This window comes from Candidatus Methylomirabilota bacterium (assembly GCA_035709005.1).
In the GTDB taxonomy this organism is placed as follows: Bacteria; Methylomirabilota; Methylomirabilia; order Rokubacteriales; family CSP1-6; genus 40CM-4-69-5.
The window spans coordinates 1-57274 of record DASTFB010000047.1 but is presented as its reverse complement, the minus strand read 5'-3'; the positions used below and the strand labels follow the sequence as shown (position 1 = coordinate 57274).

Below are 57274 nucleotides of genomic sequence, written 5' to 3'. Positions count from 1 at the left end.
ACGTTCGCCGGCCTCCTCGGCGGCGGCCAGCAGGCGATCGCCCAGGGACTTCTCGTTGGCGAACAGGCCGGCGCAGAGCGGGCCCAGCGCGACGACGCACGCGCCGGTCAGCGTCGCCAGATCGATGATCTCGTCCGGCTTCACCTGCTGGTTGGCGTAGCACAGGGCATCGGCCAGGGTCAGGCGTCCTTCGGCATCCGTGTTGCCGACCTCGATGGTGGTGCCGTTCATGGCTCGCAGGACGTCGCCGGGGCGGATGGCCGAGCCCGACGGCATGTTCTCGGCAGCCGCGATCAGCCCGTGGACCTCGACCGTCGGCCGCAGCCGCGGCAGCGCGTGCATGATGCCGAGGACGGCGGCGGCGCCGGACATGTCGTCCTTCATGCGGAGCATGCCCTCGGCCGACTTGAGGTCCAGGCCTCCGGCGTCGAACGTGATGCCCTTGCCGACCACCGCGACCCGCTTGCGAGCCCGGCCCCGCGGCGCGTAGGTCAGGTGGATGAACTTCGGGGGCTGCTCGCTTCCCGCGGCCACCCCGAGGAACGCTCCCATCCCGAGCTTGCGACAGGCGTCCCGGTCATAGATGCGGAGCTTCAGCTTGCCTTCCCGGGCGACCTGCGTCGCCACGCGAGCCAGCTGCGTAGGATGGATGTCGTTGGCCGGCGCGTTGACGAGGTCACGGGCGAACCAGGTGGCCCGGGCGAAGACCTCGCCGCGCCGCGCGCCCTCACCGGCCTCCCGCGCCATCCGCGCATCGGGGACGACCACCGTGAGGCGGTCCACGAGCTTGTCGCTCTTCTCTCGCTTGTAGCGGTCGAAGGTGTACGTGCCCAGGATTCCGCCTTCGACCAGCGCGTGGGCGCGCTGCCGTGTGGGCAGGCGATCCCCGAGAAGCTCCACCGCCACCGAGCGGGCGCCGAGATCGCGAGCGCGCCGGAGGGCCGCCGAGGCCGCCCGCCGCAGCACCTCGCCGGTGGCCGGCTTGCCGTTGCCCAGACCGACCACCACCACGCACGCGGCGGGCAGCCGCCCGGCCGTGTGGACATGGGTGACCGAGGCCGTTCGGCCCTGGAACTTCTCGGCCTCCAGCACGTTCTTGAGCAGGCCGCCGGCCCGTCGATCCAGGGCTGCCAGACGCAGCGGCAGGGCCTTGACCTCGGCGGGCAGTCCGACCACGAGGGCGTCCGCTTTGACCTCGGTCAGCGGCCTGGCGAGGACCTGAACGTTCATGTCCCGGGCGATCACGACTCCCTTCTGGCCAGGGCCAGTCCCCGGCGGATCATGTCACTCAGCCCGTCGGTGACGTCGAGCTCGTTCACTCGCTCGATCTCCACCCAGCGGCACTCGGCGGCGTCGGTGCCAGCCACCACGGCCTCGGATTTCGGGAAGGCCAGGTAATCGATCAGCACGTAATGATACCGGACACGACCCTCGGCATCGCGGGTGACGCGGTCGAGGACGCCGGCCACGTCGACCACGGTGATGCCGATGCCGCACTCCTCGCGGATCTCCCGATGGATGGCCTCCGCCGTCGTCTCTCCGAGCTCGACCAGACCACCGGGCAGGCTCCACTTGCCCGACGAGGGCTGGCCGCCGCGGCGGACCAGCAGCACGCGTCCCTGGTGCAGCACGACGGCGCCGACGCCCACCAGGGGGCGGGCCGGATACTCGCGGCTCACGCCGGACCGGCCAGCCAGGCGTCGGTCGCGTACTTGTCGCGCACCAGCGCCTCGGCCTGCGCCGTCTCCTCGCTGCTGAGCCCGCCCGGCTGAAGGACCACGCCGTGCTCCTTCTCGAACGACTCCCTCAGCGCGGCCGCGACGTCGTCGAAGTGAGGCCGGTGGGCGAGGGCCGCTTCCAGCGTCGTCATCGTCGTCAGCGGGTCCGCGGTCGTGGGAAAGACGAGGGCCAGTCGCTTCTCGTCCACGCCCAGGAGGACCGAGCCGTGCTGCAGGAAGCAGGCGCCCTGGCGGCGCTGGGCGCTGCCCACGAGCTTGCGGCCCGCCACCTCGATTTCGTAGCGGCCCGTCCGGGCGAAACAAAAGGCCGGGGTGGGGCCGGTCCCTTCCGGAATGGGCACGATGTCGGCCGCGGCGCCGAGAGCCCGCAAGCCCCGGCAGAGGGCCAGGGCAATCCAGTTGTAGGTCGCCAGCAGGTCGTCGGCGGTCCCCAAATCGGCGTTGGCGGCGGCCACGCTGTACGTGAGCTCGCGCTCGGGCCCGTCGTGGTAGATCGCGCTGCCTCCGGTCGGCCGCCGTACCAGCCCGACGCCGAGACGCCGACAGGCCGCGACGTCGACGGCCTCGTCGAGCGGTTGCCCGTACCCAAGCGAAACCGTCGGGGGGTCCCACGCGAAGAACCGGAGCGTCGGCGGGCCAGCGCCGGCGTGCCGGCTGCGCCAGAGGGCCTCGTCGATGGCCATGTTGGTGGCGCCGTCGACCGGCTCGGTGATCAGCAGTCGCCAGAGGCGCTCCATGACCGCTCTTCAAAGTATCACGGCCGCGGGGGCCGACGTCGCGGGGCACGCGTCTACGGCTTCGGCTGCCACCTCAGATCGGGCTCGCGGGCCGCCTTGGTCTGGTCCAGGCGCCGCACCGGCGTGCTCACCGGAGCCTCGTGGATGATGGCGGGGTTGCTCTCGGCTTCCTGGGCGATCCGGATCATCGCGTCACAGAAGGCGTCGAGCGTCTCCTTGGACTCCGTCTCCGTCGGCTCGATCATCAACGCCTCCTCGACGATCAAAGGAAAGTACGTCGAGGGCGCGTAGAAGCCCAGGTCGAGCAGCCGTTTGGCCACGTCCATGGCGGTCACCCCGAGCCGCTTCTGCCGCCGGGCCGACACCACGCACTCGTGCATGCACGGCCCCGGGGCGGCCACGTCGTAGTGCCCCTCCAGACGTTTCAGGACGTAATTGGCGTTGAGGACGGCGTTCTCCGAGACGCTGCGCAGCCCGTCCGCTCCCATGGTCCGGATGTACGTGTAGGCGCGGACCAGCATGCCGAAATTGCCCCAGAGCCCGTGGAGCTTACCGATGCTCTTCGGCCGCTTCCAGTCCAGGCGGTACCGCCCGTCGTCCCTGGCGACGACCGGGACGGGCAGAAACGGCTCCAGGTGGCTCTTGACGCCGACGGGACCGGCCCCGGGGCCACCGCCCCCGTGAGGGGTGGTGAAGGTCTTGTGCAGGTTGAAGTGGCAGACGTCGAATCCGAGGTCGCCGGGCCGGCTGATGCCCAGGATGGCGTTGAAATTGGCGCCATCCATGTACACCTGCACGCCGCGGGCGTGGCACATCTCGATGATCTCGACGATGCGCGGCTCGAAGTTGCCCAGCGTGTTGGGCATGGTGATCATGAAGGCCGCCACGTCCGGGCCCAGATGGCGCTCGAGGTCTCCCAGGTCCACTTCACCGTTGGCGTCCGACTTGACCTCGATCACCTCGAACCCGGCGATAACCGTCGAGGCCGGGTTGGTGCCGTGCGCCGAGTCGGGCACCAGCACCTTGGTGCGTTTCTCGCCGTTGGCCTGGTGCCAGGCCCGGATCATGAGCACGCCGGCCAGCTCGCCCTGGGCCCCTGCCGCCGGCTGCAGGGAGACCGCATCCATCCCGGCGATCTCGGCCAGCAGCCCCGCCAGCTCGTGCATGAGCCGCAGCGCGCCCTGGGCCAGGAGCTCGGGCGTCAGCGGATGGAGCCGGGCGAAGCCGGGCAACCGGGCCATGTCCTCGTTGAGCTTCGGGTTGTACTTCATCGTGCACGAGCCGAGCGGGTAGAAGTGTGTGTCGAGACCGTAGTTGAGCTGGCTCAGCCGGGAGTAGTGGCGCACCACGTCCAGCTCGGAGACCTCGGGCAGCGCGGGGGGCTCCTGTCGCAGATACTGTGCCGGGATCTGGCTCCGGGCGGCGTCCACGTCTACGTCCGGCTCGGGCAGCGAATACGCCGAGCGCCCCGGCGAGGACAGCTCGAAGATCAGCTTGTCGTAGGTGGGGGCGTTGTCGAACGGCATCAGGCGACCGCCTTCGTGAGCGCGCCGGCCAGCCGGTCGATCTCCTCGCGAGTGCGCTTCTCGGTGACCGCCACCAGCAGGCCATCGCCGAGCTTCCGGTCGAAAGGCTTGAGCGGGATCCCGGCCAGGATGCCCTCTCTGGCCAGCCTGGCCACCACCCGCTCCGGCGCCTTGGGCAACCGGAGCGCGAACTCCTTGAAGAACGGGGCCGGGAAACGAAGGCTCACCCCTGGCACCCGGGTGAGCCGCTCGGCAGCATAGTGGGCCTTGGCCATGCTCAGCTCGCCGGCCCGGGCCAGGCCCCGGCGGCCGAGGATGGCCAGGTACACCGTGGCCATGAGGGCGCAGAGCGCCACGTTCGTGCAGATGTTGGAGGTGGCCCGGCCGCGGCGGATGTGCTGCTCGCGAGTCTGCAGCGTCAGCGTGAATCCCCGGCGGCCGTCGATGTCCACGGTGGCGCCGACGAGCCGGCCGGGGAGGCGGCGGACGAATTCCTGCTTGGCCGCGAAGACGCCGAGGTAGGGTCCCCCGTAGGAGAGTGGCACGCCCAGGCCCTGGCCCTCGCCGACGACGATGTCCGCGCCCTGACGGCCGGGCGCCTCCAGCACACCGAGATTAGCGGGATCGCTCGCGACGATCATCAGCGCGCCGGCGGCATGGGTCAGCTCGGCGGCGGCGGCGACGTCTTCCAGGCAACCGTAGAAGTTCGGTGATTGCACGACGAGCGCCGCCGTCCGGCCGCCCACCATCCGGCGGGCTGCGTCACGGTCCAGGATACCCTCGGGGGCCGGCACGTCCCGCAGGCGCAGGCCGAGGCCCTGACAGTAGGTGGCGACGACCCGTCGATACAGGGGGTTCACTCCGGCCGCCAGCACGATCTCTCCGCGGCCGGTGACGGCGTGAGCCATGAGCGCGGCTTCGGCCAGGGAGGAGGCGCCATCGTAGATCGAGGCGTTGGCCACGTCCATGCCGGTCAGCTCCGCGATCATCGTCTGGTACTCGTAGATGCTCCGGAGCGTCCCCTGGCTGGCCTCGGGCTGATACGGCGTGTAGGCCGTGAAAAACTCCCCGCGGGAGATCAGGTGGTTGACGGGGCTGGGCACGTAGTGGTCATAGGCGCCGCCGCCCAGGAAGCACACCGTCTCGTCGGCATCGGCGTTCGTCGCTGCCAGCTGCCGCATGTGCCGGATGAGATCCATCTCCGCCAGCGCCGGCGGCAGGTGCAGCGGCCGGCTGAGCCGCGCCTTGGGCGGAATCTTCTTGAGGAGATCGTCGATGGAGTGGACGCCGATGGCGTCCAGCATGGCGCGCTGGTTCTGGCGGGTGTTGGGCAGATAGCGCATCAGTGACCGGCGGCGGCGATGTAGGCCTCGTACTGCTCCACCGTGAGCAGCTGATCCCACTCGCCGGGATCGGCCGCCTTGATGAGCAGCATCCAGCCTCGCCCGTAGGGATCCTGGTTCACCAGCTCCGGCTTCTTCGTCAGCTCGGCGTTGGTCTCGACGACCTCGCCGGAGACCGGCGCGAACAGGTCGGACACGGCCTTCACCGATTCCACGACGCCGAAGGACTTGTGGGCGGTCACCCGGGTTCCCGGCTTGGGCAGCTCGACGAACACCACGTCACCCAGTTGCTCCTGCGCGTAGTGGGTGATGCCGACGCGCACGGTGTCGCCTTCCTGCTTGGCCCACTCGTGCTCGCGCGTGTATCTCAGCTCGGGCGGGTTGTTCGCCATGGTGGCCTCGTCATTGGCATCGGACGGTTACGCGGCTTTCTTGACACGGGGCGGGTAGAAGGGCGTCTTGACGACGCGAGCGGGCCGCATCTGCCCGCGAATCTCTACGCCCAGTTCAATGCCGGGGGTGGCCAACGCCGGCTCGACGTAGGCCAGGGCGATAGACTTGTCGACCGAGGGGCCGTACGATCCGGAGGTCACGGTTCCGACCTGACGGCCATCCTTCATCACGACGTAGCCGTGGCGGGCGATCGAGCGGTCGGCCATCTCCAGGCCGATCAACCGCCGTCGCAGGCCGCCGGCCCGAGCGCGCTCGATCGCCTCGCGGCCCAGGAAGTCGCCTTTACCCGGCTTCACGACCCAGCCGAGCCCGGCTTCCAGGGGGTTGGTGGTCTGGTCGATGTCGTTACCGTAGAGGGCGTAGCGCATCTCGAGCCGGAGCGTGTCACGGGCGCCCAGGCCGATCGCGCGCGCTCCGGTCTGGGCTCCCTCCTCGAGCAGCGCCCGCCACAGAGGCTCGACGTCGGCGGCCTGCACGTAGAGCTCGAACCCATCCTCGCCCGTGTACCCGGTGCGTGAGATGCGCGCGGGCACTCGGGCGACCGCGCCCGCGGCGAACCGGTAGTAACCGATCGCGGTGGCGTCAATGGCGGCGAGCCGGCCCACCAGCTGCTCGGCCCGAGGCCCCTGCACGGCGACCAGCGCGGTGTCCGCGGACACGTTGCGCCAGCGCGCGTCGGTGAATCGTTTGCTCTGCTGCGTCACCCACGTCCAGTCCTTGTCGATGTTCCCGGCGTTCACGGTCATCATGTAGCGATCGGGGCCGAGGCGATAGAGCGTGAGATCGTCGACGATGCCGCCGTCCGGGTAGCAGAGCAGCGAATACTGCACCTGGCCGATCTCCAGCGCCGCCACGTCGTTCGTGGTGAGATGCTGGGCGGCGGCCAGCGCCTGGGGGCCCTCGACCTCGAACTCACCCATGTGGCTCACATCGAACAGGCCCACCGCGCTGCGCACCGTGCGGTGCTCCTCGATGATCGAGGTGTACTGCACGGGCATCTCCCAGCCGGCAAACGGCACCATGCGGGCCCCCGCCTCCACGTGGAGCTTGAACAGGGGTGTCCGCTTGAGGGGCGCGTCCATCAGGGGGCCTCAGTAAAACATTTCCATACGATGGGGGTCAAGCCGCCGGGAGCCAGTCCCGCAGGGGCTTGACCTGGCAGCCGGCCCGGTCCAGCGCCTCCCTCACCGCCCGCACGATTCGGTCGGCGCCCGGCGTGTCGCCGTGACAGCAGATCGTCTGCACGGAGATGTCCACGTCCACGCCGTCGATGGTCCGGACCTTGCCCTCCATCGCCATCCGTACGGCCTGGGCCGCCGCCTTCTGGGGATCGGTGATCAGCGAACCCGACAGCCTGCGGGACACCAGGGTGAGATCCACGTTGTAGGCGCGGTCGGCGAAACCCTCCGACGCCACCCGCACGCCCATCTTCCGGCAGGCCTGGTCGCACTTGCCTGCCGCCAGGGTCATGAGAATGAGCTTCGGATCGCGCGACTCCTGCACCGCCTCACCGCAGGCCCGGCCCAGCGCCTCGAACTCCTGCCGCTCCATCATCGTGTACAGGATGCCGTGCGGCTTGACGTGCTGCAGCTCGGAGCCGGCGGCGCGCAGGAACTCGCGCAGCGCGCCCGACTGGTAGTGGAGGTAATCCTTCAGCTCCTGCGGCGTGACATCCATCACCCGCCGCCCGAAGCCCATGAGGTCGGGCAGAGACGGGTGCGAGCCGACGGCTACCCCATGCCGGAGGGCCAGCTCCACGGTCTTGCGCATCACGTGGGGGTCGCCCCCGTGGAAACCGCAGGCGACGTTGGCTGAGGTGATGAAGGGCATGATCTCGGCGTCCGCTCCGAGCGTCCAGCGCCCGTAGCTTTCGCCCATGTCACAGTTGAGGTCGATGAATTTCTGCGTCGGCATGGTGGGCTCCTACTCCCGGGCCAGGACGCGGGCCAGGGCGTTGACGAACCGGTCGATGTCCTCCTCCGTCATCGCCAGCGAGCACGCGCCCAGGCCACGCTGGCTGAGGACGATCCCCTCGTTGAGGAGACCCATGAACACGCGCATCGGCGTCTGGGGATCCTTGGGCCGGCTCGAGCGGTAATCGGTGAGGGGGCCCGACGTCCAGTGCAGGCAGAAGAGCGAGCCGATCCCGCTCACCTGTCCCCGCCGCCGCGTGGCCTGGAGCAGCCGAGTCACCCCGCCCCGGAGCCGCTCGCCCAGCGCGTCGAGCCGGCTCAGCGCCTCCGGCGTGATTAAATTCATCGTCGCCAGCCCGGCGGCCATCGTCACCGGGTTGGCGTTGAAGGTTCCACCGTGACTGATGCGCGCGCCCCCCTTGCGGGGATCGTATGCGGCCATGAGATCGGGCCGGCCACCGAAGGCCCCGACGGGCAGGCCGCCCCCGATGATCTTACCCAGGGTCGTCAGATCGGGACGGACGCCGAAGCGCTCCTGGGCCCCGCCCCAGGCCACGCGAAAGGAGATCACTTCGTCGAACACGAGCAGGACGCCATGACGCTCGGTCACCGCCCGTAGATGCTGCAGAAACCCGTCCAGCGGGGGAATGATGCCGCCGATGCCCAGCAGGGGATCGACGACGACGGCGGCGAGGTTCGCCGCCTCCCGGTCGATGATCTCCCCGCAGGCCTCCGCATCGTTCCAGGGCAGCACGACGGTGTGCTTTACCGTGGCGGGCAGGACTCCTGCCGACCACGGCACCGGTTTCGGGCGCCGACGGCCCCCGGCGGTCCGGGGATCGGGCGACACGCTGACCATGACCGAGTCGTGGGTGCCGTGATAGGCACCCTCGAACTTGGCGATCCGGGGCCGCCCGGTGGCGGCGCGGGCCAGCCGCACCGCGTTCATCGTCGCCTCGGTCCCGGAATTGGTGAAGCGGAGGGTCTGCATGGAGGGCACGCGACGGCTCAGCACTTCGGCCAGTCGCAGCTCGTATTCGGTGGGGCCCGGAAACGAGAGGCCGAGGGCCGCCGCCTCTTGCGCGGCCTTGACGACCTCGGGAGGGGCGTGACCGAGGATCAGACTCGTGTAGTTGCCGTTGAAGTCGAGCCGATCGATCCCGTCGGCATCCCAGATGTGAGCGCCCTGACCCCGCTGGAAGTAGAGGGAGTAGGGGTCGAAGAAGGTCGTGGTCCGGCTATTCCCGCCTGGCATCACCGCCACCGCTTCTTCGTGCAGGCTCCGGGAGCGGCTCGTCTTGGCCAGGTACTCATTCAGCTCACGATCGATGCTCATCAATCCTCCGATCAGGCAGCGTCGAGCGCACCGTCCAGTCTAGCCAGCCACGTCACGAGCGCCCGATGCGCCTCGGCCAGGGGGATGGCCCGGAAGCGCAGCCGCTGGCCAGGTTTTACCTGTCCCAGGCGCCCGATGTCGAAAGAGCACACCGTGGCCACCTTCGTATAGCCGCCGGTCGACTGGCGGTCGACGAGGAGCACGATGGGCTGGCCGTCGCCGGGCACCTGGATGCTGCCGAGCGCGATGCCGTCCGAGATGATATCGTGCCCGCGGCTGTGCGCGATGCGAGGGCCGCGCAGCCGAGCGCCCATGCGATCGGACTGCGGCAGCATCTCGTAGGGCCCGCCCAGGAGCGCGGCGAGCCCCTCGGCGGTGAAGCGGTCCTGCTGGGGCCCGGGCACGACACGGATCTCGGGCTCCGTGTCCAGGCGCGGCCATGCGGACGCCGACACCCGACGCACGACCGGCGCGGGCGCCGGAGCGAGCGCGAGCTCGTCGTCCCGCCGCAGCACGCGCCCCCCGAGCCCGCCCAGGCGCCCTCGCAAGTACGTGGCCCGCGCGCCCAGCACCTCCGGCACGTCGATCCCGCCGGAGAAGGCGATGTAGCCGCGGACCCCGGTCCGGGCCGCCCCCAGCTTCACCACGTCGCCCGGCACGAGCGGGAGCGTCGTCCACATGGGAGCGTCCTGGCCGTTGACCGTGACCGGCAGCGTCGCGCCGGTGACGGCGATGGCGCAGGCGTTCTCGGCCACGAAGCGAGGGCCGACGACGGTACATTCGAGCCCAGCCGCGCCGTCGGCGTTGCCCACCAGACGGTTGGCGAGAATGAAGGCGGCGGGATCGACCGGGCCCGCCGGCGGGATGCCGAACCGCAGGTATCCGCGGCGGCCCAGATCCTGCACCGTCGTCTGCGGCCCCGGATCCAGAATTTTTATCAGGGCATGGGCACCCGGGCTGTCGCCACCCCCGTGCCCCGCCGGAATCGCGCTCGGCTTCCGATCTCTCACCCGATCAGAGTCCCGGCTCTGCTCGAGCTCGGCGAACTCGGCGCGGGAGATCGGCCGGAAACGCACGCGGTCGCCGGGCCGCAGCAGCGTCGGCTCGTCGGCCCCGGGGTCGTAGAGCGTGCGCGGCGTACGACCGAGGATCCAGTACCCGCCCGGGCTGTCGACCGAATAGATGCAACACTGGCCACCGCCGATCCCCACGCTTCCCGCCGGCACCTTCGTGCGCGGGGTCTCCAGGCGGGGGATCCGCAGCCGCTCGGGCAGTCCACCCATGTACGGCAGTCCGGGGGTGAAGCCGATGAAGTACACGAGGTACGAGGCCCCGGCATGCAGGGCTATCAGGTCGTCGACGGAGGTCCCGATGCGCTGGGCGGCTGCGGACAGATCGAGGCCGAGCTCGGGATCATAGCAGCACGGCAGCTCCACCGTGCGCGCCGGCGGCAGTACGGCAGCCTCGGCCTGAGGCTCCAGCTCGGCGATGGCCGCGCAGAGCGCGTCGTAGTCGACGGCCAGCGGGTCGTAGTAGACGAGCAGGGCCCGGAAGCTCGGGACCATCTCGACCACGCCCGGCAGCCCCTTTTGCTGGATGAGGAACTCCAGCGCCCGCACGCGCGTGTTGACCTCGACGCTGATCTGCTCGTCGAGCTCCACGGAAACGGCCAGGTCGCCGCAGGGATTGAAGATCATTGAACCGGGCACGGGCACCCGGGCTTCGCCACGCCCGTGCCCCGCCGCGATCGCCCGCGGCGGCCATTCTCCCGCCCGATCTGAGCCGCGACCACCGCCTTCGCCACGCCCGGGGCCCGCCGCGATCGCCCGCGGCGGTGTGTCGGGCACCCGATCGGAGTCGCGATCACCCGCGGCGTCACCCGGTGATCAGAGGACGGCCAGCGCGGAGTTGGACACGTCGGTGATGAACATGTGGCCGGGGCTGTGGGTGATCATCAACGGGGGCCGGGAAGCCAGCGCTACCGCCTGCGGTGTGACGCCGCACGCCCAGAACACGGGAACGTCGCCGGCGCGAAACTCCTGCGCATCACCCCAGTCGGGGCGGGTGATGTCGCGAATGCCGATGGCGTCGGGATTTCCAATGTGCACGGGGGCGCCGTGCGCGCCGGGGAACCGGGCGCTGGCGGTGACGGCCTTGGCCAGGTGCTCGGCGGCGACGGGCCGCATGGAGACGACCATGGGCCCGTGGAAGCGGCCGGCGCTGCGGCAGGCGATCGAGGTGCGCCACATGGCGACATTGCGCCCGTGCTCGACGTGCCACAGGGGGATGCCCGCCTCCATCAAGGCCCACTCGAACGTGAACGAGCAGCCGAGCAGGAAGGCCACGAGGTCGTCGCGCCAGAAGGCGCGGACATCGGTCACCTCGTCGGCCAGCACGCCGTCCTTGTAGATCCGGTAGCGGGAGAGGTCGGTGCGGAGGTCGGCGCCCGGAGCGACGCCCGCCGGCTCGGGGGAACCCACGTCGGTGACTTCCAGGAGCGGGCACGGCCGCGGGTTGCGCTGACAGAACAGCAGAAAGTCGTAGGCGTGCTCCCGGGGCAGCACGGCGAGGTTGGCCTGCACGTAACCGGGACCGAGACCAGCGGTCACGCCGGTCAGCGCGCCCGCCCTGATGTCGGCCCGGATTTCGCGGGGGTGACGAGCGTCGATCGGCATAGCGCGATTCTACTCCTCCCGAACACCGAGCCGGGCCCAGACCTCGGGGCTCGCCAGGATGCCCTCCTTACTTGTGGGCGACGAAGACCAGGCGCCGGGCGTCCAGAGAGAACGGCGTGCCGTCGAGGCCTCCGTAGAGATCGACCCGGCTCCAGCGGTCGGGACGCAGCATGGCGCGCAGCTCGTGGGCGGCGTACAGCCGGATCTCGCTCTCGCCGACGAAGTCGCCCGGGCCGTCCTCGGCGGCCTCGGGGCCGATCCGCCACCAGCGCGCCGCCCACCGGCTCGTGGTCGGGTCGAAGCGATTCTCGATGCGCAGAGTCCAGTCGTCGTTGCGCTGGCGCTCCTCGGCCGGCAGCGAGCGGACCACCTGATCCCGGTTCCGGGTGTCGATCACGAAGACGCCACCCGGTCCCAGGGCGCGCCAGAAGCGGTCCAGCAGCAAGCGGTCCTCGTCGTCGGTGAAGTAGCCGATGCTGCTGAAGAGGTTCACGGCGAGCTCGAATTCCCCGGCGAAGTCCATGTCGCGCATGTCCTGGCAGATGAGGCGGAGCGTCACTCCCGCCCGGGCGGCCGCGTCGCGCGCGCGAGCCAGCTCCGTCTCGTTGAAGTCCACGCCGGTCACCGCATAGCCCAGCCGCGCGAACTCCACGGCGTGCCGGCCGAAGCCGCAGGGGGCGTCGAGCACGCGCGCGCCGGGGTTGAGACCGGCGCGCGTCAGGATCCACCGCGCGGCTCGTCCGGCGTCGGCGCCCGACTCGACGGCCTGGGAGATGGTCGGCCAGGCTTCGCGGAAGAACCGCTCACTCTTGAACATGCGGCCGCCATTATAGCCGTGAGCGATGTGGTATCGTCTGCGCCCGTGAGCGTCCTGGTGACAGGCGCGTTCGGCTGCATCGGCGCCTGGGTCGTGCGCGGCTTGCTCGCCTCGGGCGAACGGCCCATCCTCTACGACCTCGGCGACGATCCGTGGCGGTTGCGGATGATCGTCGGCTTCGACGCGGCCAGTCAGCTGACGGTGGAGCGCGGCGACATCGCCGATCGGGATCGCCTGGTCCAGCTGGTCCGGGACCTCCGGATCCAGCGCATCGTGCACCTGGCGGCCTGGCAGGTGCCACTGTGCCGGCAGGATCCCGCGAAGGGAGCGCTCGTGAACGTCGTGGGCACGGCCAACGTGTTCGAAGCGGCCCGGGCCAGCGGGGGTCGGGTCGAGCGCGTCGTCTACGCGTCGTCGGCCGCTGTCTTCGGTCCGCCCGGCCTGTACCCGCCGGGGCCGGTCGCCGACGATGCTCCGCCGCGGCCGGCCACCCACTACGGGGTGTACAAGGTCGCCAACGAGGAAACCGCGCGCATCTACTGGGAAGAGCACGGCATCCCGTCGATGGGCGTTCGGCCATTGACGGTGTACGGGCCGGGGCGGGACTTCGGTCTCACCGCGGATCCGACTCTCGCCATGAAGGCCGCCGTCCTCGGGCGGAAGTTCCAGATCCGGTGGGGCGGTCGAACCGATCTGATCTTCACCGAGGACGTCGCCCGCGCGTTCATCGCCGCCGCCCGCTCGAGCCTGGGCGGCTCACGGGTCTACAACCTCCACGGGGCGTCGGCCGCCGTGGCCGATGTGGTCCGGCATATCGGGGAGGCGTGGCCCTCGGCCCAGGGCCTCATCTCTCACGTCGAGCATCCGATCCCCTTTCCCGACGCTCTCGACGACTCCCGGTATCAAGCCGACCTGGGGCCGGCGCCCGCCACGTCGCTGGAGCGGGGCATTCGACGGACGCTGGAGGAGTTCGCCCGGTTACAGAAGGAGGGGCGCCTCGACGCTCGGGAGCTGATGTGAGCCAGTACCGGGTGCGCGCGGCCACCGAGACCGACGCCGAGGCGATCTGCCGCATCTACAACGAGGGCATCGAGGACCGGGTGGCCACGCTGGAAACCGAGCTGCGCACGGTCGCGGAGCGGCGGCAGTGGCTGGCTGGTCGCGGGCCTCGCCACCCCGTCATCGTGACCGAGGTGGCCGCCCCCGCCCCGACGATCGTCGGCTGGGGAAGCCTCAACGTCTTCAACCCGCGCGAGGCGTACCGGTTCGTGGCTGACTTCTCCGTCTACGTCGAGCGGGCGTGGCGCGGCAAGGGAGTCGGCAGCGCCCTGCTGGAGCGGCTCGTGGCGCTGGCCCGCGAGCACGGGTTCCACAAGCTGGTGCTGTCGGCCTTCCCCACCAACACGGGTGGCATCGCCCTGTACGAGAAATTCGGCTTCCGTACCGTGGGCATCTACCGCGAGCAGGGCCGCCTCGACGGCGCCTGGGTGGACACCATCGTGATGGAGAAGCTGCTCTAGAGCGCGGGGGGCTCCGGGACCCGCTCCGGGCCAGACAAGCGCCGCCGACCCCGGCCCCGGCCGCCGCTGACCCGCGCCCAAGTCGAGGGATATTTCCCTGGCGAGTGTGGTATATACATGCAACTTTAGGCTCATGCCCCACGCGGTGTTCGGGTTCCGATGTCTCGCTCTCGCGGGCCTGCTCCTCACGCTGGCGGGCTGCGCGTTGCTTCGGGCTGCCCCCGCGCCGGTTCCGCCGCCCGACGAGCTCTACGGGCTGGGGAACACGGAGCTGGAGCGGCGGAGCTACGAGGAGGCGCGGCAGCACTTCCGGCGGCTCGTGGAGCGACACCCCAACTCTGCCTTCGCCCCGCGGGCCCGCTTCCTCATCGGGGAGGCGTACTACCGGGAAGCGGAATTCGTCAAGGCCATCGGCGAGCTCGAGACCTTCATGTCGTTCTACCCCCGGCACGAGATCGCCGATCTCGCCCAGTATCGCCTGGCCATGGCCTACTACGATCAGGTCAAGCCCATCGAGCAGGACCAGACGGTCGCCAGCAAGGCGCTCGAGCAGTTCCGGAAGCTGGTCAAAGAGTATCCGGAGAGCCGCTACGCCACCGAGGCCCTGGCCAAGGTCGACATCTGTCGGGGTCGTCTCGCCCAGAAGGAGGTGTGGGTGGCGAACTACTACTTCACCCAGGGCAACCCCGGCGCGGCACGCCAGCGCCTCGAGCTCGTCCTCCGCGAGTATCCCCGCACGCTGGTCGTGCCCGAGGCTCTCTGGCTCCTGGCCGAGGTCAATCTGAGGGAAGGCAAGAAGCTCCAGGCGCGTGAGCTGCTCTCACGGCTGACGCAAGAATTCTCGCACACCGACTTCGGCCGGCGCGCCGCCCAGCGGCTGCGGGCGCAACGGTGAGAGGATAGCTGCGTGCACGACATCGTGGACCTCCGGTCGGACACGCTGACGCTGCCCACTCCCGAGATGCGCGAAGCCATGGTCCGGGCCGAGCTGGGCGACGACGTGTGGGAGGAAGATCCCACGGTCAGGCAGCTGGAGGCCCTGGCCGCTGCGCAACTGGACAAGGAAGCCGGCCTGTTCGTCACGTCGGGCACGCAAGGCAACCTGGTGTCGGTCCTGGCCCAGACCCGGCCCGGGCAGGAAGTCGTCCTGGACATCGACTCGCACATCTTCAACTATGAGGTCGGCGGGGCCGCGGTGATCGGGGGTGTGCAGATGCGCCCGGTAAAAACCGAGCGCGGCTTTCTCAGCCAGGATCAGGTCCGCGAGGCGTTGCGGCCGGCCAACATCCACATTCCCCCGACCGGGCTGGTGTGCCTGGAAAACACCCACAACCGGCACGGCGGCACCTGCTGCGCTCCGGAGGAGATCGCCGCCGTGGCCGCCGTGGCGCACGAGGCGGGGGTGCCGGTCCACCTCGACGGCGCCCGCCTGTTCAACGCGGCGATCGCGCTCAAGCGGCACGCCCGCGAGTTCACTCGCTACGTCGACTCCGTCACCTTCTGCCTGAGCAAGGGCCTGGGAGCGCCCGTCGGCTCCGTGGTGTGCGGCCGCGCCGACTTCATCGCCCGCGCCCGGCGTATCCGGAAGATGCTCGGCGGCGGGATGCGGCAGGCCGGCGTGCTCGCCGCCGCCGGTGTGGTGGCGCTTCAGCGGATGGTGGATCGGTTGGCCGAGGACCACGCCAACGCCCGGCGCCTGGCCGAGGGACTGGCCCGGCTCCCGGGCATCTCGATAGATCTGTCGACGGTGCAGACCAACATCGTGATCTTCCGGGTCCGCCGGCCAGCCGATGCCGAGGATCTCACGCGCGGCTGCCTGGCGCGCAAGGTCAAAATCCACGCGATCGGGCCCACGGCCATCCGCTGCGTGACGCACAAAGACGTGGACGCCGACGATATCACGCGCGCGCTGGACGCCTTCGCCGAGATCGCACCACGATGGTAGCTTCTCGCCGCTGGCGGTCCCGGCCGGGCACGGCGTGGCGAAACCGATACTGGTGGTCGCGACTCAGATCGGGTGGCCGGACGACCGCCGCGGGTGGTCCTGGCGGGGCACGGGCGTGGCGATGCCGGTGGTCGCGACTCAGGTCGGGCGGCCGATGAACCGCTACGGGCGATCGCGGAGGGGCATGGGCGTGGCGACACCGGTAGTCGCGACTCAGATCGGGTGGCCGGACGACCACCGCGGGTGGTCCCGGCGGGGCACGGGCGTGGCGATAGCCCGGGTGCCCGTGCCCTGTTAAGGAGGACCCGCATGGCCGAACGTCTCCTGGACATCAAGGGTCTCAAGACGCACTTTTTCACCGACGAAGGGGTCGTGCGAGCCGTCGATGGCGTCGACCTCTACATCGACAGAGGCGAGACGCTGGGGATCGTCGGTGAGTCGGGCTGCGGCAAGTCCGTCACCGCCCTGAGCGTGATGCGCCTGATCCCCCAGCCCCCCGGACGGATCGTGGCCGGCCAGATCAATTACGCCGGTCGCAACCTGCTCGAGCTCAGCCCGGCCGAGATGCGCAAGATCCGCGGCAAAGAGATCGCGATGATCTTCCAGGAGCCGATGACGTCGTTGAATCCGGTCTTCACCGTGGGCGAGCAGATCGCCGAGGCCATTCGCCTGCACGAGGGACTGGGCCGGCGCGACGCCACCGACAAGACCGTGGAGATGCTGCGCGTCGTCCACATCCCCAATCCCGAGCGACGCGTGAAGGAGTACCCGCACCAGCTCTCCGGCGGTATGCGACAGCGGGTGATGATCGCCATGGCGCTGTCCTGCAACCCCAAGCTGCTCATCGCCGATGAGCCGACCACCGCGCTGGACGTGACCATCCAGGCCCAAATCCTCGAATTGCTCAACGAGCTGAAGGCGAAGTTCAACATGGCCGTCATGCTGATCACCCACGACATGGGCGTGATCGCCGAGACGGCTCAGCGGGTCGTGGTGATGTATGCCGCCCAGGTGGTGGAGGAGGCGCCGGTCACCGAGCTGTTCAAGGAGCCGCTCCACCCCTACACGCAAGGGCTCCTGCGGTCGATCCCCCGCATCGACCTGGCGGCGACCCAGCGGCGCAAGCTGGAGACGATCCAGGGCGTGGTCCCCACCCTGCGTGGCGACCTCAAGCCGGGCTGCCGCTTTGCCCCCCGCTGTCAGTTCGCCAAGCCGCAGTACTACGACAGCACGCCCCCACTCAAAGAGGTCAGGCCCGGTCACAAAGTGGCCTGCTTCCTGTACTGAGGCCCGCCATGGCTAGCCCGCTCCTCAGCGTGCAGAACCTCAAGAAGTACTTTCCGATCCGTGGCGGCCTGCTCTCGCGGGAAGTGGCCCGGGTGCACGCCGTGGACGACGTCTCCTTCGACATCATGCCCGGGGAGACGCTCGGGCTGGTGGGCGAGTCCGGCTGCGGCAAGTCCACGACCGGACGGACGATCCTGCGGCTCATCGAGCCGACCTCCGGCAACGTCCGGTTCCTGGACAAGAACGTCACCACGCTCGACAAGCGGTCGCTCCGGGCGCTCCGTAAAGAGATGCAGATCATCTTCCAGGACCCCTACGCTTCACTGAATCCCCGGATGACGGTGGGCGCGATCATCGGGGAGGCGCTGGTGATTCACAAGCTGGCGCCCAACCGGCGCCAGCGCGAAGAGCGCGTGGTGCAGCTGCTGGAGACGGTCGGCTTGACCGCCGATCACCTGCGTCGGTATCCCCACGAGTTCTCGGGTGGGCAACGGCAGCGCATCGGCATCGCGCGGGCCCTGGCCGTGAACCCCAAGCTCATCGTGGCCGACGAGCCGGTCTCGGCCCTGGACGTCTCCATCCAGGCTCAGATCATCAACCTGCTGGAAGACCTTCAGGCGAAGTTCGGCCTGACCTATCTGTTCATCGCCCACGACCTCTCGGTGGTGGAGCACATCTCCACCCGCGTCGCGGTGATGTACCTCGGGAAGATCGTGGAAATCGCCCCGGCCAAGGAGCTCTACACCAACCCCAAGCATCCCTACACGGAGGCCCTCCTCTCGGCCGTCCCGATTCCCGACCCCACGGTCAAGCGCAAGCGCATCATCCTGGAGGGCGACGTGCCCAGCCCGGTCAACCCGCCCTCCGGCTGCCGCTTCCACACCCGCTGCCCTATCCGCGTGCCGTCGTGCGCGTCCAACGAGCAGGTGCTGCGCGAGGTGTCGCGGGGGCACTGGGTCGCCTGCCAGGTGCGCACGGGCATCGCGACGAGTTGACAGGGCATGGGCTGCTTGAACAGGGCATGGGCACCCGGGCTGATTGAACAGGGCACGGGCGGCTTGAAGAGGGCATGGGCACCCGGGCTGTCGCCACGCCCATGCCCCGACGCAATCCCCCGCGGCGCTTGATCTGTCGCCCGATCTGAGTCGGGACCATCGGTCGCCGTGCCGAAGGTCCGGGTCGGGGACATCGAGATGTTCTACGTGGAGGCGGGCGCGGGCGAGCCCCTGCTCCTCATCATGGGGCTGAGCGGCGATCACCTGGCCTGGGGCTTTCAGATGGCGGCGCTGGCCGCGCAGTACCGGGTGATCGCGTTCGACAACCGCGGGACCGGGCAGACCGATGCCCCCGACATCCCGTACACCACGGCGATGATGGCCGACGACACCCGCGGGCTCCTGGACGCGCTGGGAATCGAGCGCGCCCGCGTCGTCGGCGTGTCGATGGGCGGGATGGTCGCCCAGAAGCTTGCCCTGCGCCACCCCGACCGTGTCCGCGCCCTGCACCTGGGCTGCACCCTGGCTCGGCCGGATCACTATCTCACTGCGCTCAGCGCGACCTGGCGCGAGGTACGCAGCGCGATGGGGTACGAGCGCGCCTTCCGGCTGATGGGGTTCTGGCTCTTCGCGGCCAGGACCTACAACGAGCGCCCGGAATTCGTGGAGATGATCGTCCAGAACGCGCTGGCCAACCCCTACCCACAAAACCTGATCGGCTTTCTGCGTCAGCTGGAGGCCGTGGTCACGCACGACACGCTGGACCGGGTGGCCGACATCCGATGTCCCACGCTGGTCAGCGTGGGAGAGGACGACATCCTGTTGCCGCCGCGCTTCTCTCGGGAGCTGGCCGCCCGGATGCCGGGCGCGCGGCTGGACCTAGTGCCCGGGGCTGGGCACGTGTACTTCTGGGAGCGACCCGACGTCTTCAACGGGCTCTGCCTGGACTTCTTTGCGAGCTGTTGATGCGCTGTCTCCAACGGTGCCGCTGGGAGAGGGCTCCGGAGCCGGGGTGGCCCGCGCCACCGCCTTCTTCGCCGGCGATTGCCTCGCGGCCGTCCCGCTACCTCCTCCATCGTCCCACAGATAGGCGCGCGGGTTCACGGGCCGGCCGTTGACGTAGACTTCGTAGTGCAAGTGCGGGCCCGAGGAGCGCCCCGTGTTGCCGCTCAGTCCGACCACGCCACCTCGGTCCACGCGCTGGCCCCGCTGGACCAGGACCTTCGAGAGGTGACCGTACAGCGTCCGCACGCCGTTGTCATGATTGATGATCACGGCGAGCCCGTACTCGCCGCCGGGCCCGGCGTGCTGCACGACGCCCGCCGCCGGCGCTTTCACCGGCGTGCCGCGATGAGCGGCGATGTCCATCCCGGAATGAAACTCCGGCTCTTTGGTCCACGGCGAGGCGCGCTTGCCGAACTCGGAGTTGACGCCCCCCCTCACCGGCCACCGCGAGGGCAGCCCCCGCAACGCCTTGTGGGCCCTGCCGATCAGACGATCGAGGGCCCGCAGGCTTTGACCCTGCTCCTTGACCTGCTCGGAGAGAAGCTCCAGCTCGCTCAGCGGCGTTGGGTTCGCAGGCTGGCTGGGAGTGGACCGGCTGCCGCCCACCCCGCTCTGAGCCGGCCGGGGCGTCACTTCGGGCCCGAACGGCTCCCAGATCCGCGCATGCAAGTCCCGCCACCCCTGCACTTCCTGGCGCAGCGAGGCCGCCCCACGGGTGAAGGCGTCGATCATCGCCTGCTGCTGATCGACCTGCTGGAAGAGCGACGCCGCATCGCTCAGCCGCTGCCGAACGTGCCACCAGTCGCCGACCAGCGTGGCCAGACTCGCCGTGGCCACGAGCATCGCCGCCGTCAGCACCGCGGGCAGGCGCCGGGGGAAATTGAGCCGCAGGACGCGGACGCCATCCCCGCGGACGATCAAGAGACTGAACTGCTGTTTGTGGTCGACTCGCCTGTTCGGGGTCTTGGCTCGGCCGAGCGAAGGGGCAGGAGGTACGAAGGCCATGCCCCGGACCTCGGCAAGCGCCGTGCCGACTTTCATACGAATAGAATCAACCGCTTGGGGCGCAGAAACCTGCCATTCCGACACGCGCGCGCCAACTTGTGTCCGGCCTTGCGCGCGACGAGCAGAAGGAACGGGGCGTAACTATGCGTGAGATCTCGATTTGTTGACACTTCCGAACGGCGCGAAGTATCATCTTCGGATGTCGGTGAAAGGACGCCCGCATGGATGAGTTCTATCGAATCAAGCGCCTGCCCCCCTACGTTTTCGCGATCGTCAACGACCTCAAGACGAAGGCCCGCGCGCGAGGCGAGGACATCATCGACCTGGGCATGGGCAACCCCGACCTGGGGACGCCCAAGCACATCGTCGCCAAGCTGATCGAAGCCGCCCAGAATCCCAAGAACCACCGCTACTCCGCGTCCCGCGGCATCACCCGGATCCGGGTCGCCATCACCCGTTGGTACCGCGAGCGCTACGGTGTGGAGCTCGATCCCGACACCGAAGCCATCGCCACCATCGGCGCCAAGGAGGGTCTGGCCCACCTGGCCCTGGCCGTCCTGCAACCGGGCGACGGCGTGCTCGTGCCCAACCCCACGTACCCGATCCACGCCTATTCGGTCGTCATCGCCGATGGCGATCTCCGCTCGGTTCCCTTGAGCGGCAGCGCCGACGAGTTCTTCGCGCGCCTGCAAGAGACGGCCCGGCTGGCCTGGCCCAAGGCCAAGCTGCTCATCCTGTCGTTCCCGCACAACCCCACCACCATGTGCGTGGACCGGGCCTTCTTCGAACGCGTCGTCGAATTCGCCCGCGAGCACCGCTTGATGGTGGTTCACGACTTCGCCTACGCCGACTTCGCCTTCGACGGCTACCGGCCTCCCTCGTTCCTCGAGGTGCCGGGGGCCAAAGACGTGGGGGTCGAGCTGTTCTCCACCTCGAAGTCGTACAACATGGCCGGCTGGCGCCTGGCCTTCGCGTGCGGAAACCGGACCATGATCCACGCGCTGTCCCGTATCAAATCGTACCTGGACTACGGTGCCTTTCAGCCCGTGCAGATCGCCGGGATCATCGCGCTGGAGGGCGACCAATCGGTGGTGGCCGACATCGTCGAGGTCCACCGCCGCCGCCGCAACGTCCTGGTCGACGGCCTCAACAAGCTGGGCTGGGTCGTGCCCAAGCCTCAGGGCACCATGTTCGTCTGGGCGCCCATCCCCGAGGCGTTCCGCGCCATCGGGTCCCTGGAATTCGCCAAGCTCCTGATTCAGGAGGCCAAGGTCGCCGTCTCCCCGGGCATCGGCTTCGGCGAGTACGGCGAGGGCTACGTCCGGTTCGCCCTGGTAGAGAACGAGCAGCGGATCCGGCAGGCGCTGCGCGGCCTCAAGCACCTCGGCCGTTGAAGTGAAGGAAGTCCGGCTCGGCCTGCTCGGCCTCGGTACGGTCGGCGGCGGCGTCGTCAAGCTGCTCGAGTCCGAGCGCGGCATGCTGGAGGAGCGGGCTGGCTGCCGGCTGACTCTCGCCGCCGTCGCCGATCTCGATGTGACCCGGCCCCGCGAGGGCCTCGACCTGGCCCGCCTGCCCCTGACGACCGAGGCCGCCCGCGTGCTCGACGATCCCGGCGTCCACGTCGTCATCGAGCTCGTCGGGGGCCTGGAGCCGGCCCGCTCCTTCATCCTGCGCGCCCTGGCCGCCGGCAAGCACGTGGTCACGGCCAACAAGGCGCTGCTGGCCCATCACGGCCCGGAGCTCTACCAGGAGGCCAGGCGGAGGGGCGTGACCCTGGCCTTCGAGGCGGCGGTGGCGGGCGGCATTCCGCTCATCCGATCGATCAAGGAGGGGCTGGTCGCCAACCGGGTCCTGTCGGTCTTCGGCATCGTCAACGGCACCTCCAACTACATCCTGTCGAAGATGACCGACGAGGGCCTCGACTTCGCCGTGGTGCTGAAGGAGGCCCAGGCCCACGGGTACGCCGAAGCCGACCCCACGCTGGACGTCGAGGGGCTCGACTCCGCCCACAAGCTGCAGATCCTGGTCACGCTGGCCTTTCGCACCTTCGTGGACCTCAAGGACATCCACACGGAAGGCATCACCCGGATCAGCATTCAGGACATCGCCTACGCGCGCGAGCTCGGCTACCGAGTGAAGCTGCTGGCGATCGCCAAGGCCAGCGACGGTGGCCTGGAAGTTCGCGTCCACCCCACGATGATCCCCGCTGACGCGCCGCTGGCCGCCGTCTCCGGCGTCTTCAACGCCGTGTTTCTCACCGGGCACGCGGTGGGTGACCTCATGTTCTACGGGCGCGGAGCGGGACAGTTGCCGACCGCCTCGGCCGTGTGGTCCGACATCGTGGAGATCGCCCGGCGGATCGCGCACGGCATCCCCGCGCTGGCCCTGGAGCTGCCCTCCGTGGGGTCGGGCGCGCTGCCCCTGCGGCCGATGGAAGCCATCCGCTCCTGCTACTACCTGCGGGTCATGGCCCAGGATCGTCCCGGCGTGCTTTCCCGGGTGGCGGGCATCCTCGGCGAAAACGACATCTCCATCGTTTCGGTGATCCAGAAGGGCCGGGCCACGGGCGAGGCGGTTCCCGTGGTGATGATGACCCATGAAGCCCGCGAGCGCGATATGCGCACGGCCCTCGCCGCCATCGACCAGCTGCGCGTGGTGTCATCGCCGACCGCGATGATCCGCGTGGAGGGCGGGGCATGAGCAGCGGAGGGGCGATACACGGGCGCGCCCTGTGGGGCGCGACGGCCCCCTCCGAGCCATCCCCAGCAGCGGATGGCGCCGGCGAAGCCGGCGCTCAAGCATGACGGAATGAGCGCGGCGTGGCGGGGAGTCATCGCCCGCTACCGGGAGTTTCTGCCGGTGTCCGACAAGACGCCGATCGTGACCCTGCACGAGGGCAACACGCCGCTCATCCCGGCCCTGCGCCTGACCGAGGCGATCGATCCCAGCCTGCACATCTATCTCAAGTGCGAGGGCTTCAACCCCACGGGGTCCTTCAAGGATCGCGGCATGACGATGGCCATCTCCAAGGCGCTGGAGGCGGGTTCGCGGGCCGTGATCTGCGCGTCCACCGGCAACACCTCGGCCTCGGCGGCGGCGTTCGCCGCCCGGGCCGGCGTGCAGGCCTTCGTCATGGTGCCGAAAGGCGCCATCGCGCTGGGCAAGCTCTCCCAGGCCGCCATCCACGGGGCAAAGGTCGTGATGGTGGACGGCAACTTCGATCAGGCCCTGGCCATCGTGCGGCAGATCTCCCAAACGCATCCGGTCACGCTGGTGAACTCCCTCAACCCGTTTCGCCTGGAGGGCCAGAAGACCGCGTCCTTCGAAATCGTCGACCAGCTCGGCCGCGCTCCCGACTACCACCTGGTTCCGGTAGGCAACGCCGGGAACATCACCGCCTACTGGCGGGGTTACCGCGAGTATCACAAGGCGGGCCGGGCGAAGGAGCTGCCCCGGATGGTCGGCTTCCAGGCGGCCGGGGCCGCCCCGATCTATGAAAACAGAATCATCCCCGAGCCGCGTACCGTCGCGACCGCCATCAAGATCGGAAATCCGGCCAGCTGGGGGCCGGCGCTGGAGGCGCTCAAGGACTCGCGCGGCTGGATCGACACCGTGACCGACGAGGAGATCCTCCAGGCGTATCGTCTGCTGGCCCGGGCCGAGGGCATCTTCATGGAGCCCGCCTCGGCCGCGACCGTGGCCGGGCTCATCAAGGGCGTGAAGGCCGGCCGCTTCGAGGCCGCCTCCACCCTGGTGCTCACACTGACCGGACACGGCTTGAAGGACACCGACACCGCCCTGGAGTCGGCCTCGCGCCCCAGCACCGTCCCCGCCGATCTCAAGGCCGTCCTCGCGCAACTCGGGCTCTGAACGGCGACCGCGGCGTTGAATCGGCTGAAGCTCGCCGCCGGACTCGCCCTCAGCGCCGGGCTGCTCGTCTTCCTGCTCTGGAGCGTGGACCTGGCCGAGCTGGCCGATCAGCTCCGTCAGACTCGCCTCGGCTGGGTGATCCTCAGCGCCGCGCTGGGCACCGGCGGGCTCTGGGTGCGGGCGCGGCGCTGGCGCTATCTCTTTCCGCCCGGGCCCGAGCCGCCCGGGCTGGTGCCGGCCATGATGATCGGCTACATGGCCAACAACGTGCTGCCCTTCCGCGCCGGCGAGGTCGTGCGGGTCTACGTGGTGGCCCGCCGCTGGCACCGTGGCTTCTGGACGACCCTGGCCACCCTCATCGTCGAGCGCGTCCTCGACAGCCTGGCCATCGTCCTGATCCTCGGGGTGCTCGTGCTGCTCATTCCGGTGCCGCCGATCTTCCGCTGGGGTGCGGCCACGCTGCTCGCCATCGACATGGTGGCGGTGGCCGTGCTGGGCTGGCTGACGGTGGCCCCCGAGGCCGGCCCGCGGCTAGCCCGAAAGCTCCTGACGCGCTGGCCCCGTGGCGCCGGCCGTCTGGCCGTCGTCCTGGAGCGCTTCGTCCACGGCCTCGACGGCATCCGCAGTCCTGCGCATCGGGCCCCCCTGGCGGTGTGGAGCGTCCTGGTATGGATCATGCCGGCGCTCGCCGCCTGGGTGGCCTTTCGAGCGATGGAGCTGGACCTGCCGGTGATCGCCGCCTGGACCGTGCTCGCCTTCGTCGGCCTGGGCATCAGCGTGCCGTCGGCGCCCGGGTACGTGGGGGTCTTCCACTACGCGGCGGTGCTGGCCCTGGCTATCTTCGACGTCGCCCGCCCCTCGGCCCTCGGCTACGCGATCGTCTTCCACGCCAGCCAGGTCATCCCGATCACCGCGATCGGCTGGCTCTACCTGCTGCACGAGCACCTGAGCCTGACTGAGGCCCGCCGGCCGCCGGCCCCAGAGGGCGGGGTCTGATGCGAGCGCGCGCATTCGACTGGACCGCAACTCAGGTGATACGATGCTCGAGTCGTGGGCTTGATCGTGCAGAAGTACGGCGGGTCCTCCGTCGCCGATGCCGCGCGAATCACCAACGTGGCCCGCCGCGTGGCCGAGCAGGCTCGCGACAATCTAGTCGTGGTCGTGGTCTCGGCCATGGGCAAGACCACCGACGGCCTCATCACGCTGGCCCAGCAGATCACGCCCACCCCCGACGCCCGCGAGATGGACATGTTGCTGGCCACCGGCGAGCAGGTGACGATCGCGCTGCTGGCCATGGCCCTGCAGACCCTTGGCCACCCGGCCCGCTCCTTCACCGGCTCGCAAGCCGGTTTTCGCACGGATACCGAGCACACGCGCGCCCGCATCACCCGCATCACCGCCGACCGGGTGCGGGAGGCCTTGGACGCCGGGGAAATCGCCGTGGTCGCGGGATTCCAGGGGCTGAGCGATACGGACGAGATCACCACGCTGGGCCGCGGCGGCTCCGACCTCACCGCCGTCGCACTGGCCGCGGCCCTCAAAGCGGATCTCTGCGAGATCTACACGGACGTCGACGGCGTGTACACCGCCGATCCCAACGTCGTGCCCGACGCGCGCAAGCTCAGCCGCATCACCTACGACGAAATGCTGGAGATGGCGAGCCTGGGCGCCAAGGTCTTGCAGTCGAGGTCCGTGGAGTTCGCCAAGAAATACGCCGTGCCCGTCCACGTCCGCTCCACCTTCAAGCTGGACGCGGGAACGCTGGTCACCAAAGAGGAGCAGGGCATGGAAGAGGTCGTCGTCACCGGCGTCACCCACGACCGGAGCCAGGCCAAGATCTCCATCTTGCGGGTGCCCGACCGGCCCGGCATCGCCGCGCAGGTCTTCGGCGCCATCGCCGACAAGGGCATCATCGTCGACATGATCGTGCAGAACATCAGCCGCGACGGCTACACGGACATGTCCTTCACCGTCGCCCGCGGCGATTACGCCCGGGCCGTGGCGACCCTGGACGCCGTGGCGAAGAAAGTGGGCGCCCAGGGCCTCGTCCACGACGAGCGGGTGGCCAAGGTGTCCATCCTCGGCGTGGGCATGCGCAGCCACTCGGGCGTGGCCGCTCGCATGTTCGCCGTCCTGGCCCGGGAAGGTATCAACATCCAGATGATCTCGACCTCGGAGATCGCCATCTCCTGCGTCATCGAGGACAAGTACGCCGAGCTGGCGGTGCGCGCGCTGCACGACGACTTCGAGCTGAGCCAGGCCCGCGGGGCCGAGCTCTGAGGAGCGCCGACGTGGCTACCGGTAGGGCCGCCGTCTTCTTCGGTCCCGGCAAGCCGTTCGAGATCCGGGAGCTGCCCCTGCCCGACGTCGAGCCCGACGCCGTCCTGGTTCGGGTCTCCCTGGCCAACGTGTGCGGTTCCGACCTCCACTTCTGGCGCGGCGACGCGCCGCTCAAGCTGCCTGCCGACGGCTGGATCTTCGGCCACGAGATGACAGGCCGTGTCGCCCGCCTGGGCGCGCGGGTGAAGACGGATTCGCTCGGCCGGCCGCTGGCCGAGGGCGATCGGGTCGCCTACGCGTACTTCTATCCCTGCGGCCGGTGTCCGGCCTGTCTCGACAAGCAGCCGGCGGCGTGCCTGGCCAAGGTCGGCCGGCCGCTCGGCCCGTCGCAGTTCCCCCACTTCCACGGCGCCTTCGCCGAGTATTACTACCTGCGTCCCGGGGGAGCCATCTTCAAGGTGCCCGACGAGCTTCCCGACACGCTGGTGGCGCCCGTGAACTGTGCCCTCTCCCAGGTCATCTTCGGCCTGCACACGGCAGGCGTGCGGCTGGGGGACACGGTCGTCCTGCAGGGCGCCGGCGGCCTCGGCCTGCAGGCCGCCGCCGTCGCGCGGGACCTGGGCGCCTCGGTCGTGATCGTGATCGATCGCCTTCCCGGTCGGCTGCAGCTGGCCCGGGCCTTTGGCGCCGATCACACCATCGATCTGCGCGAAGTCAGCGACCGCAAGGAGCGCGTGAACCTCGTCCGCACGCTCACCGGGGGCGCGGGCGCCCACGTCGTCTGTGACTTCGTCGGCTTCCCGGAGGTCATCCCCGAGGGGCTCGAGATGCTGCGCCAGGGCGGGACATATCTGGAGATCGGCACGATCAGCCGCGGCGCCAGGGTCGAGCTCGAGCCGGCTCAACTCGTCTGGGGCGCCAAGCGCATCGTCGGCGTGATCATGTACGACCCCTGGGTGATCCCGCGGGCCCTGGACTTTCTCGTGCGCAACCGCCGCCGCTGGCCATTCGACAGGCTGATCTCCCACACCTACCCGCTCGAGCAGATCAACGAGGCATTCGCCGCTTCGGAGTGGCACGCCAAAGACACGATCACCATCACCCGGGCCGCCCTCTGCCCGTGACCGCTGATCGCTAGCAATCGCCGCCACTGACGGCAGTCAGGTTTCTTCCACTCTAGCGGCCGCTCACCGCCTGGTGCATGGTGAGCGGCATGGCGCTCTACACCGGGCGGCAGCTCCTGCTGCTCTTCGTCTTCCTCGCAGCCGCCGGCGCCGGGCTGGCCGTTCGACAGTGGCGTGCCGCGCATCCCGTCCTCGCCGAGCGCCTCGAGCAGCTCGACAGGCGGCCCGCCGTCCAGACCGCCGCGGCCGCCGACCACCGGCCGGTCGACCTCAATCACGCCACGGCGGCCGAGCTGGCGCGCCTGCCTGGCGTCGGGCCCTGGCTCGCCGCCCGAATCGTGGAACGCCGGCAAGTGGGCGGTGCCTTCGGGTCGATCGAGGACCTGCGCGCCGTGAGAGGGATCGGCGCCGCCAAGCTGGAGCGTCTGCGGAAGTTCGTCACCGTCGGCGAGTGACCAGCCGTGGCCGCGCGTGTCCCGCTGGTCCCGGTGGCGCTCGCCTTCGCCGGTGGGATCGCCGTGCAGCCCTGGTTCCCGCCGTCGGTGGCCTGGCCGGTCCTGATCATCGCGCTCGCCTGGGGCATCAGCCTGCCGATCCTGGGTCGATCCACCATCGCCGTCGGGTTGTTGCTGGTAGGCGTCGGAGCCGCCGGAGCCCTGCGCGCCGCTCCATTGCCGCTGCCGCCCGGTCACGTCGCCCATCTCGCCCTGCCGGTCACGGCCCCGGTCGAGGGCCGCCTCGCCGCGGAGCCGGTGCGCCTGGCGCCCGATCGGGTGCAGCTGCTCGTCGAGGTCGACCGGGTGGCAGGCGCGCTCCACTGCGGGCGTATTCGCCTCACCGCCTATGGAGCCGGGCTGCCACCGTTGACTGCGGGCCAGCGCGTCGGCGTGGAGGCCCGTTTGCACGAGGCACGAAGCTTCCGCAACCCCGGCGGGTTCGACTACGCGGCCCACCTGCGCCGTCAGGACATCCTGGTGGTCGGCAGCGCCCGCGCCGAGCGGCTCACCGCGGGCCCGCCGGTGGAGCCGTCGTGGCCGGGCAGGGTCCGATCGATGGTTCGCGCAGCCATCGCCGACTCGTTGCCACCGGCATCGGCCGCGCTGCTGGCCGGTCTCCTGCTCGGCGATCGAGCCGATCTGCCGCCCGAGCTCGACGAGGCCTTCCGGCGGGCCGGCGTCTACCACGTGCTCGCGGTCTCCGGCTTCAACGTCGCGCTGGTGGCCGGCTCGATCTGGGCGCTGCTGAGGCTGGGGCGCGCTGGCCGCCGGGGCGCCGCAGTGGGGGCCATCGCCGGGGTGCTCGCCTTCGCGCTGGTCGTCGGGCCGGAGCCCTCGGTCCTCCGGGCGGTCGTCGTGGCCATCCTCGTCCTGAGCGCCCTGCTACTCGAGCGCGAGGCCGCGGCATTGAACAGCCTGGCGATGGCAGCCCTGCTGATCCTCGCGGCGCGTCCAGGGGATCTCCTGGAACCAGGCTTTCAGCTGTCCTTCGCCGCCACGCTGGGGATCATCCTGGCCCCGCTCCCGCGCGGCTGGCTGACCGGCGCGCTGGGCGTCAGCGTGGCCGCGCAGATCGCCGTCCTGCCGGTCACGCTCGTGCACTTCAATCAGCTCTCGCTCATCGGCCCCGTCGCCAACCTCGCCGTCGTGCCCGTGGCCGGGCTCACGACCGTGCTCGGGCTCGCGGGCGGCAGCCTGACGCTCGCCCAGGCCACCGCGGGCTCCCTCTTCCTGCACGCCACCTGGCCGTTGCTGCTCCTGCTGCGCTGGAGCGCCGCCCTGGCGGCCGCGATGCCCGGGGCGCTCGTGCATCTGCCCGCGCCTCCGGCCGCCGCCGTCGTCGCCTACGTGCTGGCCCTGGGCGGTGGGCGCATCGCCTGGCAGCTCCGCCCGACGTCGCCGGCCCGAGCCCGCCGGGCCGCCGGCGGTGTCGGGCTGCTCCTCGTCTTGGCGCTGGTGATCAGCGTCTGGCCGCTGGCGCGGCCGGCAGACGGCCGACTCCGCGTCACGGTCCTCGACGTGGGCCAGGGTGACGCCATCGTGGTGGAAACGCCGGAGGGGCCTGCGATGCTCATCGACGCCGGGCCGGGTGGACCGCTGCGGCTCGATACGGGCGAGCGGGTCGTCGCGCCGTTCCTGTGGAACCGCGGGTTCCTGGGCCTGGCCGTGGCGATGACGACCCACGACGACCAGGATCACGCCGGCGGGATGCCAGCCGTCCGGCGGCGCTTCACTATCGCCGAGGAGTGGACGGCCGTCCCCCCAGGGGGCCGCCGGTGGATCGGGGGCGTGCCGGTGCTCCATCTCGGCCCGCCGGTAGGGGCGCCGGCCCCGCGAGGCAACGACGAGGCGCTCGTGGTGAGGATCGACCACGGGCTCGTGTCCTTCCTGTTCGCTTCCGATATGACGGCGGCGGCGGAACGGGAGCTGCTGGCCACGGGGCGCCCGCTCGGAGCCACGGTGCTCAAGGTCGCTCACCACGGCTCGCGCCACGGCAGCACTACAGAGTTCCTGGCGGCCGTCCGCCCGGCCTTCGCCGTGATCTCGGTGGGCTCGCGCAACGGCTATGGCCATCCGGCCCCGGAGACCCTGGCCCGCCTGGAGGCCATCGGCGCTCGTGTCTACCGGACCGACCGCGACGGGGCCGTGATCTTCGAGACCGACGGCCGGTCGCTCACCGTCGCCCGCTGGGCCGCATCGGCCATGGAGCGCTACTGCCTTGACCCCGAGGCCGTTTGCTGATGATCTAATGCCGTGGCCCGGGTCAACCAGCACTACGCGAAGCTGAAGAGCAGCTACCTGTTCAGCGAGATCGCCCGTCGCCTGAAGACCTTCCAGGCCGCGCATCCGGACGCGCGCCTGATCCGCCTCGGGATCGGCGATGTCACCCAGCCGCTGGCCCCGGCCCTCGTGGGAGCGCTGCACGAGGCGGTGGACGAGATGGCCCGGGCCGAGACCTTCCGCGGGTACGGGCCGGAAGCCGGCTACGACTTCCTCGTCGAGCTGATCGTCGAGCGGGATTACGCGCCCCGGGGCGTGCGGCTGAGCCCGGACGAGATCTTCGTGAGCGACGGCGGCAAGCAGGACACCGGCAACATCCAGGAGATCTTCGCCCCGGAGTGCGTGGTCGCGGTGATGGATCCGGTCTACCCGGTCTACGTGGACAGCAACGTCATGGCCGGGCGGGCCGGGGCTTCCGATGCCAGCGGCCGTTACGCCGGCATCGCCTACCTGCCCTGCACCGCGGAGAACGACTTCCAGCCGGCGCTGCCCGATCGCCCCGTGGACCTGATCTACCTCTGCTACCCCAACAACCCGACCGGCGCGGTCATGTCCGTGCCCGCGCTTCGCCGGTGGATCGACTACGCCCGGCGGCAGGGGGCCGTGATCCTGTACGACGCGGCCTACGAAGCCTACGTGCGCGACCCGGGTGTGCCCCGTTCGATCTACGAAGTGGAAGGCGCCCGTGAAGTCGCCATCGAGTTCCGCTCGTTCTCCAAGAACGCGGGCTTCACCGGCACCCGCTGCGCCTTCACGGTGGTGCCCAAAGAGCTCACCGGCCGCGACCCCGCGGGGGAGCCGGTGAGCCTCAATCCCATGTGGTTCCGCCGGCAGTCCACCAAGTACAACAGCGTGCCCTACATCGTGCAGCGAGCCGCCGCCGCCGTCTACTCGGACGAGGGCGCGCAGCAGGTGCGCGCACAGGTCGACTTCTATCTGGACAACGCGCGGATCATCCGGGAGGGCCTGACCGCGGTCGGTCTCACGGTCTACGGCGGCCGCAATGCGCCCTACCTGTGGGTGAAGACGCCGGGAGGGCTCGACTCCTGGAGCTTCTTCGACAAGCTCCTCAACGAAGCCCACGTCGTGGGCACGCCTGGCGCGGGCTTCGGCCCGAGCGGCGAGGGGTATCTGCGGCTCACCGCCTTCGGCGGCCGCGAGGCGACGGAAGAGGCCATCGAGCGCATCAAGAAACGCCTGCAGCTCTAGAAATACTCGAAGGCGGCCGGCGTCCGCTCCATTCGAACGCGCAAGTCGGCCATGAACACCAGGTAAGGATGCGCCCCGACCTCGACGAGGCGGTCCCGGTCGAACCCGCGCAGCGCCCCGCGCGCGGCCTCGTCGAGCCCCACCTCGTCCATCGCCGCTTCGGCATCAGCCAGGAACCGGGCCCGGTACGCCTGGTCCGACTTCAGGCGGAACAGGCAGTGGTTCAAGGGATAGGCCTTGGCCGGGGGAAAGAAGTAATGCGTGCTCACCGCTGCCCTCCTGCGACCGGAACCGCCCACGTGACGACCGCGTTGCCGTGGTGCCAGGACGGCTCATAGCAGACGACGTCGGCGCGAGCCGAACCCACCGCGCCCAGCAGGGTGATCCAGGTCCGCAGCTCGACGTTGCCCGCCTTGTCGAGCTCCTCGCCGGTCAATCGGGCCGTCTCCGCGCCGCGGCCGGCGGCGAGCGCGGCCAGGAGCTGGCGGTCCCAGTCGAAGTCCGGTGAGGCATAGCGATCGGTCCCCGGGTAATGGGACATGCCACCCGAGGCCAGCACGGCGACGCGCTCGGGTCGCCCATCGAGGATCTCGCGGAGCGCTCGGCCCCAGGCGTAGCACCGCCGGGGCGTGGGCTGGGGGGGCAGATAGACGTTGACGTAGAGCGGGACGATGGGCACCGGCGGGTCGGGCGCCGCGAAGTGCAGCGGCACGTAGAACGCGTAATCCAGCCGGAGGTCCTGGCTGTAGACCAGGTCGAAGTCCCGCTCGATGCCCTGCTGAAGGATGGCCCGGGCCAGGGGCTCGTGGACCGGGAAGGAGTACTCGTACCGGCCGAAGCGCCCCGACACGCTGGCGCCCACGTAGACGGCGAAGGCCGGCACGGCATCGAGGAAGAACCCTTCGATGTGGTCGCCCCCCACCACGCACAGGGCATCCAGCCGCGCCTCGGTCAGCAGCTGCTTCACCCGTCGGTAGGCAGCGTGGACGCGCAGTACGAGGTCCCGATCTTCGGTCTCCGGGCGCACCAGCAGCTGAGGCGTGTGGGGGCAGGCCAGCGCGGCGACCAGTGGCATCCCGGAGGCTCAGGAAAGGTGGCGGCGCGCCAGACCGGCAGCGTAGCGCTCGAGGAGGTCGTGCATCTCTCGCATCGCGGCCTCGGCCGCTCGGCGTTCGTCCGGCGTGCGGATGTGGCGAGCGATCGCCAGCCGGGTCGCCCCCGCCTCTTCCTTCTCGATCGCCTCGTGCACCGAGTAGTTCAGGCCGCCCCACTCGGGGCGCACGCCGTAATGCTGGACGAGGGCCTGCCCCACGGTCCGGGCGATCTCCACGACTTCCTCCTCCAGCAAGGCGGTGGCGCACAGCGCGGCGCTCCACGGCACCTGGTGGCCCAGGCGCCGGAAGAACTCGAGGATGGCCGCCATCTCGGGCACGGGGACGATGGCGTCGAACTCGTCGCGGGAATGCCCCAGGTCGTCACCGATCCGGCGGAACAGCTCGTCGTGATCCGGGGTACCGCCGACGCGCCCGTCGAAGTAGCCGAGGTCCTCGACCAGCAGGTGGCGGGCGCATTCCTTGCGAACCTCCAGGTCGTCGCAGCGGGCATGGATACCGCTGAAGATGCGGGGGAACCAGGCGACCAGGAGATAGTGCTGGGCGATGTGCTCCCAGACCTGCTCGCCCGTGAGGGCGCCGGCCGCGAAGCGCTTGAAGTACTCCGAGCTCCGGAAGGGGCTCCGGCCCAGCAGCTCCGTGGTGAGCGAGTCGAACCACTCCATCGCAGCGTTCGCGCCGAGCGCGTCCCGAGACTATACGCGGGCTCAGGGAAGGCGGCAAGTCGGCGCCGCCGTGGCGCTTGACGGCGCCGTCGCGGCCAGCGCAGTATCGTCGGCACGGGAGGCCCGTGATGAAGAGGGATGTGTCCAGCCTGCGCTCCACGCTCGACTATCTCGATGCCATCGGTGCGCTGGTCACCACCGATGTCGAGGTCGACCCCCACCTGGAGGTGGCGGCCATCCAGAAACACTTCGACGGGGGCGCGGCGCTGCTCTTCAACAAGGTCAAGGGCTACCCCAACGCCCGGATCTGCAACAACGTCTTCGCCAACGCCGATCGCATCGCGACGCTCTTCGCCGTCGACGACCCGCGCCAGCTCAAGCACAAGGTCGTCGAGGCCGTGCGCAACCCGCTGCCCCCGGTGGAGGTCAGCCAGGCTCCCTGCCAGGAGGTCGTGGTCACCAAGGACCTCGATGTGTGGAGCGTCGTCCCGATGATCTCCCACTCCGATAGCGACCCCGGTCGCACCCTGGGCGCCGGCCAGACCGTGGTCCGGGGCCAGCACTTCTGGGGCGGCTCCCACATCGGTTACAACCGCATGAACTTCCGCGGGCCCGATTATTCGAGCTTTCAGATCTCGCCCGGCTCGCACATGGACCAGGTCGCCACCGCCTGGTACCGGCGGGGCCCGATCCCGGTCACCATCAACATCGGCACGCCGCCGGCCTGCACCATGATGGCGGGGTCCGGCTTCACCTACGTGATCCTGCCCCGCGGCTGCGACGAGCTGGGCGTAGCCGGAGCGATCCAGGGCCGTCCGGTCGAGCTGGTGAAGGCGCGGACTCAGGACGCCTGGGCCATCGCCAACGCCGAATACGTGATCGAGGGCTACCTGGACACGACCCAGAAAGTGTGGGAGAGCCCGCTGGCCGAGAGGGACGACCAGCAGGGTGTCCATCCCTTCCACCCCGAGTGGTCGGGCTACATGGGCAAGGCGTACCGCACCTACAAGTTCCAGGCCACCGCGATCACCCACCGAGCCGACCGCCCGCTCTACTACGGCCTCATCGTGCACGGCATGGACGAGCACTTCATCGACGGCATCGTCCGGGAAGCGTGCTTCCTCGAGATGGCCGAGCGGATCGTGCCCGGGCTGTGCATCGACACCCACATCCCCATGGGCATGACCGACTGGGGCGGGGTGATCTTCCAGGTCAAGAAGCGCCGGGGCCGCGACGAAGGGCTCCAGCGGAACATCCTGACCGCGGCGCTGTCCATCTCACTGGGCGCTCGCCTCGGCATCGTCGTCGACGAGGACGTGGACATCTACAACATGGAAGACATCCTGTGGGCGATCACCACCCGGGTGAACCCCAACGAAGACCTCCTGACCATCTGCGAAGGCGGGTTCGGCCAGACGTTTCAGCCCGCCGAGCGCAGCTCGGCCGGCGACCGCCAGTGGACGCAGAGCAACATCCGCTTCTCCGGGGCTCTCGGTATCGACGCCACGCGGCCATTCGCCCACAAGGACGCCTTCGCCCGGGCCCGCTACAACGTCGAGCTGGTGGACCTGGCCAGGTTCTACACGCCGGAACAGATCCGCAAGGGCAAGGAAGGCCAGCGCGACTACGCGAAGTTCCTGGCCGAGCGGGGCATCTGACCCGGCGTGATGTCCGACGGCACGCACTCTACGGCGTACACCGACGTCAACACCCTGCTAGAGACCCACGCGCGCGTCCGTTCCGACAAGGTCTTCATCGAGAGCCCCGACCAGGACGGCCGCATCACCTTCGGGCAGTTCGAAGCGGTCACCCGGCGCTTCGTGAATTTCCTCGCCGACGCGGGGATCCGGCCCGGCGACCGGGTCTCGATTCTGGCCGACAACTCCATCGAGGCCCTGGTGGTCTTCTGGGGGACGCTGCGGGCGGGCATGATCATCAACCCCATCAACGTCGAGATCCGGGAAAAGCACGTGGACCAGATCCTCGGCGACGTGGCACCGACGCTGGTCTTCTGCAGCCAGGACGTCCCCGCCGCCCTCCGCGGTGGGGCCGCAGCCGGTGCGCGGTGGATCTCGTTCGGGATGCTGGCCGCGACCGACCCTCCGCCCGGCGACCTCTTCACGGCGCTGCGGTCGGCCTCCGATGCGCCGGTGAAGTCGCGGCCGGGCCGCGGTGATTGGTCCTGCATCAACTACACCTCGGGCACCACCGACGCGCCCAAAGGCGCTATCTGGACGCACGAGGCGTACTACGCCATGAGCGAGTCCTCGGTCGACCGGCTGGAGATCACCGCGGCCGACACGATCCTCGACTATCGCCACTTCAGCTGGTCTTCCCCCGCGATCCTGTCCATCGGGCCCGCGATGCAGACAGGGGCCACGCTGGTCCTGGCGCGCAAGTTCTCCCAGACGCGGTTCTTCGAGTGGGTGCGGGCCTACGGCGTCACCATCGCCGTCGGGATTCCCACCGTGATCAACATGCTGCTGGCCCGGCCGGCCGGCGTGACCCGGGCCGACGTGCCGACGCTCCGCTTCATGACGTCGAGCACGGCCCCGCTCTCCACCGACAAGCAGCTGGAGTTCGAGCGGACCTACGGGATTCCCGTCGTGCAGCTGGCCGGGGGCACCGAGACCGGGTTCATGTGCGGCAACCACCCCGGCCAGCGGCGTCTCGGCTCCATCGGCCGGCCGACGCTCAACATGCGCGTCCGCATCCTCGACGACGCCGGCCGTGAGGTGAAGGCGGGCGAGGAAGGGGAAATGGTCGTCAGCGGCCGGCAGATGGCGTCGGCCTACTGGCAGGGCCCGGGCCGGTTGCTGCCGATTCCCCCGGACGGCTTCCGCAACGGCGACCTGGCGCGCCGGGACGACGACGGCTACGTCTACATCACCGGGCGCCGGAAGGAGATCATCATCAAGGGCGGCGTGAACATCGCCACCCTGGAGATCACCAACTGCCTGCTGGAGCATCCCGACGTCGCCGAGGCCGCCACCGTTGGCGTTCCGGACCAGATCTACGGCGAGGTGCCGGTGGGCTTCGCGGCCCTGCGACCGGGCCGGCCAGCCGCACTGTCGCCCCTGCTCGAGCACTGCCGGGCCCGGCTCGTGGCCTTCAAGGTTCCCGCCGCCGTCCTCATCGTCGAGTCCATTCCCAAGAACGCCAACGGCAAGGTCGATCGGACCGCGCTCACAGCGTTGTGGGAGCAACGGGCCGGTCGCCCGGCGTGAGCCTGCCCCGGTTGCCGATCCGTCCGACGTGGATGGCCGTCCCTGCCCGCCGCCGCCGGCGCCCCGCTTCGCGGCGATGATCCTGCGCGCCATCCGCTCCGTGCTCGCCGGCCTCATCCTGGCGGGGGTGGCGCTGAACTTCGCCAACATCGTGGGCCGCTACGTGTTCCTCAAGCCGATCATCTGGGCCGAGGAGATCCTCGTCTTCATCATGATCTGGTGCGTGATGCTGGGGGCTACCCTGGTGACCTGGGACAACCAGCATCTCAGGATGGACGCGGTCTCCAGTCTCAGCCCGCCCCGCGTGCGCCGGTGGCTGAATGTGCTGTCCACGGTGGCCTTCCTGGCGGTCGCCCTCTTCGTGCTCGGGCAGTCGCTCCGCGTCGTGGCCCTGATGGTGTCGACCGGCCAGCGCAGCGTGGTGGCCGAGCTTCCCATGAGCGTTCCCTATGCGGCCATTCCGGTCAGCTTCGCCCTGATGATCGTCATGCTGGTGTGGCGGTTGAAGACGTACGCCCGGGGGGACGAGTGATGGGGTGGGCCATGGCGCTGATCCCCTTCACCCTGCTGGCCCTCGGCGTGCCCGTCTTCTTGATCCTGCTGGTCACGGTGATCGTCCTGCTGGTCTTCTTTCTGGACGTCCCCTTCACGGTGATTCCCCAGACCATGTTCGGCAGCATCGACAGCTTCGCGCTGCTGGCCGTGCCCTTCTTCATCTTCGCCGGGGAGGTCATGGGGCAGGGCGGGATCTCCGCGCGACTCATCCGCTGGGTCCAGTCCATCTTCGGCGGCGTGCGGGGCAGCCTGGCCCTCACCACCGTCGGCACCTGCGAGTTCTTCGGGGCGATCTCGGGGTCGAGCCCGGCCACCCTGGCCGCGGTGGGCCGGATCATGTACCCGGCCCTGCGGGCCAACGGCTACGAGGAGAAGTTCGCGCTGGGGCTCGTCACCTCGTCGGGCGCCATCGCCAGCATCATCCCGCCCAGCATCCTCATGATCCTTTACGGGACCGCGGCCGAGCAGTCGGTGGCGGCTCTGTTCATCGGCGGCGTCCTTCCCGGGCTTCTCATCGGCCTTCTCACCGCGGTCTACATCGTCTTCTACGCGCGGGGGCGCCCGTTCGAGCGCGTGGAGCCCTTCCGCTGGAGGCCGTTCGCCCGCGCCACCCGCCAGGGGCTGTGGGCGTTGGGAGCCCCGGTCGTCATCCTGGGCAGCATCTACACCGGCATCTGTACGCCGACCGAGGCGGCCGGGATCGCCAGCGTCTACGGGATCGTGGTCACCCGCTACATCTACCGGGACGTCACCTGGGCCCGCCTGTGGGACCTCGCGGGCAACTCGATGTTCCTGACCGCGCAGATCATGATCATCGTGGCCGCTTCCGGCGTCTTCTCCTGGCTGTTGACCATCAGCGGCGTGCCTCAGGCCACCGTGGCGGTGATCGAGGCGCTCCACCTGCCCGCCTGGCTGATGCTGGCGGCCCTCAACGTCTTCCTGATGATCGTCGGTTGCCTGATCGACCCGACGTCGGCGACGCTCATCCTCACCCCCCTGCTCGTCCCGATCGTGCGGACCATGGGGGTGGACCTCGTCCACTTCGGCATCATCCTCACCGTGAACCTCTCGATCGGGATGTTCACGCCGCCCTTCGGGTTGAACCTGTTCGTGAGCCAGGCCCTGTTCAAGGCCCCCATGGTGCAGATCGCCCGCGGCCTGGCGCCGTTCATCGTCATCCAGGTGGTGGCCCTGGCCATCATCACCTATGTGCCGTGGTTGTCGCTCTCGCTGACACGCTTCGTGCACTGACGGCGAGGCCCGAGAGCAGAGGAGGACCGACATGCAAAGACGACTCGTTCGGAGAAGTGGGACGCTGGCTCTCCTGGCTGCCGCCGTGCTGATGGCTCCGGCGGTCCCGCCGGCGGCCGCCCAGACCTACACCCTCAAGATCGGCAACGCCACCATCAACGACGTCCAGCACGAGTGGCAGAAGCGCTGGGGCGCCCGCGTCGAGAAGCGCTCGGGCGGACGCATCAAGGTGGAGATCTACCCGGCCAGCCAGATCGGTTCCATCCCCCGCATGATCGAAGGGCTCCAGCTCGGCACGCTGGAGGCCTGGATCGGCCCGCCGGAGTTCGTGGTCGGCCACGACGTGCGCTTCCAGGCCCTGGGCGCCCCCGGGATCTTTCACGACATGGAGCACACCTATCGCGTGCTGAGCGACGCCAAATTCCGCGAGACGGTGCTGGGGCTGGGCGAGGCCAAGGGCATGAAGGGCGTGTCGATGATCGTGTATGGTCCGTCCTCGTATGCCACCCGGCGGCCGATCCGGAAACTGGACGACTTCCAAGGGCTCAAGATCCGGGTGTTCGCCTCCCCGATGCAGACCCTGGCCGTCGCCCGGCTGGGCGCCACGGCCGCGCCCATGCCGCTGAGCGAGGTCTTCCCGGCCTTGCAGCGCGGAGCCATCGACGGCAACCGCACCGGCATCACCATCTTCACCACCTTCAAGTACTACGACATCCTCAAGACCGTGACCGAGACCCACGACGCCATGGTGACGTCCATCGCGCTGGTCTCGAAGCTCTGGTACGACAAGCTGCCGCCCGATCTTCAGAAGATTCTTCTGGAGGAGGGCCGGGCCGTCGAGAAGGAATGCCTCGACTGGACCGTGGAGTTCAACGAACAGGCCCGGCGCACTTGGCGGGACAAGGGCGGCGAGCTCATCAAGCTTCCGCCGGCCGATCAGGCCGAGATGATCAAGCGGTTGTCCACCGTGGGCGACGAGGTCGTCAGGACCCAGCCGCGGATCAAGGAGGTGTACGACCTCATGGTGCAGACCGCCAAGGCCAAGCGGTAACGACCAGGGGGCCTCGGCCGGTCAGGGCTGGCCAGCGCGCCGGGACAGGACCCGCAAGAGCGATACGGTCTCGATGGGCCGAGCCAGGTAATCGTTGAAGCCGGCCGCTTCCGCCCGATCCCGCTCGTCGGGCTGATCGCGGTCGGCTAGAGCGACGAGCCGCAGTCGCGAGCCGGTGGCCAGCAGGCGGAGGTGGCGGGCCAGCTCGCAGCCGTCCATGAGGGGCAGGCCCAGGTCGATCAGCGCCGCGTCGAACGCCACCGACTTCAGGGCCTTCAGGGCCTCGAGCGCGGTGGCGACGGCGGCCACCGCGTGACCGGCGGCCGTGAGCTCGTCGTGGAGCGCCCGGCGCCGCTCGTGATCGTTGTCGACCAGCAGAATGCTCAGGCGCGTCGGCGCCCAAGGTGCCCTCTCCGCCTCGGATCGCACGGCCGCCAGCGTGGCGAGGAGCGGCAGCCGCACGATGAACTCGCTGCCGAGGCCGGCGCCCTCGCTCATGGCCCACACCGCCCCTTTGTGCAGCTCGACCAGGCTGCGCACCACCGCCAGGCCGAGCCCCAGGCCCCGCCGGGACTGTTCGACGTTGGTCTCGCCCTGGACGAGCGACTCGAAGATGGTCGACAGCAGCTCGGGCGGGATGCCGATCCCGCGGTCCCGGACGGAAAGCATCGCGTGGCTACCCTCACGCCAGACCGACACACGGACAGAGCCTCCGGCCGGGCTATACTTCAGGGCGTTGTCGAGGAGGTTGGCGACGACCTGCTCGACCCGAACGCGGTCTCCTTCCACGACCAGTGGCTCACCCGGCAGCTCCAGGGTGAGGTCATGCCCCCGGGCCGGCTCCGAGGTCTGGACGGCCTCGAAGACCCGCTGCACCGGTTCCCGGAAGTCCAGCGCCTCGCGGGAGAGCGCAACCTTGCCCAGACGGATTCGCGAGACGTCCAGCAGCTCGTTCACCAGGTCGGTCAGACGCCTGGCCTGCCGGGAGATGATCGCCCGAAGCCGCGCCGCTGCTGGCGTTTGCGCGCCGATCTCGTCGAGCAGGTGGATGGCGTGCACGATGGGCGCCAGGGGGTTGCGCAGCTCGTGGCCGAGGACGGCCAGGAAATGATCCTTGGCCCGGTCGGCGGCGGCCGCCTCCCGTTCGGCGGCCACCGCCGCCTCGTAGAGCCGGGCGTTCTCGATGGCGACGGCCGCTCGGACGCCGACCTCCTCGGCCAGCCGCACATCCGCCATGGAGTACCGGCGGTCCGAGTCCGCCGTGGCGCACGTGAGGACCCCGACGAGACCCGTGTGGCCGCGCAGCGGCACGCTGAGGACCGAGCGCGCCTGCAGGGCTCGCATGAACTCGAGGTGGTCAGGGCTGGTCGCCGCCGCCTGCAGCCACTCGTCGGTGACCTCGGGAACGAGGATGGACTGTCCCGACGCCACCACGCGCGAGACCGGGTGCTGCGCGAAGGGAGGGCTCGGCATGTAGAGAGCCACCTCGTCGAACATCGCCTGCCGATCCGGGTTGGCGTGCTGCCAGGCGACGCGGCGCAGTCCCGAGCCGGGCTCGATGACGTCGAAGAAGCAGTAGTCGGCCAGGAACGGCACCGCCAGCCGGGCGACGGTCTGCAAGGTCTCCGCGTAATTGAGCGACCCGGCCAGGTCCCGGCCAGCCTCGGCCAGAAAGCGGGCCCGGCGCTCGGCGGCCTGGGCTTCGGCCTGCGACGCCCGGGCCGCGGTGTAGAGACGCGACTTGTCGATCGCCGCCCCCACCCGCTCGGCGAACAATCGCAAGATCAGCCGTTCCTCCGGCGATAGCACCCGAGGCTTGCGATAGCCGAGATAGATGATCCCGGTCTCGTCGCTGCCGACGGACAGGGGGGCGACCCAGAGCGAGCCGATATCGGACGGCGTCATCAGGGGCTCGAGCGCGGCGAGATCGTGGCGGTCGTGGATGTGGAGCAGCCGGCGCTCGGCGGTGATCCGGGCGACGCCAGCGCCGGCCGGGACCTGGACCTCCCGCCCCCGATCGTCGAGGGGGTCCCGCAGCGTGAGCTCGTGCTCCCCAGGCCGGACGAAGAGGACACCGGCGCCGTCGCACTCGAACACATCCATCACCCGGGCCGCCACCCGGGGCAGGAGCTCCCCCAGCTCGGAGGGGGCCGAGATCGCGTGCCCCAGCAGATGGAGCCGCAGCAAGCGCTGCTGCGTCTCGCGGGACTCGGCATAGAGCTGCGCACGCTCCTGTTCCATGAGCCGCCGCTCGGTGATGTCCCGGGACACGGCCAGCAACCGGTGCTCTTCACCAGCCGGGTCACGGATGGGCGCGATGATGGTTTCCCACCACCGGGGCGCGCCGGCCACCGTGGGCGCGAGACCCTCGAACCTGGCAGTCTCCCCGCGCCGGGCGCGCTCGAGCGCCGCCTGCGCCGCCGACGCATCCTCGCGGAACATGTCCGGCCACGAGCGCCCGATGTACGGGCGGACATCGTCGATGCCGAGGATGCGCTGGCCGCCGTGGCTCATGCTCTGCAGGCGGCCCTCCAGATCGAGCACGTTGATGCAGTCGGGGCTGCTCTCGATGAGGCACTGGAGGAACGCTTCCCGCGACCGCAGCGCGTCCTGGGCGCGCCGGTCCCGGGTGACGTCATGGGCCAGGACCAGACGCGCCTCGCAGCCCTCGAACGCCAGCGCCCCCACGAACATCTCCAGAATCATGGCCGTGCCGTTCCGGGTCGTACAGGTCCACACGCCCGTGGTATCGCCCGCCTGCCTGGACACGGTCTCCAGGAATCGCGAGCGATCCTCGAGCGCACAGATCTCGGTGATGGCGATCGACGCGAGCTCCTCGCGCGAATATCCAAGGAGGTGGGCTGCCGCCCCGTTGGCTACGATGATGCGCAATGAGGCGGGATCGAAGATCCAGGCCGGCAACGCCAGGCTCTCGAACAGGGAGGCATTACTGAGAGCGCCGAGCGCCAGCGGCCGGTCGGCATCCATCGACAACTCCCTGGCTCAGGCCCGGGTGGCGTCCTGTCGGATCACGTAGCGGCCGGTGTCGTCGCGCCCCAGCACGTCGGCGGTGCGGACCTCGCCCCAGGCGCGTAGGAACTCGGCCCAGGGCGTCTCCAGATGCGCCTCCACCAGCTCCCCGAAGTGGCGGGGACGTCGCCCGAGCTCCTCGACGAGTGACCGGGCCAGCGGGCTCAGCGATAGTCCTCCAGACGCACCGCGTCCCTGGCGAAGTAGCGGAGCCGCTCGTAGTGGGAGGGTGGCACGCCTTCGGGGATGGTGGCGTCGATCCCGAGCTTGGCGGTGGTGGGAAGGCCACCCTTGCCGAGCAGCCCGGCGCGCACGCTGGGATCGATATGCTTGCCGCGGGCGCCCGGCACGATGAGCACGTCCTGGTCGGCCTGCACGCGGAACGTCATGGCCCAGTCCAGCTCGTCGGGGTTCGAGATGTCGATGTCGTCGTCGGTCACGATGGCCAGCTTCACCTCGGCCACCGAGAGCAGGGCCAGCAACGCGTTCTTGCCCTCTCCGGGGCGCTTCTTGATCGAGGCGATCAGCGTCCAGTAGCAGCATCCGCCGACGGGGGCGCGGATGGCCACGGGCTGCACGCTAGCTACCCGCAACGCCTGGAGTCCGGCCGCCTCGATCACGGGGGCGGCCAGCCAGTCGTTCTCCCACGGCATCTGGAGCACGTAGAAGATCGGATCCCGGCGGTGGGTGATGGCGCGGATCCGGAAGATCGGGTTCCACTTGACCTCGCCCGTGATGTGACTGAACTCTCCGAACGGTCCCTCGTCGGCTGTCCAGCCGATGGGCAGGAGCTCCCCCTCCAGCACCAGCTCGGCGCTGGCCGGAACCTCGAGGTCCACCGTCTTGCACCGTACCAGCGCCACCGGCGCGCCGTGCAGCCCGCCGGCGATGGCGAACTCGTCGACGTCGATGGGGGCCTTGTAGGAGGCGGCCAGCAGCTCGAAGGGGTGCACACCCACCGCCACCGCGATCTCCAGCGGCCGGCCCTGGTCGAGCGCCCGCTGATAGTACACACGCATGTCGGACGACGAGACGAGATCGATGCCGGTCTCGTGGGGGGTGCGGTACATCATGCGGTAGGAGCCCACGTTGCGACCGTACTCAGGATCCCGGGACACCACCAGCGTGCCCGAGATGTAGGGGCCGCCGTCCTTGACGTGCATCATGGGGATGGGCAGCCGCGTGAGGTCGGCGTCCTCGCCGGTGAGCACGACCTCCTGACAGGGAGCCCGGTCGACCCGTACCGCCTCCCTCGGGCGCCGGATGCCCTCCTCGAAGCGAGTGGCGATGTCCGATTCGGCACAGCCCATGGCCAGGGCCAGCCGCCGCCGCGTCGAGAGCACGGCGCCGACCGCCCGCCAGTCGGGATAGCCGGCCACTTGCTCGAAGAACGTGGCCTGGGGAGCCTGGGCCATCAGCGCCGAAAGGTGACGGGGATCGACGGCCTTCTCGAGACGTAGCAGCTCACCAGACTCGTCGAGCCGGGCGAGGACGTCTCGAAACCCCGCGCTCATGGCCCGGCGCTAGGTCTCGTACGTGCGCTCGAATTGAGCCCGCAGCCGCTCCAGCTCCTCGGGATCCAGCCGCATGCCGAGATGCAGGCCCATCTCGCCGAGAATCGTCTTGATCTCGTTGAGCGACTTCTTGCCGAAGTTCTTCGTCTTCAACAGCTCGCTCTCGCTCTTCTGGACCAGATCGGCGATCGTCCGGATGTTCGCGGTCTTGAGACAGTTGGACGCGCGGACGGAGAGCTCCAGCTCGTCCACATTGCGGAAGAGGTTCTCGTTCAGCTCCGGCCGGGGCTCCGTCTCATCCCGCTGGGTTTCCTCGACCTCCGGCGACACGGCCGGGAAGTGCATCAGCAGCTCGAAGTGGTCCTCGAGGAGCCGGGAGGCCTCGCCGACCGCCACCTGCGGGGCGATGCTGCCGTCGGTCCACACCTCCAGGATGAGGCGCTCGCGCTCGCCGCTGGACGGCTCCACGTGGAAGTTGACGCGCTTGACCGCGGAGAAATCCGCATCGAGCAGGATGGCATTGATGGGCAAGGCCTCGGGTTCCCGGCGTTCGGCGGGAACCCAGCCCCGGCCTCGCTCGACGCACACCTCCATCTCCAGGACGCCGTCCTTGTCCAGCGTGGCCAGGGGCACGTCCGGCGTGAGGATCTCCACGTCGGCGTCGGCCTCGAAGTCCGCGGCCTTGACCACCCCAACGCCCTGGGCTTTGAGTCGGAGAATCTTGGGGCGGTTGACGTGCAGCCGGAAGACCACCTTGCGGAGGTTCATGAGGATGTCCAGCGTGTCCTCCATGACCCCCTGCATGTGTGAGAACTCGTGCAACACGTTCTCGATCTTCACCCAGGTCGGTGCCGCCCCGTGAATCGAGGCCAGGAGCACCCGGCGGTACGCATTGCCCACCGTGAGGGCGAACCCCGGCTCGAACGGCTCGATCAGCAGCTTGCCGTAGGTCTGGTCGGAGACGGTCCACTCGTGGCGGGTGGGGAGCTCGAGCTCCAGCATGAAGACCCCCTTGGGAATTTCCGGGGCGCAGCCCCGGTCGCCTAATATAGCAACTTCTCGGGCCTTCAGCCATCGGTGGTGTAGACTTGAAGCCGTCGTGAGCGTTCGCAGGCCAGCCGTCTTCCTCGTCCTCGCGGCGGCGGCCGTCGCCTGGGGAACCTGGGCCATCGTGAGGCCCCCCGCCCCGCTCCGCGCCGGTGCCCTCATCGTCGACATCCCGGCCAACGAAAGCGCCTTCGGAATCGCCGATCGGCTTCACGCCTCCGGCGCCATCCGGAGCCGGGCCGGCTTCGTGGCCTTGAGCCTGGTCCGGGGCAGCGTGCGGTCGCTCAAGGCCGGTGAGTACGAGGTGCCCCGCGGGGCGTCCACCCTGGACGTGCTGGCCTTGCTCGAAGGTGGCCGGGTGCGCCAGCACCCCGTGCTCCATCCCGAAGGCGCCACCCTGGCCGAGCTCGCCCGCGCGCTGGAGACGGCACGCCTGGCCCCCGCCGCGGACGTCATGCGAACGGCGACGGATCCCGCGTTCCTTCGAGCCCACGGGATCGGGGGGCCCAGCGCCGAAGGCTACCTCTTTCCCGATACGTACTACTTCGTGCGCGGTATGACGCCCGAGCAGCTGCTGGGCCGCATGGTGCAGCGCATGCAGAGCAAGCTCACCGCCGAGATGCGGGAGCAGGCCACGGCCCGGCACCTGACGATCCACGAGCTGCTCACGCTGGCCTCGATCGTGGAGCGGGAGGCCGTGATCCCCGAAGAACGGCCGCTCATCTCCGCCGTCTTCTGGAACCGCCTGCGGCTCGGCATGCCGCTGCAGGCCGATCCCACCGTGCAGTACGCGGTGGGAAAGGAGCGCCGGGGCCTGACGCGCGTCGATCTGCAGACGGACCATCCCTACAACACCTACCAGCGCGCGGGCCTCCCGCCCGGCCCGATCGCCAGCCCCGGGCTCGACGCCATCGCGGCCACGCTGAATCCAGCGCCGGTGAACTATCTGTACTTCGTGAAGAAGGACGATCAGCGCCACCACTTCTCCGCCACCGTCGAGGAGCACAATATCGCCGTCGCCCGCTACCGTCTGACCCGCGCCCGCTGATCGTGCTATAACTCCGCGGCATGGCAGCATCGACGACCGCTCTCGCCTCGGTGTCTTGAAGAAGGCCTGGTCCGGACGACTGTCCGGGGGGACCGATCCGGCCGCCGAGCGCTTCACCGCCTCACTGGGCTTCGATCGCCGGCTCGCCGCGTACGACCTGCAGGGCAGCCGGGCCTGGGCCCGGGCGCTGACTCGAGCCGGCCTGCTCACCGACGCCGAGCGCGACGCCATCCTGGCGGGACTGGACGCCATCGGCCGCGAGATCGCCGACGGAACGTTTCCCTTCCGCCCCGAGCTCGAAGACATCCACATGAACATCGAGCGACGCCTGAGCGAGCTGATCGGCCCCGCCGGGGGCAAGCTCCATACGGGGCGCTCGCGCAACGACCAGATCGCGCTGGACGAGCGCCTCTATCTCAAAGACCTCGCCGGCCACGTCGACCAGGGGCTCCGCGACACTCAGGCCGCGCTCGTGGAGCGCGCCGCGGGCGCCGTGGACGCCCCCATGCCCGGCTACACCCACCTGCAGCGCGCCCAGCCGATCGTCCTCGGCCATCACCTGCTCGCCTATGTCTTCATGCTCCAGCGTGACCGCGAGCGGTTCCAGGCCTGCCGTGGCCGAGCCGATGTCATGCCGCTGGGCAGCGGGGCGCTGGCCGGCACGGGCTTCGCCATCGATCGGGAGGCGCTGGCCCGCGATCTGGGCTTCGCGGCGGTCAGCGCCAATAGCCTGGACGCGGTGAGCGACCGTGACTACGTGCTGGAGTTCCTGGCCGCGGCCGCCATCACCGGCGTGCACCTGTCGCGGTTGGCCGCCGATCTCACCCTCTGGGCCACCGCAGAGTTCGGCTTCGTGGAGTTCTCTGACGCCTTCGCCACCGGCTCCTCACTCATGCCGCAGAAGAAGAACCCCGACGTGGCGGAGCTGATCCGCGGCAAGAGCGGACGTCTGGCCGGCAATCTGGTCGCCGTCCTGACCACGATGAAGGGCTTGCCGCTCGCCTACAACTCCGACATGCAGGAGGACAAGGAGCCGCTCTTCGACTCGGCCGACACGCTGGAGGCCATCTTCACCGTCCTGCCTCCATTGCTCCGCTCGCTCACGTTCCGAACCGAGCGCATGCGGCTGGCGGCCGGCGAGCACTTCGCCACGGCCACCGACCTGGCCGACTACCTGGTGCGTCGGGGCGTCCCCTTCCGCGAGGCCCATGAGATCGTCGGCGGTGTCGTACGGCACGCCCTGGCCGCCGGCAAGACGCTGACGTCCCTGAGCCTCGACGAGTTGCGTCGCTTTTCCGACCGCTTCGCCGACGACGTCGCCGCCGCGCTCTCGGTCGATGCGGCCCTGCGCGCGCGCGCGGTGACCGGGGGAACGGCCCCTGAAGCCGTCCGGCGGGCGCTGACCCTGGCTCGATCCCTCGTCGACGCCGGGTGAAGTCCGCCGCTCTCGCGCTGCTCCTTGCCGTGGGGGCCGCGGCGTGCGGCAAGACGGGTCCGCCGGTGGCGCCCGAGACCCGGCTGCCTCAGCCGGTGTCGGACCTCACGGCCGTCGTCGAGGACGGCGGCGTGGTGCTGACGTGGACGAACCCCGGCCGGCGGGCCGACAACACCGCGCTCCGCGACCTGACGTCGGCCCGGGTCTACCGGAGCGGAGACGACGGCCTGGGTCAACCCCGGGCCGCGGTTCTTCGCCGTGGACGAATCGCCGGCTGGGACGAGATCAGCACGATTCCGCTGGTCGACCGGGAGGCCGGACGCGATCAGCGCCTGAGCCTCGACGACCGCCAGGGGCTGGTCCCCGGACGGCGCTACAGCTATGTGGTCCTCACCGAGGACGCCCAGGGACGCGTGAGCCCGCCGTCGCCTCGCGTCAGCGTCGTCCTGATCGCCGCCCCCGAGGCGCCGCGCGGGCTGACCGCCCGGGCGGGCGAGCGGGAGGTACGATTAGCCTGGGAGCCGCCGTCGCGTCTGGCCGATGGAAGTCCGGTGACCGGGCGCATCACCTACGAGGTGCTCCGCGCCGAAGGCGCCACGATTCCGGCCCAGGCCGTGACGCCGAAGCCGACCGAGGCCACGGCGTTCGTCGACCGGTCGGTGGAGAACGACCGCACCTACCGTTACGAGGTGCGGGCCCTGCGTCAGGATGCCGCCACGCTCGCCCGCGGGGCGCCGACGCCGCCGGCGGAAGCGACACCGCGCGACATGACGCCGCCGGCTCCTCCGGACGATCTGGTCGCCGTCCCGGCCGGTGACAGCGTGCGTCTGAGCTGGAGGCCGAGTCCCGACGCCGACGTGGCCAGCTACGTCGTCTACCGGGCCCGGGCCGGCCAGTCGTTCACCCAGGTCGGCTCGACGCCTGCCACCCGAACCGCCCTGGTCGATGCCGGCGTGCCGCCGGGAACGTACCGCTATGCCGTAACGGCGCTGGACTCGGGGGCGCGGCCCAACGAGAGCGCCCGCTCCAACGTCGTCACGGTCACCGTCTCGACCCCGCGTCGGTGACGTCGCGGCGCCGGCATTCGCTTGACAACGGAGGCGGCGGCCATTAGAAGAGGGGCGCTTGTCACTGTCTCCCACCCGAGGAGGAACTGGCATGACCGGACGCGTGATCAGACTCGGTGTCCTCAGCCTGGCGATCGTCGCCTTCATGGCGGGTCCCACGCTCGCCTCGCAGTGCCCTGCCCTCATCAAGCAAGTCCGCGATGGTGTCGGCAACCGGTTCGACAACGCCAAGTACGCAGCGCTCGGCCTGGCTGCCGAAGCGGAAAAGCTGCACAAGGACGGCAACCACGCCGAGTCGGAGGCCAAGGCCGAAGCGGCCGCCAAGGCCGCCGGAATCACCCTGAAGAAGAAGTAGCCACCGGCAGGAGGCCCGCCCGCACGGGCGAGCTGCCCGCGCGGGCGGCGAGTCGCTCCCGGCTCGCTCCCGGGCGCGCTTACCTTGACACACCGACGGCCGGGTGCTACGGTCACGAAACGTCGGTCGCGCGCGTAGATGGATCACTTTGCGTATCGCCACGGCGATCTCTCCTGCGAGTCGGTGTCGCTGCGTACGCTGGCCGACGCCGTCGGCACTCCCACCTACGTGTATTCCAAAGCCGGGCTGCTCGAGCCGCTGGTCGCCTATGGCCGGGCCTTCCGGAGCATCCCGCATCTGGTCTGTTACTCCGTCAAGGCCAACGCCAACCTCGGCGTGCTCTCCACGCTGGCCAAGGCCGGCGCCGGCGCCGACATCGTCAGCGGGGGAGAGCTCTTCCGGGCCCTGCGGGCCGGCGTCCCGCCCAGGCGTATCGTGTTTTCCGGGATCGGCAAGACCCGGGAAGAGATGCGGGAGGCTCTCAAGGCGGACATCATGCTGTTCACCGTGGAGTCGCAGAGCGAGCTGCGCGCGCTCGACGAGGTCGCGCGGGGGATGGGCACGCGGGCTCCCGTCTCGCTGCGGGTGAATCCCGACGTCGACCCGCAGACCCATCCCTACATCGCCACCGGGCTCAAGACGGCCAAGTTCGGCATTCCCATCGACCAGGCGCTGGCCGCCTACGAGCTGGCGGCCGGCTTGCGCGGGCTCGACGTGGTCGGCGTGCAGATGCACATCGGCTCTCAGCTCACGAAGACCGGCCCGTTCGCCGACGCCGGCGCCCGGCTCGCCGCGCTGGTCAAGTCGCTGCGGGAGCGGGGGATCGAGATCCGCCTGATGGACGTGGGGGGCGGGCTGGGCATCCGTTATCGAGACGAGCGGCCGCCCAGCCAGGAGGAGTACGCGGCGGTGCTGGAGCCTCTCCTGCGCGAGCTGGGAGTGACGTTGATCCTGGAGCCCGGCCGCTCGATCGTGGGCAACGCGGGCGTGCTACTCACCCGTGTGCTCTACGGCAAGGACACCGGGGCCAAGCGCTTCGTCGTCGTGGATGCGGCCATGAACGACCTGATCCGGCCGGCCTTCTACGACGCGTACCACGAGATCCGGCACGTGGACGAGGCGGCTGCCGGGCGTCCCGCCGAGACGGTGGACGTGGTGGGCCCCATCTGCGAGTCCGGCGACTTCCTGGCCAAGGCCCGCGCCCTGCCCCGCGCCGCGGAAGGCGATCTGCTCGCCGTGATGAGCGCCGGAGCCTACGGATTCGTCATGGCCTCGAACTACAACGCCCGACCACGGGCTGCCGAGGTGCTCGTCGACGGCAGCCGCTACACCATCGTACGCCGCCGGGAGAGCTACGAGGATCTGGTGGCGGGGGAGACCGTACTATGAGCCAGGCGTTCCAGGGTTCGAACGTCGCGCTGGTGACCCCCTTCCGCAACGGCAAGGTCGACGAGGCGAAGCTGCGCGAGCTGGTGGCCTTCCACATCGAGCACGGCACCGACGGCATCGTGCCGTGCGGGACGACCGGAGAGTCGCCGGCGTTGAGCCATGACGAGCACCGGCGCGTGGTCGAGATCGCCATCGAGGCGGCGGCGGGACGCGTGCCCATCATCGCCGGCACCGGCACCAACTCCACGGCTCACACCATCGAGCTGACCCGGCACGCCGAGCGGGCGGGCGCCAGCGCCGCCCTGGTCGTGAATCCCTACTACAACAAGCCCACCCAGGAGGGTCTCTACCGGCACTTCCGCGCGGTTGCCGAAGCCGTCGCCATCCCGATCTTCGTCTACAACATCCAGAGCCGGACGGCGGTGAATGTGGAGACCGACACGCTGGCCCGTCTGGCCCGCGAGTGCCGGAACATCGTCGGCGTCAAGGAGGCGTCCGGCTCGCTGGATCAGATGAGTCAGGTCGTCGCCGCCTGCGGCCCCGAGTTCATCGTGCTCTCCGGCGACGACAACCTGACGCTGCCCCTCATGGCGGTCGGCGGCCGCGGCGTCATCTCGGTCATCGCCAACATCGTGCCCCGGGAGACGTCGGAGATGACCCACGCCGCGCTGGACGGCGACTGGAAGCGGGCGCGCGACCTGCACTACAAGCTCTTCCCGCTGGCGCGGGCGGCATTCATCGAGACCAACCCCATCCCGATCAAGGAGGCGATGGCCATGGCCGGGATGATCGAGCCCGAGTTTCGCCTGCCCATGTGCCGGATGAGCGACGCCAACCGGGAGCGCCTGCGCGCCATCCTCAAGCCGTACGGCCTGGTGAAGTAGCCAGCGTCATGGCCGATGCCGCACCGCCCGCCGGACGCCGCGGCGTCCCGACGATCGATGTCGTCGTGGCCGGCGCCGCCGGCCGGATGGGATCCCGCCTGGTCGCCTGTCTCGCCGACACCGATGGTCTGCGGCTGGTGGGGGCGCTGGAGGCCCCCGGACACGCCGCGCTGGACCGGGATGCCGGCGAGGTGGCCGGGGTGAGTCGGCTGGGGGTCGCTCTCACGAGCGATGCCGGCGCCGCGCTCGGTCCGGACCGGGTGATCGTGGAGTTCACCGCGCCCGAGGCCACGCTGGCGCACCTGCGCCTGGCCGCGAACGCCGGCGCCCGGGCCGTCGTGGGCACCACCGGGCTGAGCGGGGCTCAGCGCGACGAGATCACCGGCCTGGCCCGGCGGACGGCCATCGTCCTGGCGCCCAACTTCTCGGTCGGGGTGACGGTGGCCCTCAAGGCGCTGGCCCTCATGGCCCGGGCCCTGGGCGACGACTACGACGTCGAGATCACCGAGATCCACCATCGCTACAAGAAGGACGCGCCCAGCGGGACGGCACAGCGGATGGGCGAGGTCGTCGCCGAGGCCCTGGGGCGGGACCTCGCCAGCACCGCCGTGCACGGGCGCCAGGGCATGCCCGGCGAGCGTACGCCCAAGGAGATCGGCGTCTTCTCGCTGCGCTCGGGCGACGTGGTCGGGGAGCACACGGTCTCGTTCGGCACGCTGGGCGAACGCCTGGAGCTGACCCACCGCGCCCATAGCCGCGACACCTTCGCCCGCGGCGCCCTGCGGGCGGTGCGCTTCGTGGCGGGACGTCCCCCGGGCCTGTATTCCATGCAGGACGTGCTCGGGCTCTGAGCCGGAGTGGTGTAGCCATGCGCATCGTCCGTTTCCGCATCAGCGATAGGACCCGCTACGGGGTCCTGGACGGTATGCAGGTCGTCGAGTATTCGGGCACGCCCTTCAGCGGGTTCCGCCGCGGGCGGCAGCGTCACCCGGTGCGGCAGGTCGTGCTTCTGGCCCCGGTGCTCCCGTCCAAGATCGTGCTGGTCGGGCCCAGTTACCGGGAGCATGCGGCCGAGCTCGGCATGCCCGTTCCCAGCGACCCGCTCATCACGCTCAAGCCGGTGAGCGCGCTGATAGGGCCTGACGACCCGATCGTGCACCCGTCGTTGAGCGGTCGGCTGGAGGCCGAGGCGGAGCTGGCCATCGTGATGCGGCGACGCTGTCGCAACGTGGCGCGGGCCCGTGCGCGGGAGCACGTGCTCGGCTATACGTGCCTCAACGACGTCACGGCCCGGGATCTCCAGGAGAAGGATCACGTTCCCGGCCGATCCAAGGCCTTCGACACGTTTTGTCCCATCGGCCCGTGCATCGCCACCGACATCGATCCCAACGCTGTCACGATCGAGACGTGGGTCAACGGCGAGCGCCGGCACGCGGCGAGCACTGCCGAGCTCATCTTCCCCGTCGAAGAGCTGGTGACGCGCGTGTCGGAGATCATGACCCTCCTGCCGGGTGACGTCATCGCCTCGGGGACGCCGGCCGGCGTCGGCCCGCTGGCGCCGGCCGACCGGGTCGAGGTCCGCATCGAGGGCATCGGCACCCTCGCCAACACCGTGGTGAAGGTATGACCGGCGACCGGGTGCTTCTGGACGACGTCCGGTTCTACGGTCAGCACGGCATCAGCAAGGCCGAGCAGGCGGTGGGCGCCTGGTTCTCGGTGGACGCGGAGCTGGCCATGGACCTGGCGCCGGCGGCTCTCTCGGACGATCTCGGGGCCACCATCGACTACGGGCAGGTCGCACACCGGATCGTCGAGATCGGGACCCGGCAGCGGGTCAACCTCCTCGAGCGCCTGGCCGGGCTCATCGCCGAGGCGCTCCTGCGCGAGTTTCCGACGCGGGAGGTCACCGTCCGCGTCCGCAAGCTCACCGCCCCCCTGGAGGGCCTGGTGGGGACGCCGGGCGTGCGGCTCACCCGCCGGCGCTGATGGCCCGCGTCTATCTCTCGCTCGGCTCGAACCTGGGAGACCGTCTGGCCTTGCTGCGGGCGGCCGTGGCTCGGCTGCGGAACATGGCGGAGGTCGACTTCCTGGCCGCCTCGCACCTCTACGAGACCGAGCCCTGGGAGAGCGAGCCCGGGGAACCGCTGAACCGGCGCCGGTGGTTTCTCAATTGCGCCGTCGCCATCGAAACGCCGCTGGCGCCGGGGGAGCTGCTGGAACGACTGCAGCAGGTCGAGGCCGCTTTGGGCCGCCAGCGCGGGCCCGGCACACCGGAGGCCGCCCGCTTCGTGCCGCGGCCGGTGGACATCGACATCCTCTTCTACGGCGATCGCGTGGTCAGCGTGCCCGACCAGCTGCAGATCCCGCATCTGCTGTTGCACGAGCGGGCGTTCGTCCTGCGTCCCCTCCTCGAGCTGGCGCCGGAGCTCGAACATCCCACGCTGTACCGCACGGTGCGCGAGCTGCTGGCCGAGGTCGAGGACGAGCACGACGTTCAGCGCGGCGAGTACCCGGCCCGCTGGTTCGAGGACTGAGCGCGACGTGACCGCCAGCGACGACTTCCGGCGCGAGACCTTGCAGCACCTCGATGCCCTGTTCAATTTTGCCGTTTACCTCACGCGCAAGCCGACCGAGGCCGAGGATCTGGTGCAAGAGACCTACCTCAGGGCCCTGCGCTTCTCCCACCGCTACCAGCCGGGAACTCATCTGCGGGCCTGGCTGTTTCAGATCCTGAGGAACACATTCTTGACGTTTTACCGGCTGCGCGAACGGGAGGCGCCGCTGGCGGAGGACGGCGTTCCCGAGTGGGACACGCCCATGTTCCACGAGGCCCCCGACGACGACCCCGGAGTGCTCGAGGCTCACACCGACCTCGAACGAGCCCTGCGGAGACTCCCGGAAGAGTTCCGGACCGTGCTCCTGCTCGCCGAGGTGGAAGGCTTGCCGCTGGAGGAAGTGGCCTTCGTCATGGCGTGCCCGGTGGGCACGGTGAAGTCTCGGATCTTCCGGGCCAAGGAGCGGCTGCGCACGCTGCTGCGGGATTACCAGTCACCATGAGCGAGCAGTTCCCCGATCTGTCGGACGACGTGCTGGGACGGCGGCTGGCCACGGAACTGCCGCGCCACGCGGCGCCGTCGCATCTGCGAAGCGCCATCCTGGCCGGGCCCACGCCGGCCCCCGCCCGCTCCTGGTGGGTGGCCCCCGTGCTCTCGGCGGCGGCCACCGCGCTGCTCATGGGTCTGTTGTTCGTCCCGCTGCTGCCCAGGAGCGCGCCGGCCGATCCGGTCCAGCGCTTGACGCAGGCGGTGGTCTCGGAGCACGAGCGGGCGGTCATGTGGGGGGCGCGGCGGGCCGACGTGATCCCCACCGCGCTGCCGTGGCTCGCCGAGGAGACCGGCATCGGGCTCTCCAGCGTCTTCTCGGGCGACGATCGCCTCACGCTGCTGGAGGCCGAGCCCGTCTACCTCGAGCAGCGGCGAGGGCTGGCGGTGCACTACCTGGACGCGGATGGCCGCCGGGTGAGCTACATCGTCCTGCCCGCGCCCAACCTCGTCACCCCCGAGCGTCAGCGCCAGAAGGTGGATCGCTGGCGGCCGGCGCTGCTTCACGAGCACGGCTACTCGGTGTGGCTGTGGAAGCAGCGCGACCTGGCCTGCTTCATCATCTCCGACATGGTTTCGCAGGCCGACCACGATCGCTTCAAGGACTATTTCGTCCGCCTGCGCACGGCCACCGAGCCCGTTCGCGCCTATTGAATACATGGGGGGCCCCGAAATGGCCCCCCATATCCCCCCGCGCTCGGAGCATCCCGGCGTAGCCGTGCTGCTCCTCGATTTTTCGTCGGCGGACATGGGGGGGGCCCGAAATGGCCCCCCCACCGCTCGGCGCGCCCCGGCTCAGCCGGGTCGCGCCTGGACGAGCGCTCCACGACGAAGGGCAGAGCCATCACCAGGTAGGCCATGAGCGCCACCTCGGAGTCGCCGAAGTTGTACTCGGTGAGCCCGCCGACCAGGAAGCCCGTGATCGCCACCAGGCTACCGGCCACCAGTGCTCGCTCTCGCGACGCCGTTGCCGGCAGGGCGCGCCGGATGCGCTCGGCCCGGATAAAGAACGCGCCGAACAGGACCAGCCAGGCCGCGAGCCCCACGAGGCCGCGCTCGGCGAGGATCTGAAGCGGCGTGTTGTGCACGTGGCCCCGAGACCTGTCACGGAACTCGGCGGCCGCATACGAGGGGTACACGCGCTTGAGCTGGGCCGGTCCGACGCCGGTGAGCGGGTGATCGCCGGCCATGGCGATGGCGCTGCCCCACATCGCCCAGCGCTCACGGGCCGTCGGGTCCCTCGGGTCGACGATGCTCTCGGCCCGCCGGCGGGCCGCCGGCACCAGCAAGATCGCCGCGACGAGGACGAGCAGGGCTCCGGAGACGAGGAGCCGGCGACGTGGCGTCACCATGAGCAGCGTTCCTACCCCGGCCACGAATCCCACCCAGGCCCCGCGCACGAACGTCGCGACCAGGCCCGCCACGCCGCCCAGCCAGGCGGCCAGGCGCCATCGCGGGCCACCGGCGATCAGCGACGGCAGCAGGGTCAGCAACACGAGGCTGAGCACGCCGGCGAAGGTCATGTAGATGCTGTAGAAGGCGTGGGCGCGATGGCACTTGCGGGCGACGCGACCCAGGACCGGCTCGAGCGGCGCCAGCCAGGGGCAGAGGCCGACCTGGAGCACGCCGAGGATGCCGAGGATTCCCATCGCGGCGAGCAGGCGTGACCACCAGCGCTCCGCGTCGGAGGCGTCGCGCAGGGCGTCCAGCACGACGTAGAAGCCGGCGATCAGCAGCAGGCTCCGGACGTCGGTCAGGCTTTCCAGCGGACGCGGGGACAACGCGGCGGCCAGCAGCGAGGTCAGGATCCACGCCCCGAAGGCCCAGGCCAACGGCCATTGCATGCCGACCCGGCCGGTGGCTACGCGCCAAATCAGCCGTATCGCGAGGAGGGCCAGCGCCGCCTGGGCCAGCGTGATCGACAGCCCCAGCCCGAGCCCGAAGGCGCCTAGCAGGAGCGGCCGAGGATCCCTCAAGGCAGGACGGTGAAGCCCTCGCGCGTCGCGGCTTCCCGCAATCTCTCGTCCAGGCAGACCATGTCATGGCCGGCTGACCGGCCGTGCGTCCAGAGCAGGGCCGCGGCCAGCTGGAGGGAATCCGGGGGACGGAGCAGATGCAGCAGGAGAACCCGGCCGGCATTCTCTCTTACTTCTCGGCTAGGCTCCACTTCGGTCCACTCCTCGGCGAGCTGGCTCAGGACATGCCGCGCCTGATCCTCGCCTGCCCGCGAGAGGACACCGTCACGCCGAAGGCGAGCGAAAGCCGAGTAACACTCCACGGGCGTCCCCCACCAGACCACGAGCGCTCCATCTTGCTCGGCGACACGTCGGACGCGCGGGCTCGTCGGCTCTCTGAGACACAGAGGGACGATGGCCGAGGCGTCCCAGAACTTCACCGAGCGTCCCGGCGCTCGTCGAGGAGCGCCTTGACGCCCGCACCGCGCGTCGTGGCAGGTCTGGGCAGCCTCCAGAAGCCCCGGGGCAGCCGCCCCGAGCCGATGCGGATGAGCCCGGCTCGGGCCAGCTCGGCGAGGCCGGCTGCGGCATCGTGGGACAGGGGGACAATCTTGGCGATCGGACGCCCCCGCTCGGTCACGATCACCTCCTCACCCGCCTTCACCCGGGCGAGGTATTCGCTCAGCGCCGCCTTCAGCCTGGCCACCGCCGCGCTCCTCTGCATGGCTTCTCCCGTCATCTCGATGTGACCATACTAGTCACGTTCGGATTTCGGGTCAATGTGTTCCAGGCCCTGCCTCTCCATGAGCGTCGCGGCAGGCCCCGTGAGGACCGCCCGACCTCGGCGACGGCAGGCCCCGGCGCAAGGATGGCCGCTTGCTCAGTAGGCGTTCTTGCCGAAGGCCCGCCAGAGTGTCTGGACGAGAATCCTGAGGTCGAAGGCCAGGGACCAGCGCTCGATGTAGTAGAGGTCGTACTCCAGGCGCTTCTCCAGCGAGGTGTTGCCGCGCCACCCGTTGATCTGCGCCCAGC

At 69.8% G+C, this 57274-nt stretch carries 57 protein-coding genes (1 of these 57 cut by a window edge); 33 read left to right on the top strand and 24 right to left on the bottom strand.

Going from position 1 to position 57274, the window contains the following annotated elements:
- From VFR64_07050 to VFR64_06995, 12 genes are all read right to left on the bottom strand, one after another.
- On the bottom strand, positions 1-1245 hold the 5' portion of the coding sequence (locus VFR64_07050) for a leucyl aminopeptidase (protein HET9489493.1). Its footprint begins 252 nt before the window's first position; the window shows 1245 of its 1497 coding nt (coding positions 1-1245); the start codon lies at positions 1243-1245; the stop codon falls past the left edge of the window.
- On the bottom strand, positions 1242-1679 hold the full coding sequence (locus VFR64_07045; GenBank protein ID HET9489492.1) for an NUDIX hydrolase: 438 nt from the start codon (positions 1677-1679) through the stop codon (positions 1242-1244). Before VFR64_07045 ends, VFR64_07050 begins: the two co-directional genes overlap by 4 nt.
- Complete coding sequence (locus tag VFR64_07040) at positions 1676-2476, bottom strand: biotin/lipoate A/B protein ligase family protein (GenBank protein HET9489491.1); 801 nt, start codon at positions 2474-2476, stop codon at positions 1676-1678. Before VFR64_07040 ends, VFR64_07045 begins: the two co-directional genes overlap by 4 nt.
- A gap of 53 nt (positions 2477-2529) precedes the next feature.
- Positions 2530-4002: an aminomethyl-transferring glycine dehydrogenase subunit GcvPB gene (gene gcvPB, locus VFR64_07035; GenBank protein ID HET9489490.1), complete on the bottom strand. Its 1473-nt coding sequence runs from the start codon at positions 4000-4002 to the stop codon at positions 2530-2532.
- On the bottom strand, positions 4002-5345 hold the full coding sequence (gene gcvPA / locus VFR64_07030; GenBank protein HET9489489.1) for an aminomethyl-transferring glycine dehydrogenase subunit GcvPA: 1344 nt from the start codon (positions 5343-5345) through the stop codon (positions 4002-4004). Before gcvPA ends, gcvPB begins: the two co-directional genes overlap by 1 nt.
- Positions 5345-5737 (bottom strand): glycine cleavage system protein GcvH, encoded by a 393-nt coding sequence (gene gcvH, locus VFR64_07025; GenBank protein HET9489488.1) that lies wholly within the window; start codon positions 5735-5737, stop codon positions 5345-5347. Before gcvH ends, gcvPA begins: the two co-directional genes overlap by 1 nt.
- A gap of 27 nt (positions 5738-5764) precedes the next feature.
- On the bottom strand, positions 5765-6880 hold the full coding sequence (gene gcvT / locus VFR64_07020; protein HET9489487.1) for a glycine cleavage system aminomethyltransferase GcvT: 1116 nt from the start codon (positions 6878-6880) through the stop codon (positions 5765-5767).
- 37 nt (positions 6881-6917) lie between these two features.
- Positions 6918-7712 carry a 5-oxoprolinase subunit PxpA gene (locus tag VFR64_07015; GenBank protein ID HET9489486.1) on the bottom strand — a complete coding sequence of 265 codons (795 nt, stop codon included), beginning with the start codon at positions 7710-7712 and terminating at the stop codon, positions 6918-6920.
- A gap of 9 nt (positions 7713-7721) precedes the next feature.
- Entirely contained in the window at positions 7722-9047 is a 1326-nt protein-coding gene (locus tag VFR64_07010; GenBank protein HET9489485.1) for an aspartate aminotransferase family protein, read from the bottom strand.
- Positions 9048-9058: 11 nt separating this feature from the next.
- Positions 9059-10756, bottom strand: a complete 1698-nt coding sequence (gene pxpB, locus VFR64_07005; protein ID HET9489484.1) for a 5-oxoprolinase subunit PxpB — start codon at positions 10754-10756, stop codon at positions 9059-9061.
- 177 nt (positions 10757-10933) lie between these two features.
- Entirely contained in the window at positions 10934-11722 is a 789-nt protein-coding gene (locus VFR64_07000; protein ID HET9489483.1) for a putative hydro-lyase, read from the bottom strand.
- Between the two features lie 67 nt (positions 11723-11789).
- Positions 11790-12539, bottom strand: coding sequence for a class I SAM-dependent methyltransferase (locus tag VFR64_06995; GenBank protein HET9489482.1), 750 nt, complete (start codon positions 12537-12539; stop codon positions 11790-11792).
- 57 nt (positions 12540-12596) lie between these two features.
- Here VFR64_06995 and VFR64_06990 point away from each other — a divergent pair, with 57 nt between their 5' ends.
- From VFR64_06990 to VFR64_06960, 7 genes are all read left to right on the top strand, one after another.
- On the top strand, positions 12597-13559 hold the full coding sequence (locus VFR64_06990) for an SDR family oxidoreductase (protein HET9489481.1): 963 nt from the start codon (positions 12597-12599) through the stop codon (positions 13557-13559).
- Positions 13556-14059: an arsinothricin resistance N-acetyltransferase ArsN1 family A gene (locus VFR64_06985; protein ID HET9489480.1), complete on the top strand. Its 504-nt coding sequence runs from the start codon at positions 13556-13558 to the stop codon at positions 14057-14059. Before VFR64_06990 ends, VFR64_06985 begins: the two co-directional genes overlap by 4 nt.
- 133 nt (positions 14060-14192) lie before the next feature.
- The gene (gene bamD, locus VFR64_06980; protein ID HET9489479.1) at positions 14193-14954 is read left to right on the top strand and encodes an outer membrane protein assembly factor BamD; all 762 of its coding nucleotides are present in this window, start codon (positions 14193-14195) and stop codon (positions 14952-14954) included.
- Between the two features lie 12 nt (positions 14955-14966).
- The gene (locus tag VFR64_06975) at positions 14967-16004 is read left to right on the top strand and encodes a GntG family PLP-dependent aldolase (protein HET9489478.1); all 1038 of its coding nucleotides are present in this window, start codon (positions 14967-14969) and stop codon (positions 16002-16004) included.
- 309 nt (positions 16005-16313) lie between these two features.
- The gene (locus VFR64_06970; protein ID HET9489477.1) at positions 16314-17291 is read left to right on the top strand and encodes an ABC transporter ATP-binding protein; all 978 of its coding nucleotides are present in this window, start codon (positions 16314-16316) and stop codon (positions 17289-17291) included.
- Positions 17292-17299: 8 nt separating this feature from the next.
- A complete protein-coding gene (locus VFR64_06965) occupies positions 17300-18286 on the top strand; it encodes a dipeptide ABC transporter ATP-binding protein (protein ID HET9489476.1) in 987 nt (328 codons plus the stop codon).
- Positions 18287-18454: 168 nt separating this feature from the next.
- Positions 18455-19252 (top strand): alpha/beta fold hydrolase, encoded by a 798-nt coding sequence (locus tag VFR64_06960; protein ID HET9489475.1) that lies wholly within the window; start codon positions 18455-18457, stop codon positions 19250-19252.
- Here the strand turns inward: VFR64_06960 and VFR64_06955 are convergent.
- The gene (locus tag VFR64_06955) at positions 19166-20332 is read right to left on the bottom strand and encodes a M23 family metallopeptidase (protein ID HET9489474.1); all 1167 of its coding nucleotides are present in this window, start codon (positions 20330-20332) and stop codon (positions 19166-19168) included. The genes VFR64_06960 and VFR64_06955 overlap by 87 nt on opposite strands.
- Before the next feature lie 185 nt (positions 20333-20517).
- Here VFR64_06955 and VFR64_06950 point away from each other — a divergent pair, with 185 nt between their 5' ends.
- The 9 genes from VFR64_06950 (at position 20518) to VFR64_06910 (ending at position 31556) form a co-directional block, all read left to right on the top strand.
- The gene (locus VFR64_06950) at positions 20518-21690 is read left to right on the top strand and encodes an aminotransferase class I/II-fold pyridoxal phosphate-dependent enzyme (GenBank protein ID HET9489473.1); all 1173 of its coding nucleotides are present in this window, start codon (positions 20518-20520) and stop codon (positions 21688-21690) included.
- 1 nt (position 21691) lies between these two features.
- Complete coding sequence (locus VFR64_06945) at positions 21692-22996, top strand: homoserine dehydrogenase (protein HET9489472.1); 1305 nt, start codon at positions 21692-21694, stop codon at positions 22994-22996.
- A 108-nt stretch (positions 22997-23104) separates the two neighbouring features.
- A complete protein-coding gene (gene thrC, locus VFR64_06940) occupies positions 23105-24166 on the top strand; it encodes a threonine synthase (GenBank protein HET9489471.1) in 1062 nt (353 codons plus the stop codon).
- 15 nt (positions 24167-24181) lie between these two features.
- Positions 24182-25162 (top strand): lysylphosphatidylglycerol synthase transmembrane domain-containing protein, encoded by a 981-nt coding sequence (locus VFR64_06935; protein HET9489470.1) that lies wholly within the window; start codon positions 24182-24184, stop codon positions 25160-25162.
- A 54-nt stretch (positions 25163-25216) separates the two neighbouring features.
- Positions 25217-26446, top strand: a complete 1230-nt coding sequence (locus tag VFR64_06930) for an aspartate kinase (GenBank protein ID HET9489469.1) — start codon at positions 25217-25219, stop codon at positions 26444-26446.
- Positions 26447-26457: 11 nt separating this feature from the next.
- The gene (locus VFR64_06925; protein HET9489468.1) at positions 26458-27570 is read left to right on the top strand and encodes a zinc-binding dehydrogenase; all 1113 of its coding nucleotides are present in this window, start codon (positions 26458-26460) and stop codon (positions 27568-27570) included.
- 89 nt (positions 27571-27659) lie between these two features.
- Complete coding sequence (locus VFR64_06920; GenBank protein ID HET9489467.1) at positions 27660-28025, top strand: helix-hairpin-helix domain-containing protein; 366 nt, start codon at positions 27660-27662, stop codon at positions 28023-28025.
- A gap of 6 nt (positions 28026-28031) precedes the next feature.
- Positions 28032-30308 carry a DNA internalization-related competence protein ComEC/Rec2 gene (locus VFR64_06915; protein ID HET9489466.1) on the top strand — a complete coding sequence of 759 codons (2277 nt, stop codon included), beginning with the start codon at positions 28032-28034 and terminating at the stop codon, positions 30306-30308.
- Between the two features lie 12 nt (positions 30309-30320).
- Positions 30321-31556, top strand: a complete 1236-nt coding sequence (locus VFR64_06910) for an LL-diaminopimelate aminotransferase (GenBank protein HET9489465.1) — start codon at positions 30321-30323, stop codon at positions 31554-31556.
- On the opposite strand, the gene VFR64_06905 is transcribed toward VFR64_06910, so the two are convergent.
- From VFR64_06905 to VFR64_06895, 3 genes are read right to left on the bottom strand one after another with little or no spacing between them, the layout of a single operon-like run.
- Positions 31553-31825 carry a hypothetical protein gene (locus VFR64_06905; GenBank protein ID HET9489464.1) on the bottom strand — a complete coding sequence of 91 codons (273 nt, stop codon included), beginning with the start codon at positions 31823-31825 and terminating at the stop codon, positions 31553-31555. The genes VFR64_06910 and VFR64_06905 overlap by 4 nt on opposite strands.
- On the bottom strand, positions 31822-32631 hold the full coding sequence (locus tag VFR64_06900) for a hypothetical protein (GenBank protein HET9489463.1): 810 nt from the start codon (positions 32629-32631) through the stop codon (positions 31822-31824). Before VFR64_06900 ends, VFR64_06905 begins: the two co-directional genes overlap by 4 nt.
- Positions 32632-32640: 9 nt before the next feature.
- Positions 32641-33333, bottom strand: a complete 693-nt coding sequence (locus tag VFR64_06895) for an iron-containing redox enzyme family protein (GenBank protein ID HET9489462.1) — start codon at positions 33331-33333, stop codon at positions 32641-32643.
- A 128-nt stretch (positions 33334-33461) separates the two neighbouring features.
- Here VFR64_06895 and VFR64_06890 point away from each other — a divergent pair, with 128 nt between their 5' ends.
- The 5 genes from VFR64_06890 to VFR64_06870 are packed head-to-tail and all read left to right on the top strand — an operon-like array spanning position 33462 to position 39417.
- On the top strand, positions 33462-34991 hold the full coding sequence (locus VFR64_06890) for a UbiD family decarboxylase (protein HET9489461.1): 1530 nt from the start codon (positions 33462-33464) through the stop codon (positions 34989-34991).
- A 9-nt stretch (positions 34992-35000) separates the two neighbouring features.
- On the top strand, positions 35001-36560 hold the full coding sequence (locus tag VFR64_06885) for a class I adenylate-forming enzyme family protein (protein ID HET9489460.1): 1560 nt from the start codon (positions 35001-35003) through the stop codon (positions 36558-36560).
- Between the two features lie 28 nt (positions 36561-36588).
- Positions 36589-37092, top strand: coding sequence for a TRAP transporter small permease (locus VFR64_06880; GenBank protein HET9489459.1), 504 nt, complete (start codon positions 36589-36591; stop codon positions 37090-37092).
- Between the two features lie 11 nt (positions 37093-37103).
- On the top strand, positions 37104-38366 hold the full coding sequence (locus VFR64_06875) for a TRAP transporter large permease (GenBank protein ID HET9489458.1): 1263 nt from the start codon (positions 37104-37106) through the stop codon (positions 38364-38366).
- A 31-nt stretch (positions 38367-38397) separates the two neighbouring features.
- Positions 38398-39417 (top strand): TRAP transporter substrate-binding protein, encoded by a 1020-nt coding sequence (locus tag VFR64_06870; GenBank protein ID HET9489457.1) that lies wholly within the window; start codon positions 38398-38400, stop codon positions 39415-39417.
- A 21-nt stretch (positions 39418-39438) separates the two neighbouring features.
- Here the strand turns inward: VFR64_06870 and VFR64_06865 are convergent, their stop codons facing one another.
- The 4 genes from VFR64_06865 to VFR64_06850 all read right to left on the bottom strand — a co-directional run bounded on the left by VFR64_06865 (position 39439) and on the right by VFR64_06850 (position 44963).
- Positions 39439-42405 carry an ATP-binding protein gene (locus VFR64_06865; protein ID HET9489456.1) on the bottom strand — a complete coding sequence of 989 codons (2967 nt, stop codon included), beginning with the start codon at positions 42403-42405 and terminating at the stop codon, positions 39439-39441.
- Between the two features lie 15 nt (positions 42406-42420).
- Positions 42421-42549 carry a hypothetical protein gene (locus VFR64_06860; GenBank protein ID HET9489455.1) on the bottom strand — a complete coding sequence of 43 codons (129 nt, stop codon included), beginning with the start codon at positions 42547-42549 and terminating at the stop codon, positions 42421-42423.
- Positions 42550-42611: 62 nt separating this feature from the next.
- The gene (locus VFR64_06855; GenBank protein HET9489454.1) at positions 42612-43961 is read right to left on the bottom strand and encodes a UbiD family decarboxylase; all 1350 of its coding nucleotides are present in this window, start codon (positions 43959-43961) and stop codon (positions 42612-42614) included.
- A gap of 9 nt (positions 43962-43970) precedes the next feature.
- Positions 43971-44963, bottom strand: a complete 993-nt coding sequence (locus VFR64_06850) for a DNA-directed RNA polymerase subunit alpha (protein HET9489453.1) — start codon at positions 44961-44963, stop codon at positions 43971-43973.
- A 97-nt stretch (positions 44964-45060) separates the two neighbouring features.
- On the opposite strand from VFR64_06850, the gene mltG reads away from it, so the two are divergent.
- The 12 genes from mltG to VFR64_06790 all read left to right on the top strand — a co-directional run bounded on the left by mltG (position 45061) and on the right by VFR64_06790 (position 54941).
- Positions 45061-46056, top strand: a complete 996-nt coding sequence (mltG, locus tag VFR64_06845) for an endolytic transglycosylase MltG (GenBank protein ID HET9489452.1) — start codon at positions 45061-45063, stop codon at positions 46054-46056.
- Between the two features lie 55 nt (positions 46057-46111).
- Entirely contained in the window at positions 46112-47491 is a 1380-nt protein-coding gene (gene argH / locus VFR64_06840; GenBank protein ID HET9489451.1) for an argininosuccinate lyase, read from the top strand.
- Positions 47488-48558: a hypothetical protein gene (locus VFR64_06835; GenBank protein ID HET9489450.1), complete on the top strand. Its 1071-nt coding sequence runs from the start codon at positions 47488-47490 to the stop codon at positions 48556-48558. Before argH ends, VFR64_06835 begins: the two co-directional genes overlap by 4 nt.
- 91 nt (positions 48559-48649) lie before the next feature.
- The gene (locus VFR64_06830; protein ID HET9489449.1) at positions 48650-48913 is read left to right on the top strand and encodes a hypothetical protein; all 264 of its coding nucleotides are present in this window, start codon (positions 48650-48652) and stop codon (positions 48911-48913) included.
- Positions 48914-49051: 138 nt separating this feature from the next.
- A complete protein-coding gene (gene lysA / locus VFR64_06825; GenBank protein HET9489448.1) occupies positions 49052-50302 on the top strand; it encodes a diaminopimelate decarboxylase in 1251 nt (416 codons plus the stop codon).
- Positions 50299-51186, top strand: coding sequence for a 4-hydroxy-tetrahydrodipicolinate synthase (dapA, locus tag VFR64_06820; GenBank protein HET9489447.1), 888 nt, complete (start codon positions 50299-50301; stop codon positions 51184-51186). The genes lysA and dapA overlap by 4 nt, the downstream gene beginning before the upstream one ends.
- An 8-nt stretch (positions 51187-51194) precedes the next feature.
- Positions 51195-52037 (top strand): 4-hydroxy-tetrahydrodipicolinate reductase, encoded by an 843-nt coding sequence (dapB, locus tag VFR64_06815; protein HET9489446.1) that lies wholly within the window; start codon positions 51195-51197, stop codon positions 52035-52037.
- Between the two features lie 17 nt (positions 52038-52054).
- Positions 52055-52813: a fumarylacetoacetate hydrolase family protein gene (locus VFR64_06810; GenBank protein ID HET9489445.1), complete on the top strand. Its 759-nt coding sequence runs from the start codon at positions 52055-52057 to the stop codon at positions 52811-52813.
- Positions 52810-53172 (top strand): dihydroneopterin aldolase, encoded by a 363-nt coding sequence (gene folB / locus VFR64_06805; protein HET9489444.1) that lies wholly within the window; start codon positions 52810-52812, stop codon positions 53170-53172. The genes VFR64_06810 and folB overlap by 4 nt, the downstream gene beginning before the upstream one ends.
- A complete protein-coding gene (gene folK, locus VFR64_06800) occupies positions 53172-53720 on the top strand; it encodes a 2-amino-4-hydroxy-6-hydroxymethyldihydropteridine diphosphokinase (protein HET9489443.1) in 549 nt (182 codons plus the stop codon). The genes folB and folK overlap by 1 nt, the downstream gene beginning before the upstream one ends.
- Before the next feature lie 7 nt (positions 53721-53727).
- Positions 53728-54243: a sigma-70 family RNA polymerase sigma factor gene (locus VFR64_06795; protein ID HET9489442.1), complete on the top strand. Its 516-nt coding sequence runs from the start codon at positions 53728-53730 to the stop codon at positions 54241-54243.
- Complete coding sequence (locus tag VFR64_06790; GenBank protein ID HET9489441.1) at positions 54240-54941, top strand: hypothetical protein; 702 nt, start codon at positions 54240-54242, stop codon at positions 54939-54941. Before VFR64_06795 ends, VFR64_06790 begins: the two co-directional genes overlap by 4 nt.
- On the opposite strand, the gene VFR64_06785 is transcribed toward VFR64_06790, so the two are convergent.
- From VFR64_06785 to VFR64_06770, 4 genes are all read right to left on the bottom strand, one after another.
- Positions 54935-56263 (bottom strand): O-antigen ligase family protein, encoded by a 1329-nt coding sequence (locus VFR64_06785; GenBank protein HET9489440.1) that lies wholly within the window; start codon positions 56261-56263, stop codon positions 54935-54937. The two genes, VFR64_06790 and VFR64_06785, sit on opposite strands and share 7 nt — an antisense overlap.
- On the bottom strand, positions 56260-56682 hold the full coding sequence (locus VFR64_06780) for a type II toxin-antitoxin system VapC family toxin (GenBank protein HET9489439.1): 423 nt from the start codon (positions 56680-56682) through the stop codon (positions 56260-56262). The genes VFR64_06785 and VFR64_06780 overlap by 4 nt, the downstream gene beginning before the upstream one ends.
- A complete protein-coding gene (locus tag VFR64_06775) occupies positions 56679-56948 on the bottom strand; it encodes a type II toxin-antitoxin system prevent-host-death family antitoxin (GenBank protein ID HET9489438.1) in 270 nt (89 codons plus the stop codon). The genes VFR64_06780 and VFR64_06775 overlap by 4 nt, the downstream gene beginning before the upstream one ends.
- 174 nt (positions 56949-57122) lie before the next feature.
- Positions 57123-57274 (bottom strand): sugar transferase (locus VFR64_06770; protein ID HET9489437.1); only part of this gene is annotated, 152 nt, incomplete at its 5' end.

Bases quoted from the DNA above. Each gene is read 5' to 3' on its own strand.
- VFR64_06885 (HET9489460.1), top strand. From the start codon at position 35,001: ATGTCCGACGGCACGCACTCTACGGCGTACACCGACGTCAACACCCTG.
- VFR64_06870 (HET9489457.1), top strand. From the start codon at position 38,398: ATGCAAAGACGACTCGTTCGGAGAAGTGGGACGCTGGCTCTCCTGGCT.
- VFR64_07015 (HET9489486.1), bottom strand. From the start codon at position 7,712: ATGCCGACGCAGAAATTCATCGACCTCAACTGTGACATGGGCGAAAGC.
- VFR64_06970 (HET9489477.1), top strand. From the start codon at position 16,314: ATGGCCGAACGTCTCCTGGACATCAAGGGTCTCAAGACGCACTTTTTC.
- VFR64_06955 (HET9489474.1), bottom strand. From the start codon at position 20,332: ATGAAAGTCGGCACGGCGCTTGCCGAGGTCCGGGGCATGGCCTTCGTA.
- dapB (HET9489446.1), top strand. From the start codon at position 51,195: ATGGCCGATGCCGCACCGCCCGCCGGACGCCGCGGCGTCCCGACGATC.
- gcvH (HET9489488.1), bottom strand. From the start codon at position 5,737: ATGGCGAACAACCCGCCCGAGCTGAGATACACGCGCGAGCACGAGTGG.
- VFR64_06965 (HET9489476.1), top strand. From the start codon at position 17,300: ATGGCTAGCCCGCTCCTCAGCGTGCAGAACCTCAAGAAGTACTTTCCG.
- gcvPB (HET9489490.1), bottom strand. From the start codon at position 4,002: ATGCCGTTCGACAACGCCCCCACCTACGACAAGCTGATCTTCGAGCTG.
- dapA (HET9489447.1), top strand. From the start codon at position 50,299: ATGAGCCAGGCGTTCCAGGGTTCGAACGTCGCGCTGGTGACCCCCTTC.
- VFR64_06900 (HET9489463.1), bottom strand. From the start codon at position 32,631: ATGCCACTGGTCGCCGCGCTGGCCTGCCCCCACACGCCTCAGCTGCTG.
- gcvPA (HET9489489.1), bottom strand. From the start codon at position 5,345: ATGCGCTATCTGCCCAACACCCGCCAGAACCAGCGCGCCATGCTGGAC.
- VFR64_06875 (HET9489458.1), top strand. From the start codon at position 37,104: ATGGCGCTGATCCCCTTCACCCTGCTGGCCCTCGGCGTGCCCGTCTTC.
- thrC (HET9489471.1), top strand. From the start codon at position 23,105: ATGAGCGCGGCGTGGCGGGGAGTCATCGCCCGCTACCGGGAGTTTCTG.
- VFR64_06890 (HET9489461.1), top strand. From the start codon at position 33,462: ATGAAGAGGGATGTGTCCAGCCTGCGCTCCACGCTCGACTATCTCGAT.
- lysA (HET9489448.1), top strand. From the start codon at position 49,052: ATGGATCACTTTGCGTATCGCCACGGCGATCTCTCCTGCGAGTCGGTG.
- VFR64_07010 (HET9489485.1), bottom strand. From the start codon at position 9,047: ATGAGCATCGATCGTGAGCTGAATGAGTACCTGGCCAAGACGAGCCGC.
- VFR64_06895 (HET9489462.1), bottom strand. From the start codon at position 33,333: ATGGAGTGGTTCGACTCGCTCACCACGGAGCTGCTGGGCCGGAGCCCC.
- VFR64_06865 (HET9489456.1), bottom strand. From the start codon at position 42,405: ATGGATGCCGACCGGCCGCTGGCGCTCGGCGCTCTCAGTAATGCCTCC.
- VFR64_07040 (HET9489491.1), bottom strand. From the start codon at position 2,476: ATGGAGCGCCTCTGGCGACTGCTGATCACCGAGCCGGTCGACGGCGCC.
- VFR64_06810 (HET9489445.1), top strand. From the start codon at position 52,055: ATGCGCATCGTCCGTTTCCGCATCAGCGATAGGACCCGCTACGGGGTC.
- VFR64_06855 (HET9489454.1), bottom strand. From the start codon at position 43,961: ATGAGCGCGGGGTTTCGAGACGTCCTCGCCCGGCTCGACGAGTCTGGT.
- bamD (HET9489479.1), top strand. From the start codon at position 14,193: ATGCCCCACGCGGTGTTCGGGTTCCGATGTCTCGCTCTCGCGGGCCTG.
- VFR64_06790 (HET9489441.1), top strand. From the start codon at position 54,240: ATGAGCGAGCAGTTCCCCGATCTGTCGGACGACGTGCTGGGACGGCGG.
- folB (HET9489444.1), top strand. From the start codon at position 52,810: ATGACCGGCGACCGGGTGCTTCTGGACGACGTCCGGTTCTACGGTCAG.
- gcvT (HET9489487.1), bottom strand. From the start codon at position 6,880: ATGGACGCGCCCCTCAAGCGGACACCCCTGTTCAAGCTCCACGTGGAG.
- VFR64_06995 (HET9489482.1), bottom strand. From the start codon at position 12,539: ATGTTCAAGAGTGAGCGGTTCTTCCGCGAAGCCTGGCCGACCATCTCC.
- VFR64_06850 (HET9489453.1), bottom strand. From the start codon at position 44,963: ATGCTGGAGCTCGAGCTCCCCACCCGCCACGAGTGGACCGTCTCCGAC.
- folK (HET9489443.1), top strand. From the start codon at position 53,172: ATGGCCCGCGTCTATCTCTCGCTCGGCTCGAACCTGGGAGACCGTCTG.
- VFR64_06830 (HET9489449.1), top strand. From the start codon at position 48,650: ATGACCGGACGCGTGATCAGACTCGGTGTCCTCAGCCTGGCGATCGTC.
- VFR64_06950 (HET9489473.1), top strand. From the start codon at position 20,518: ATGGATGAGTTCTATCGAATCAAGCGCCTGCCCCCCTACGTTTTCGCG.
- VFR64_06920 (HET9489467.1), top strand. From the start codon at position 27,660: ATGGCGCTCTACACCGGGCGGCAGCTCCTGCTGCTCTTCGTCTTCCTC.
- VFR64_07000 (HET9489483.1), bottom strand. From the start codon at position 11,722: ATGCCGATCGACGCTCGTCACCCCCGCGAAATCCGGGCCGACATCAGG.